The 57,109-nt window shown below is 72.3% G+C and carries 50 protein-coding genes (1 of these 50 cut by a window edge); 27 read left to right on the top strand and 23 right to left on the bottom strand.

Features of this window, described 5'->3' with window-relative positions; genetic code table 11:
- The 4 genes from AW274_RS37575 to AW274_RS37560 form a co-directional block, all read left to right on the top strand.
- Window positions 1–1,399 carry the 3' portion of a TRAFAC clade GTPase domain-containing protein gene (locus AW274_RS37575; protein ID WP_062443631.1) on the top strand. It extends 224 nt beyond the left edge of the window, so only the last 1,399 of its 1,623 coding nucleotides appear in the window; its start codon lies beyond the left edge, outside the window; its stop codon occupies window positions 1,397–1,399.
- A gap of 4 nt (window positions 1,400–1,403) precedes the next feature.
- The gene (locus AW274_RS37570) at window positions 1,404–2,288 is read left to right on the top strand and encodes an ADP-ribosylglycohydrolase family protein (RefSeq protein ID WP_062443628.1); all 885 of its coding nucleotides are present in this window, start codon (window positions 1,404–1,406) and stop codon (window positions 2,286–2,288) included.
- A gap of 62 nt (window positions 2,289–2,350) precedes the next feature.
- Window positions 2,351–3,451 (top strand): toll/interleukin-1 receptor domain-containing protein, encoded by a 1,101-nt coding sequence (locus tag AW274_RS37565; protein ID WP_062443624.1) that lies wholly within the window; start codon window positions 2,351–2,353, stop codon window positions 3,449–3,451.
- A gap of 37 nt (window positions 3,452–3,488) precedes the next feature.
- Complete coding sequence (locus AW274_RS37560) at window positions 3,489–4,601, top strand: tetratricopeptide repeat protein (RefSeq protein ID WP_062443621.1); 1,113 nt, start codon at window positions 3,489–3,491, stop codon at window positions 4,599–4,601.
- Here the strand turns inward: AW274_RS37560 and glnA2 are convergent.
- Window positions 4,583–5,944 (bottom strand): gamma-glutamylpolyamine synthetase GlnA2, encoded by a 1,362-nt coding sequence (glnA2, locus tag AW274_RS37555; protein ID WP_030450535.1) that lies wholly within the window; start codon window positions 5,942–5,944, stop codon window positions 4,583–4,585. The genes AW274_RS37560 and glnA2 overlap by 19 nt on opposite strands.
- A 142-nt stretch (window positions 5,945–6,086) precedes the next feature.
- Between glnA2 and AW274_RS37550 the strand changes: the two genes are divergently transcribed.
- From AW274_RS37550 to AW274_RS37540, 3 genes are read left to right on the top strand one after another with little or no spacing between them, the layout of a single operon-like run.
- On the top strand, window positions 6,087–6,992 hold the full coding sequence (locus tag AW274_RS37550) for a terpene synthase family protein (RefSeq protein WP_062443618.1): 906 nt from the start codon (window positions 6,087–6,089) through the stop codon (window positions 6,990–6,992).
- A 43-nt stretch (window positions 6,993–7,035) separates the two neighbouring features.
- Window positions 7,036–7,797 carry an expansin EXLX1 family cellulose-binding protein gene (locus AW274_RS37545; RefSeq protein ID WP_157520936.1) on the top strand — a complete coding sequence of 254 codons (762 nt, stop codon included), beginning with the start codon at window positions 7,036–7,038 and terminating at the stop codon, window positions 7,795–7,797.
- Window positions 7,798–7,829: 32 nt separating this feature from the next.
- Window positions 7,830–9,695, top strand: a complete 1,866-nt coding sequence (locus AW274_RS37540; protein ID WP_062443611.1) for a sensor histidine kinase — start codon at window positions 7,830–7,832, stop codon at window positions 9,693–9,695.
- Window positions 9,696–9,778: 83 nt separating this feature from the next.
- Here AW274_RS37540 and AW274_RS37535 read toward each other — a convergent pair whose 3' ends face one another.
- Window positions 9,779–10,744: a DUF5937 family protein gene (locus AW274_RS37535; RefSeq protein ID WP_062443608.1), complete on the bottom strand. Its 966-nt coding sequence runs from the start codon at window positions 10,742–10,744 to the stop codon at window positions 9,779–9,781.
- 96 nt (window positions 10,745–10,840) lie between these two features.
- Between AW274_RS37535 and AW274_RS37530 the strand changes: the two genes are divergently transcribed.
- Genes AW274_RS37530 through AW274_RS37515 form a run of 4 tightly spaced genes read left to right on the top strand, consistent with a single transcriptional unit; the run spans window position 10,841 to window position 17,354 of the window.
- Complete coding sequence (locus AW274_RS37530) at window positions 10,841–12,061, top strand: MDR family MFS transporter (RefSeq protein WP_062443605.1); 1,221 nt, start codon at window positions 10,841–10,843, stop codon at window positions 12,059–12,061.
- Window positions 12,062–12,083: 22 nt separating this feature from the next.
- On the top strand, window positions 12,084–14,081 hold the full coding sequence (locus tag AW274_RS37525; RefSeq protein ID WP_062443602.1) for a sensor histidine kinase: 1,998 nt from the start codon (window positions 12,084–12,086) through the stop codon (window positions 14,079–14,081).
- 24 nt (window positions 14,082–14,105) lie between these two features.
- Window positions 14,106–15,548, top strand: a complete 1,443-nt coding sequence (locus AW274_RS37520) for a BTAD domain-containing putative transcriptional regulator (RefSeq protein WP_062443599.1) — start codon at window positions 14,106–14,108, stop codon at window positions 15,546–15,548.
- A gap of 57 nt (window positions 15,549–15,605) precedes the next feature.
- The gene (locus tag AW274_RS37515; protein ID WP_062443596.1) at window positions 15,606–17,354 is read left to right on the top strand and encodes an NAD+ synthase; all 1,749 of its coding nucleotides are present in this window, start codon (window positions 15,606–15,608) and stop codon (window positions 17,352–17,354) included.
- On the opposite strand, the gene AW274_RS37510 is transcribed toward AW274_RS37515, so the two are convergent.
- Window positions 17,349–17,549 (bottom strand): 2TM domain-containing protein, encoded by a 201-nt coding sequence (locus AW274_RS37510; protein ID WP_198169591.1) that lies wholly within the window; start codon window positions 17,547–17,549, stop codon window positions 17,349–17,351. The two genes, AW274_RS37515 and AW274_RS37510, sit on opposite strands and share 6 nt — an antisense overlap.
- Before the next feature lie 127 nt (window positions 17,550–17,676).
- Between AW274_RS37510 and AW274_RS37505 the strand changes: the two genes are divergently transcribed.
- The gene (locus tag AW274_RS37505) at window positions 17,677–18,468 is read left to right on the top strand and encodes an alpha/beta fold hydrolase (RefSeq protein WP_062443590.1); all 792 of its coding nucleotides are present in this window, start codon (window positions 17,677–17,679) and stop codon (window positions 18,466–18,468) included.
- Window positions 18,469–19,411: 943 nt separating this feature from the next.
- On the top strand, window positions 19,412–20,788 hold the full coding sequence (locus tag AW274_RS37495) for a glycoside hydrolase family 43 protein (RefSeq protein WP_062443585.1): 1,377 nt from the start codon (window positions 19,412–19,414) through the stop codon (window positions 20,786–20,788).
- Here AW274_RS37495 and AW274_RS37490 read toward each other — a convergent pair.
- From AW274_RS37490 to AW274_RS37480, 3 genes are all read right to left on the bottom strand, one after another.
- On the bottom strand, window positions 20,758–21,381 hold the full coding sequence (locus AW274_RS37490) for a TetR/AcrR family transcriptional regulator (RefSeq protein ID WP_062443581.1): 624 nt from the start codon (window positions 21,379–21,381) through the stop codon (window positions 20,758–20,760). The two genes, AW274_RS37495 and AW274_RS37490, sit on opposite strands and share 31 nt — an antisense overlap.
- Before the next feature lie 8 nt (window positions 21,382–21,389).
- The gene (locus AW274_RS37485; protein WP_062443578.1) at window positions 21,390–22,946 is read right to left on the bottom strand and encodes a DHA2 family efflux MFS transporter permease subunit; all 1,557 of its coding nucleotides are present in this window, start codon (window positions 22,944–22,946) and stop codon (window positions 21,390–21,392) included.
- A gap of 90 nt (window positions 22,947–23,036) precedes the next feature.
- Window positions 23,037–24,173, bottom strand: a complete 1,137-nt coding sequence (locus tag AW274_RS37480) for an MFS transporter (protein ID WP_232320683.1) — start codon at window positions 24,171–24,173, stop codon at window positions 23,037–23,039.
- Between the two features lie 213 nt (window positions 24,174–24,386).
- On the opposite strand from AW274_RS37480, the gene panB reads away from it, so the two are divergent.
- Window positions 24,387–25,211: a 3-methyl-2-oxobutanoate hydroxymethyltransferase gene (gene panB, locus AW274_RS37475; protein WP_062443573.1), complete on the top strand. Its 825-nt coding sequence runs from the start codon at window positions 24,387–24,389 to the stop codon at window positions 25,209–25,211.
- A 57-nt stretch (window positions 25,212–25,268) separates the two neighbouring features.
- On the opposite strand, the gene AW274_RS37470 is transcribed toward panB, so the two are convergent.
- Both AW274_RS37470 and AW274_RS37465 read right to left on the bottom strand, forming a co-directional pair.
- Entirely contained in the window at window positions 25,269–26,168 is a 900-nt protein-coding gene (locus AW274_RS37470) for a threonine/serine dehydratase (protein WP_062443570.1), read from the bottom strand.
- Window positions 26,169–26,187: 19 nt separating this feature from the next.
- Window positions 26,188–27,363 carry a trans-sulfuration enzyme family protein gene (locus tag AW274_RS37465; RefSeq protein WP_062443567.1) on the bottom strand — a complete coding sequence of 392 codons (1,176 nt, stop codon included), beginning with the start codon at window positions 27,361–27,363 and terminating at the stop codon, window positions 26,188–26,190.
- A gap of 89 nt (window positions 27,364–27,452) precedes the next feature.
- Between AW274_RS37465 and AW274_RS37460 the strand changes: the two genes are divergently transcribed.
- Entirely contained in the window at window positions 27,453–28,898 is a 1,446-nt protein-coding gene (locus AW274_RS37460) for an aminotransferase-like domain-containing protein (RefSeq protein ID WP_062443563.1), read from the top strand.
- Window positions 28,899–28,962: 64 nt separating this feature from the next.
- Window positions 28,963–29,640: an alpha/beta fold hydrolase gene (locus tag AW274_RS37455; protein ID WP_062443763.1), complete on the top strand. Its 678-nt coding sequence runs from the start codon at window positions 28,963–28,965 to the stop codon at window positions 29,638–29,640.
- A gap of 12 nt (window positions 29,641–29,652) precedes the next feature.
- On the opposite strand, the gene npdG is transcribed toward AW274_RS37455, so the two are convergent.
- The gene (gene npdG, locus AW274_RS37450; protein WP_062443759.1) at window positions 29,653–30,315 is read right to left on the bottom strand and encodes an NADPH-dependent F420 reductase; all 663 of its coding nucleotides are present in this window, start codon (window positions 30,313–30,315) and stop codon (window positions 29,653–29,655) included.
- 36 nt (window positions 30,316–30,351) lie between these two features.
- Window positions 30,352–31,497, bottom strand: coding sequence for a lipase family protein (locus AW274_RS37445; RefSeq protein ID WP_062443550.1), 1,146 nt, complete (start codon window positions 31,495–31,497; stop codon window positions 30,352–30,354).
- A gap of 165 nt (window positions 31,498–31,662) precedes the next feature.
- Here AW274_RS37445 and AW274_RS37440 point away from each other — a divergent pair, with 165 nt between their 5' ends.
- Window positions 31,663–32,241 (top strand): hypothetical protein, encoded by a 579-nt coding sequence (locus tag AW274_RS37440; protein ID WP_198169590.1) that lies wholly within the window; start codon window positions 31,663–31,665, stop codon window positions 32,239–32,241.
- Between the two features lie 41 nt (window positions 32,242–32,282).
- Here AW274_RS37440 and AW274_RS37435 read toward each other — a convergent pair whose 3' ends face one another.
- Window positions 32,283–33,233, bottom strand: coding sequence for a LysR family transcriptional regulator (locus tag AW274_RS37435; RefSeq protein ID WP_062443544.1), 951 nt, complete (start codon window positions 33,231–33,233; stop codon window positions 32,283–32,285).
- Between the two features lie 75 nt (window positions 33,234–33,308).
- On the opposite strand from AW274_RS37435, the gene AW274_RS37430 reads away from it, so the two are divergent.
- On the top strand, window positions 33,309–33,566 hold the full coding sequence (locus AW274_RS37430; protein ID WP_062443541.1) for a CBU_0592 family membrane protein: 258 nt from the start codon (window positions 33,309–33,311) through the stop codon (window positions 33,564–33,566).
- Complete coding sequence (locus tag AW274_RS37425; RefSeq protein WP_062443537.1) at window positions 33,563–34,192, top strand: cyclase family protein; 630 nt, start codon at window positions 33,563–33,565, stop codon at window positions 34,190–34,192. Before AW274_RS37430 ends, AW274_RS37425 begins: the two co-directional genes overlap by 4 nt.
- Window positions 34,193–34,360: 168 nt before the next feature.
- On the opposite strand, the gene AW274_RS37420 is transcribed toward AW274_RS37425, so the two are convergent.
- The 3 genes from AW274_RS37420 to AW274_RS37410 all read right to left on the bottom strand — a co-directional run bounded on the left by AW274_RS37420 (window position 34,361) and on the right by AW274_RS37410 (window position 36,868).
- Window positions 34,361–35,035 carry a GntR family transcriptional regulator gene (locus AW274_RS37420; RefSeq protein WP_062443533.1) on the bottom strand — a complete coding sequence of 225 codons (675 nt, stop codon included), beginning with the start codon at window positions 35,033–35,035 and terminating at the stop codon, window positions 34,361–34,363.
- A 17-nt stretch (window positions 35,036–35,052) separates the two neighbouring features.
- On the bottom strand, window positions 35,053–36,024 hold the full coding sequence (locus tag AW274_RS37415) for an SPFH domain-containing protein (protein ID WP_063813889.1): 972 nt from the start codon (window positions 36,022–36,024) through the stop codon (window positions 35,053–35,055).
- Between the two features lie 646 nt (window positions 36,025–36,670).
- On the bottom strand, window positions 36,671–36,868 hold the full coding sequence (locus tag AW274_RS37410; RefSeq protein ID WP_062443529.1) for a hypothetical protein: 198 nt from the start codon (window positions 36,866–36,868) through the stop codon (window positions 36,671–36,673).
- 34 nt (window positions 36,869–36,902) lie between these two features.
- Here AW274_RS37410 and map point away from each other — a divergent pair, with 34 nt between their 5' ends.
- Window positions 36,903–37,751 carry a type I methionyl aminopeptidase gene (gene map, locus AW274_RS37405; RefSeq protein ID WP_062443526.1) on the top strand — a complete coding sequence of 283 codons (849 nt, stop codon included), beginning with the start codon at window positions 36,903–36,905 and terminating at the stop codon, window positions 37,749–37,751.
- Window positions 37,752–37,782: 31 nt separating this feature from the next.
- On the opposite strand, the gene AW274_RS37400 is transcribed toward map, so the two are convergent.
- The 5 genes from AW274_RS37400 to AW274_RS37380 form a co-directional block, all read right to left on the bottom strand.
- A complete protein-coding gene (locus AW274_RS37400) occupies window positions 37,783–38,202 on the bottom strand; it encodes a sensor histidine kinase (protein ID WP_062443522.1) in 420 nt (139 codons plus the stop codon).
- Window positions 38,203–38,305: 103 nt separating this feature from the next.
- Window positions 38,306–40,324 carry a bifunctional copper resistance protein CopD/cytochrome c oxidase assembly protein gene (locus AW274_RS37395; RefSeq protein WP_232320682.1) on the bottom strand — a complete coding sequence of 673 codons (2,019 nt, stop codon included), beginning with the start codon at window positions 40,322–40,324 and terminating at the stop codon, window positions 38,306–38,308.
- Window positions 40,325–40,332: 8 nt separating this feature from the next.
- Window positions 40,333–40,890, bottom strand: a complete 558-nt coding sequence (locus AW274_RS37390; protein WP_062443519.1) for a copper resistance CopC family protein — start codon at window positions 40,888–40,890, stop codon at window positions 40,333–40,335.
- 83 nt (window positions 40,891–40,973) lie between these two features.
- Window positions 40,974–42,245, bottom strand: a complete 1,272-nt coding sequence (locus tag AW274_RS37385; protein WP_232320689.1) for a helix-turn-helix domain-containing protein — start codon at window positions 42,243–42,245, stop codon at window positions 40,974–40,976.
- A gap of 866 nt (window positions 42,246–43,111) precedes the next feature.
- Window positions 43,112–44,581: a PucR family transcriptional regulator gene (locus tag AW274_RS37380; RefSeq protein WP_062443515.1), complete on the bottom strand. Its 1,470-nt coding sequence runs from the start codon at window positions 44,579–44,581 to the stop codon at window positions 43,112–43,114.
- 108 nt (window positions 44,582–44,689) lie between these two features.
- Between AW274_RS37380 and AW274_RS37375 the strand changes: the two genes are divergently transcribed.
- On the top strand, window positions 44,690–46,915 hold the full coding sequence (locus AW274_RS37375) for a molybdopterin cofactor-binding domain-containing protein (RefSeq protein ID WP_062443512.1): 2,226 nt from the start codon (window positions 44,690–44,692) through the stop codon (window positions 46,913–46,915).
- A gap of 87 nt (window positions 46,916–47,002) precedes the next feature.
- Here the strand turns inward: AW274_RS37375 and AW274_RS37370 are convergent, their stop codons facing one another.
- Together AW274_RS37370 and AW274_RS37365 are read right to left on the bottom strand one after the other, a co-directional pair.
- A complete protein-coding gene (locus AW274_RS37370; RefSeq protein WP_157520934.1) occupies window positions 47,003–47,935 on the bottom strand; it encodes an excalibur calcium-binding domain-containing protein in 933 nt (310 codons plus the stop codon).
- 136 nt (window positions 47,936–48,071) lie between these two features.
- Window positions 48,072–48,812: a thioredoxin-like domain-containing protein gene (locus tag AW274_RS37365; protein ID WP_062443506.1), complete on the bottom strand. Its 741-nt coding sequence runs from the start codon at window positions 48,810–48,812 to the stop codon at window positions 48,072–48,074.
- Window positions 48,813–48,909: 97 nt separating this feature from the next.
- On the opposite strand from AW274_RS37365, the gene AW274_RS37360 reads away from it, so the two are divergent.
- Together AW274_RS37360 and AW274_RS37355 are read left to right on the top strand one after the other, a co-directional pair.
- Window positions 48,910–49,545, top strand: coding sequence for a DUF305 domain-containing protein (locus AW274_RS37360; RefSeq protein ID WP_062443503.1), 636 nt, complete (start codon window positions 48,910–48,912; stop codon window positions 49,543–49,545).
- A gap of 67 nt (window positions 49,546–49,612) precedes the next feature.
- Window positions 49,613–49,906, top strand: a complete 294-nt coding sequence (locus AW274_RS37355; RefSeq protein WP_030450588.1) for a DUF3467 domain-containing protein — start codon at window positions 49,613–49,615, stop codon at window positions 49,904–49,906.
- Here AW274_RS37355 and AW274_RS37350 read toward each other — a convergent pair.
- Both AW274_RS37350 and AW274_RS37345 read right to left on the bottom strand, forming a co-directional pair.
- Window positions 49,903–50,676 carry an MBL fold metallo-hydrolase gene (locus tag AW274_RS37350; protein WP_062443501.1) on the bottom strand — a complete coding sequence of 258 codons (774 nt, stop codon included), beginning with the start codon at window positions 50,674–50,676 and terminating at the stop codon, window positions 49,903–49,905. The genes AW274_RS37355 and AW274_RS37350 overlap by 4 nt on opposite strands.
- Entirely contained in the window at window positions 50,673–51,653 is a 981-nt protein-coding gene (locus AW274_RS37345) for a cyclic nucleotide-binding domain-containing protein (RefSeq protein ID WP_062443498.1), read from the bottom strand. Before AW274_RS37345 ends, AW274_RS37350 begins: the two co-directional genes overlap by 4 nt.
- A gap of 125 nt (window positions 51,654–51,778) precedes the next feature.
- Between AW274_RS37345 and AW274_RS37340 the strand changes: the two genes are divergently transcribed.
- From AW274_RS37340 to AW274_RS37325, 4 genes are all read left to right on the top strand, one after another.
- Window positions 51,779–53,062, top strand: coding sequence for an adenylate/guanylate cyclase domain-containing protein (locus AW274_RS37340; RefSeq protein WP_062339970.1), 1,284 nt, complete (start codon window positions 51,779–51,781; stop codon window positions 53,060–53,062).
- Entirely contained in the window at window positions 53,062–53,736 is a 675-nt protein-coding gene (locus AW274_RS37335; RefSeq protein ID WP_062339971.1) for an ABC transporter ATP-binding protein, read from the top strand. The genes AW274_RS37340 and AW274_RS37335 overlap by 1 nt, the downstream gene beginning before the upstream one ends.
- Window positions 53,733–56,102 (top strand): ABC transporter permease, encoded by a 2,370-nt coding sequence (locus AW274_RS42855; RefSeq protein ID WP_062443496.1) that lies wholly within the window; start codon window positions 53,733–53,735, stop codon window positions 56,100–56,102. Before AW274_RS37335 ends, AW274_RS42855 begins: the two co-directional genes overlap by 4 nt.
- The coding region (locus AW274_RS37325) for a hypothetical protein (protein ID WP_198169589.1) at window positions 56,102–57,109 on the top strand (1,008 nt) is incomplete at its 3' end. The genes AW274_RS42855 and AW274_RS37325, both read left to right, overlap by 1 nt.

Raw genomic sequence — 57,109 nt, 5'->3', positions numbered from 1 at the left:
GCACGACTGGTGGTCGGTGCTGGCCGGCGCGGTCCCGGTCGTCGACGGGCGGGTCCGGCGGGTCGTGCGCGCCCTGACCAAGCTGCTGATGTCGGACGAGCGCCGCTACGTGCTCTTCCCGCTGTGGCTGGCCGTGGTGGCCGGCCTGCTGGCCGCGCTGCTCCCGCTGAGCGTGGTCGCGCTGCTGGTCACGGCCGCCTACCTGGTGACGGCGGTCACGGGCCTGCTGGCGTGGCTGGCGTTCGTCGGGGTGCTGCGCGGGGCCGAGCAGTCGGTCATGCTGCTGCGGCGCATCCTCCAGGCGTGCCCCTACCCGGGCTGTTACGCCCGCATCGCCCGGCCGATCTACGCCTGCCCGTCGTGCGGCGCCCAGCACCGGGCCCTGCGCCCCGACCGGAACGGCGCGTTCCGGCACGTGTGCCGGTGCGGAGCCCGGCTGCCCACGACGATCCTGCTCGGCCGCCACCGCCTGCGGGCGTTGTGCCCCCACTGCGGCCGGACGTTGCCGGGGAAGATCGGCAAGGTGCGGGTCGAACCGGTCCCCCTGGTGGGCGGCCCCGACGCCGGGAAGACGACCTTCCTCGCGGTGGCCGTCGACGCGCTGCGCGAGACGTCCGGGGCCCGGTTCGTCGACCAGGGGGACGAGCAGACGTTCCTCCGCCTGCGGAACCAGCTGGCGGCCGGGACCATGACCAAGACCGGCACCCAACCGCCGAAGGCCGTCATCCTCGACGTGTCCGCTCGCATCCTCTACCTGTTCGACCCCTCGGGAGAGCACTACACGGGGGCCAGCCGGGTGGAGGCGATGGGATACCTGGCGCACGGCGAGGCGATGGTGCTGCTCATCGACCCGTTCGCGCTGCCGGCCGTCCAGGACAGCCTGGTCCCGGCCGACCGCGAGCTGCTGGCGGCGGGCGGCGTGGTGCCGTCGCGGGAGGACCCGGCCGACACGGTGCACCGGGTCCGCAACGAGCTCTCCTCCCGGGCCGACGGAGGCCACCAGCGGCGGATCGCGGTCGTGGTGACCAAGGGCGACCTCCTCGACCGGACAACGACGGGCCAGGGGGCCGCCGCCGACCCCCGGGCGTGGCTGACGACGATGGGGATGGGGAACCTGGTCAGGGACCTGGCGAACCGGGGGTCGGAGGTGCGCTACACGACGTCGGGGCTGCCGCCGAAACCCGACGAGATCGCGGGGCTGGTGACGTGGCTGACCGGGCTGACCGGCGAGCGGAAGGCGGATGGTGCGGCGGGGGAACCGTGGCGGCCCGGGTCCCGCCCGGCGGGCCGCCCGCCGCTGAGCTACACGGTGGTGCGGCGGCTGCTGTTCGCGGCCAGCGCGCTGCTGAGCGCGGGCGCGGTGGCCGCCGCGATCCTCTGGTTCACCACCAGAACATGATCGAATGGCAGGGATGTCCCCCTCCCTCGCGCACGCCTCCCTGCTCGGCCTCGCCCTCGGCGACGCCTTCGGCTCCCAGTTCTTCGTCCCCGCCAACCGCCCCCACCTGTCGGCCCGTACACTCCCCCCGGCCCCCTGGCAGTGGACGGACGACACCGAGATGGCCTGCTCGGTCGTCGACGTCCTGACCAGAAGAGGCGCCGTCGACCAGGACGACCTCGCCGACGCCTTCGCCGCCCGCCACGACTTCGACCGGGGCTACGGCCCGGCCACCAACCGGCTGCTGCGCCTGGTGAGAGAGGGTGGCGACTGGCGCGAGCTCGCCACCGGCCTGTTCGACGGCACGGGCTCCTGGGGCAACGGCGCCGCGATGCGCGTCGCCCCGCTGGGCGCCTGGTTCGCCGGCGACCCGGCCAGAGCAGCCGCGGAGGCGGCCTTGTCCGCCGAGGTCACCCATGCCCACCCCGAAGCGGTCGCGGGGGCGGTCGCCGTGGCCGTCGCGGCGGCGCTCGACCCGTCGCTCCCGCCGGGACGTTTCCTCGACCAGGTCATGGCCCACGTCGCGCCGGGCCTGGTCCGCGACGGCCTCGCCGAGGCGCGGCAGCTGCTCACGATCGCCGACCCGGGCCTGGCCGCCCGGATGCTCGGCAACGGCCGCCGGGTGACCGCGCACGACACGGTCCCGTTCACGTTGTGGGTCGCGGCCCGGGAACGCGGCGACTTCGAACGGGCCATGTGGACGACGGCCTCGGCGGGCGGCGACGTCGACACGACGTGCGCGATCGTCGGCGGCATCGTCGCGGCCGCACCGCAGGTCACGCTGCCGCCCAAGTGGTTGAGCCGCCGCGAACCGCTGCCCGGCTGGTTGCGGCCGGCCCGCAAATCCTGAAAAGGCCGGAGTCGCACGACTTTCTTCACTTTAGTCACGTACACCCGAATAGGCTCCCCCGCATGAATGCGACCAACGCAGCCGGCTTCTGGAGCTACACACACCGCGACGACCAGGCCGAGGGCGGCCGCCTGCTCCGCCTCGCCGAGAGCGTCCGCGAGGAGTACGCCCTCCTCACCGGCGACGACCTGGAGATCTTCGTCGACCGCGAGGGCATCGAGTGGGGCGACGAATGGCGTCAGCGCATCGATCAGGCACTGCAGTCCACCACGTTCTTCATCCCGATCATCACCACCCGCTACCTGCGGAGCCACGAGTGCCGCCGGGAACTGCTCCGGTTCGCGGGGAAGGCCGAGAGCCTCGGCGTGAAGGAGCTCTTCCTGCCGATCGTGTACGCCCCCATCCGCCAGCTCGACACCGGGGAGGACGACGACGAGATCGTCGCGCTGGTCCGCCGCACCCACTTCCAGGACTGGCGCGAGCTCCGCCTCCTCGACGAGAACTCGGCCGCCTACCGCGCGGCCGTGCACGCCCTGGCGGGCCGGCTCGTCAGGATCGCGGAGAACCTGCAGGAGAACCCGCCGGCCCTGCCGACCCCTGAGGAACTGGCCGGCGACGCCTGGGCGGGCGAGGGCCCCGGCATCGTCGACGTCATGGCCGAGGCCGAGAAGGCCGTGCCGGCGTGGGCCTCGACCATCGACGAACTGCGCACGACCCTGACCGAGCTGGGGGTCGTGGTGACGCCGATGGCGGCCCGGATCCAGGAGAGCGACCAGGCCGGCCACGGCTTCGCCGGGCGGCTCGCCCTCCTGCGGGAGTTCGCCGACGAAATGGACCCGGTCGCCGATCGGCTGGTCGCCGTCTCGACCCGGTACGCCGACCAGGTCGTCACCATCAACCCGGCCATCCTGGCGGCCATCCGCGAGTACGAGCAGGACTCGGGCACCGCGACCCCGGAGGAACGGGCGTCGTTCGTCAAGGTCATGCGCGAACTGGCCGACACCATGCAACCGGCCGTCGCCGGCCTCGACGAACTGCTCCGCAACCTCGACGGCGCCAAGGGCATCAGCCGCGACCTGGCGAAACCGCTCGGAAAGATGAGCAAGGCGCTCAGCTCGCTGCAGGACTCCAACGGCCTGATCAGCCAGTGGGTCATCCGCTGAACGCCTATAACGGAAATCAGCTGATTAAGCTGGAGAAATGGAGGATGAGTACGACTCGATCAGCGAATTATGCGTCCTCGAAGACTACGGTCAGGCCCGCCTCAAAGTGGACGCCCTGATGGAGAAGTACCCCGACGACCCCAACCCCGTCCTCCTCTCGGCGCACGTTCACATCCTCCAGGGCGACCCCCGCGCCGCCCGCGCGGCGATCGACCGGGCGATGATCGTCTCCCCCGACCTCCGGGCCGACCACCTCGCCCTCGCCTCCTGGACGTTCCGCCTGCTGGGCGACGTCACCCAGGCCATCTCCTACGGCCGCCGCGCGGTCGAGCTCGATCCCGACGACCCGATGGCCAACCAGGCGCTGGCGAAGGCCTACGCCGCCGACCCCGCCCGCGACCTGCTGCTCGAAGCGGAGCACCACGCCGAGAAGGCGGACGAGCCGGTGCCCGACGAACCGGTGGAGAAGCCCCGCTCCTGGACGTGGGCCGCGGCCCTGACGGCCGTCGTCGTCACGTTGACCTGGATCCCCGTCACGAAGTGGCTGGGCGGCCTGATCGAGGACCTGCTGGGCGTCGACCGGCCCCCGGACCGGTCTCCCCTGGCAGGGGTCGTGATCATGGCGGCCCTGACGGCGGCCGGGTTCCTGGGCTTCCGGGCTTTCAGGATCCGGCGCGGCGGCGACAGAGTCGGCGCCGCCGTGCAGCGCTGGCGGGCCGTGTCCCGTGAGCTCCACCTCACGCTCCCGGGCCGGCTCGCCATCGCGGCGAACGTCCTGGCGGCCTGGCTGTGCTTCCTGCCCTTCGCCGCCACGATGTGGCTCGGCTTCCCCGTGCTGGACGAGGGGCGGCCGCCCTCCCCCGGGGCGGCGGCCGCCGCCGGGGGTGTCGTCGCCGCCCTGGGCCTGCTCGTCTGGCTGGTCGTGCGCTGGTGGCTCGGCCCCGGGCAGACCTGGCGGTTCCTCACGGCAGGCTGGGCGCTACGCGTCTACCTGCCGGTCACCGCCGGCCTGATGCTGACCGCCATCGTGATGGCGGCCGCACAGGTGACGAACGAACGCGCGTGGCTCGTCGTCACCCTGCTCCACGTCGCCTGGTTCGTGGCGGCGTTGGTGCCGATGCTCACCCGGCATCAGAGGACCGGCAGGTAGCGTCCCAGCTCGAACTCCGTCACCTGACGCCGGTACTCGCGCCACTCCGACCGCTTGTTGCGCAGGAAGTAGTCGAACACGTGCTCCCCGAGCGTCTCGGCCGCGAGCTCCGAGTGCTCCATCGCCGTGATCGCCTCGTCGAGCGACTGCGGCAGCGGGTGGATGCCCAGCGCCCGCCGCTCCCCCGAGGTCAGCGCCCACACGTCGTCTTCGGCCCCCGCGGGGATGTCGTAGCCCTCTTCGATGCCCTTCAGCCCGGCCGCCAGGATCATCGCGTACGCCAGGTAGGGGTTGCACGCCGAGTCGAGCGAGCGGAACTCGATGCGGGTCGAGCCGCCCTTGTGCGGCTTGTACATCGGCACCCGCACCAGGGCCGAGCGGTTGTTGTGGCCCCAGCAGATGTAGGAGGGGGCCTCGCCGCCCGCGCCCGCGATGGCCTCGGTGTCGCCCCACAGCCGCTTGTAGGAGTTGACCCACTGGTTGCACACGGCGGTGATCTCGGCGGCGTGCTTGAGCAGGCCGCCGATGAAGGAGCGGCCGACCTTGGAGAGCTGGTAGTCGGAGCCGGGCTCGTAGAAGGCGTTGCGGTCGCCCTCGAACAGCGACATGTGGGTGTGCATGCCGGAGCCGGGGTATTCGGTGAACGGCTTGGGCATGAACGAGGCCCAGACGCCCTGTTCGAGCGCGACCTCCTTCATGACCAGGCGGAACGTCATGATGTTGTCGGCGGTCGACAACGCGTCGGCGTAGCGGAGGTCGATCTCCTGCTGGCCGGGGGCGCCCTCGTGGTGGCTGAACTCCACGGAGATGCCCATGGCCTCCAGCATCATGATCGCGTTGCGGCGGAAGTCGTGGCCGGCGCTGTGGGGCGTGTGGTCGAAGTAGCCGCCGTCGTCGATCGGCTCGGGCCTGACGCCCTTCTCGGGGCGGTTCCTGAGCAGGAAGAACTCGACCTCGGGGTGGGTGTAGAAGGTGAAGCCCATGTCGGCGGCCCTGGCCAGGGTGCGCTTGAGCACCCAGCGGGGGTCGGCGTGCGACGGGGAGCCGTCGGGCATCAGGATGTCGCAGAACATCCGGGCCGCGCCCGGGGTCTCGCTGCGCCACGGGAGGATCTGGAAGGTCGACGGGTCGGGCTTGGCGAGCATGTCCGACTCGTAGACGCGGGAGAAGCCCTCGATGGCCGAGCCGTCGAAGCCGATGCCCTCGGCGAAGGCGCCTTCGAGCTCGGCCGGCGCGATGGCCACGGACTTCAGGAAACCGAGGACGTCGGTGAACCAGAGCCGGATGAACCGGATGTCGCGCTCTTCAAGCGTGCGGAGGACGAATTCCTGCTGGCGGTCCAAGGCGACTACCTCACGAAAGTTCCAGGTCTGGACACCTACCAGTGTGCCCCTTGTGTGTTTCACATACGTTACGCACCTGCCGTGAGGACACCCCGTCGCGCCTCAGGGACAACCGGCGAACGCTCACCTACCGTGTCATCTTATGACCCCTGAGCTGCGCATACCTTCGGTTGCGGCCGTTCTGGCCCCGCTCGCGTACGGCCTCCCGCCGGTCCTCGGAGAGCCCGTCGTCTGCGACACGCGGGCGCTGGGGGCCTGGGCGGGGCTGTACGGGTTGTCGATCTCCGCCCGGCCGCAGCGCCTGGCCGCGCGGGTGCTGCCGGGCAACGAGCTGCTGGCCCGCTGGATCACCTGGCAGCTGGCCTACGACGACTGGTGCGACGAGGGCACCGGCAGCCGCGACACGACCGTGCTCGACCAGATGCAGGGCCGGCTGCGCGACGCCGCCCGGACCGGCAGGGGGACCGACGAGCCGCTGGTGGCGGCGTTCGCCGACCTGTGGCGGGTAACCGCGCCCGACATGAGCCCGGCCTGGGAGCAGCGGTTCACGGCGCGGATGGAGGCGCAGGCGCAGGCGTGCCGGATGCAGGCGGTGAACCGGTCGATCGGGCGGGTGCCGTCGGCCGGGGAGTACCCGTCGCTGCGGCGGGACGTGTTCGCCGGCCCCGGCGCGGAGATCGTCGAGGGCTGCCTGCGGATCGAGGTGCCGGGCCGCCTGCACGCCACGCCGCCCTGGCGCACGCTCGTGGAGGCGATGGTCGACGTGGCGGCCTGGTGCAACGACGTGGCCTCGCTCGGCAAGGAGCGCGGCGACCCGCACAACTACCTGCGGGTGGCGGCCTCGCGGATCGGGGTGCCCGCCCCGGCCGAGTGGGTGGCCGACCGGATCGCCGAACGGGCCGAGGATCTGACCGACGCGGCCAAGGCGCTGCCCGAGGCGTACGCGGAGCTCGGGGTGCCCGACGAGGTCGAGAAGGTGGCCGCGGCGCTGTTCGGCGCACCCCGGGCCTATCTCGAATGGCTGCTGGAGTCCCCGCGCTACCAGTGAAGATCTACGTAACGTAATCACCGCGTGTCTCTATGTATCCGGCATGAGGCATGCGCGACGCCGTAAGAGGCGCGGGGTGGTGTTCGCCGTGGCGGCGCTGGTGGCGGCGGCGGTGTTCGTCCAGCTGACCGGGCCGGTCTGCGCCTCGCCCGACCGGCGGGGGCGGGCCTACTTCTACGAGACCCGAACGCCGGGGAACTGCTCACTGCCCGGCACGGCCATGCTGGTGGCCTCGGTGTCGACGGCCGAGTACGCCGGGTCGGCCGCCTGCGGCGGCTATCTCGACGTGACGGGGCCGACGGGCACGGTCAGGGTGCTGGTGGTCGACCGCTGCCCGGCCTGCGGCCCGGGTGATCTCGACCTGTCGGCGGAGGCGTTCATCAGCATCGCCGATCGCGACGACGGCAGCGCCGCCATCGCGTACCGCGAGGTCCGCGACCCCGACCCGGCCCGGCGGCTGGCGTTCCGGGTCAAGCCGGGCTCCACCGTCCACTGGGCGGCGCTCCAGGTGCTCGACCACGGCAACCGGCTGGCGCACGTGCGGGTGCGCAGCGGCCCCCACTGGCGTGACCTGCGCCGGGGAGCCGACAACTACTGGGTGTTCCCGGGCGAGCCGGGGCCGGGGCCCTTCACGCTGCGGGTCTCCGACGTGTACGGCGGCGAGGCCACGATCGCTGGGATTCTGCTGCGGCCGGGCACGACACAGCGCTTCTCCCAGCGCCTCTACGGCACGCCCCCGCCGAGGGTCCGGACCATCACCACCCCGTCTGACAAACAGTCACCCGATTCGCCGGAGATCTGCTGAACTTTCCCTCTCCAGGCCCCGTCTCAGAAGCCGTGGAAGAGACCCGGCCGCGCTGGATGCGGCTGCCCGACCGGGCGGCCCGGATCTGCGCGGCGGGCGCCGCGGGCGCCGCGATCCTCCTGGTGGTCGCCGACCTGGCGATCGGCGAGCGGCTGCCGGGGCCCGGCGGGCCGCTGCCGGTCAGCCCGCAGGACGTGATGGGGCTGGCCTTCCCGGTCTTCGGGGCGCTGCTGGTGCAGCGGCGGCCGAAGCTGGTGATCGGCTGGCTGCTGGCGCTGGGCGGGCTCGGCGCGGCGGCCAGCGCCGCCTCGGCCGACCTGGCCGCGCTGCTGGTCCAGAGCCACCCGCTGGCCGCGCCGCTCGGCGTGTTCTCCCACGGGGTCTGGAACCTGACCACCTACGCCCTCGGCGTGCTGCTGCCGATGCTCTACCCGACCGGGGCGCTGCTGTCGAAGGCGTGGTGCTGGCCGGGCGGCTTCGCGGCGGTCGTGCTGGCCGCCGAATGGGTCACGCCGGGGACCGGGGTGCTGCCGCCGCTCGTCACCGCGGCGCTGGTGCTGGCGTTCTCCTCGCTGGTGATCAGGTTCCGGCGGGCCGGAGACGACGAGCGGCGGCAGATCCTCTGGCCGCTGCTGGCCATCGCCTGCCTGAGCGTGCCGTGGATCATCGGCGGGTCGCTCTGGTGGATCACCGCGATCACGATCCCGCTGATCCCGGCCGCGATCACGCTGGCCGTGCTGCGCTACCGGCTGTTCGGCATCGACACCCTGATCACCCGCGCGCTGGTCGGCGCCGGGATGGTGACCGTGTTCGCCTCGGCCTACGTGCTGGCGGGCACCGCCTCCAGCCTGTTCGTGGCCGAGGTCGACCGCTACTTCGGCCTCGTCGTGGCGCTGGGGGCCGGGGTGTTCTTCCACCCGATGAAGCGGGTGCTGCACCGGCTGGCCGACCGGGCCCTCTACGGCACCCGCGGCGACCCGATCAGCCTGGCCGCCGACCTGCGCCGGCGGCTTCAGCAGAGCGATCCCGTCCACGGGCTGCTGGCCACCCTGGAGACGATCAGGGAGGGCCTGGCGGTGACCGGGGCGGCCCTCGACCTCGACGGCGCCCGCACCCAGTGGGGCGAGCTGCCCGTGGTGGCGCGCCGGGTCGACCTGGTGTGGCACGGCGAGCCCGTCGGCACGCTGCTCATCGGGCCGCCGGGCCGCCGCCGGTTCCCGGCCGCCCACGACGAGCGGGTGATCGCGGGGCTGACCCCGTACATCGCCGACGCCGCGCACACCATGCGGCTGACCACGGCCCTGCGCCGCTCCCGGGAGCGCATCCTGACCGCCCGCGAGGAGGAGCGCCGCCGCCTGCGCCGCGATCTGCACGACGGCCTCGGCCAGACCCTCAGCGCGATGGCGATGCGCATCACGATGGCCCGCATGAGCCTCAGCCGCAGCCCGGAGACCGCCGACACCCTGCTCGCCGACCTGCGCTGCGGCATGGACGCCGTCTCCGGCGACATCCGCGTGCTCGTCCACGGCCTGCGCCCGCCCGCCCTCGACGACCTCGGCCTGGCCGGCGCGATCAAGGAGCTGGGCCCCGGCGAGCTGGTCGTCGACGGCGACCTGACCGGCCTCCCGGCGGCGGTCGAGGTCGCCGCCTACCGCATCGCCCAGGAGGCGCTCACCAACATCCGCCGCCACGCCGCCGCGACCCGCTCCTCGATCAGTCTCAGCCGGGGCTGCGACCTGGTCGTGGAGGTCCGCGACGACGGCCGGGGCCTGCCCGCCGACGCGCGGCCGGGCGTGGGCCTCGCCTCGATGCGCGAACGCGCCGCCGAACTGGGCGGCACCTGCGAGGTGCGCGGCTCGGCCGAGGGCACCACGGTCACCGCCCGCCTCCCCCTCTGAAAACCCTTCTTCCGTTACGGCTCCGCCCGCCCCGGCACCGACCGCCGCCCCCGGCGGGCCGCCGCGTCCGGCGCCCCGCGCCGCTAGTCGCCGCCCACCAACGCGTCGCCGATGGCCGTGCGCTGATACAGCACCTCCCGGCCGAGCCGCTGCCGCGACACCAGTCCCCCGTCCGACAACACCGTCAGGTGCTGCGAGACCGCCCCCGGGGTCAGCTCCATCACGCGGGCCAGCCCCGACGTCGAGGCCGGCAGCTCCAGCGCCGTCAGGATGCGGGCCCGCGTCCGGCCGATCAGGGCCGACAACGCGCCGGGCGCCTCGTCGGGGCCGCGCCGCCACAGGTTGCCCATGCCCCGGGCCGGATAGACGAGCATCGGCCGGTAGGGGGCGTGCATGACCGACACCCGGTCGAGCGGCTGGAACACGCTGGGCAGCAGCACCAGCCCCGCGCCGCCCAGCTCGCCCCAGTGGATGCAGCCCTTGTCGGCGATCAGCCGGTCGCCGTGCCAGCTCACCGACGGGTGCAGGCCGGCGAACAGGTCGCGCACCCCGCCCTCGGCCAGCCGCCGCGACCGGAAGAGCACGTCGGCCTCCAGGATGCCGCGCACCTTCGGCCAGAACTCCTCGAACACCAGCGCCCAGTACGACTCCAGCGCGTCCCCCACCCACGCGAGCGTCCCGGCGGGGTCGCGGTCGAAGCGGGCGGCCATCCCGGCGCTGCGGGGCGCCGACCGGGCGACCTCGGCCCGCGCGACGGCGGGATCGGCGGCCCGCACCCGGGCGAGTTCGGCGGCGAAGTCGGGCTGGTGGGTGTCGGGCGTCGGGGTGAGGAAGTCGGGGACGTACCCGGCGGCGGGCACCAGGCCGGTCAGTTCGCCGAGCCCGAGCGCGCCGAGCCGGTCGCGGACCGCGCGGAGCCACGGCACCTGCGGGGTGTGCAGCGCGGCCCCCTGCACGGCGCGGAGGCTGGCGATCACCTCCCACATGGGCGAGAAGGCGAACCGCGACCGCGCCACGTCACCGGGCGTGAACAACCACTCCACGGCCATGCGCCACCAACCCCCATCGTTTACGCATTTCAGACCATGTTTTAGCAGAGCCTAAAACGTTCGCGTCCGCCCGCACCCGGTCACGACGCTTGTCCCATGGCCGCTCCCCCCGTCACCCGCACCCCGTTCCGCCGGTTCGTCCACTCCCGCGTCGGCGGGCTGCCCCGCGAGTTCTGGGTGCTGTTCTCCGGCACCGCCGTCAACAAGCTCGGCGCGATGGCGCAGCCGTTCATGGGCATCTACCTGACCCAGTCGCGCGGCGTCTCGATGGCCACGACCGGGTTCGTCCTCATGTTGTGGGGCTGCGGGTCGCTGCTGTCGCAGCCGGTGGCGGGCTTCCTGGCCGACCGGATCGGGCGGCGGGCCACGCTGACGGGCGGCATGACGGCCACCGCCGCGACCCTGATCTTCCTCGGCTACGCCCACGACCTGACCGCCATCGCGGTCGGCATGTTCGTGCTGGGGATGGTCGTGGACACGTACCGGCCGGCCTCGCAGGCGATGCTGGCCGACCTGGTGTCGCCGGAGGACCGGCCGCGCGCCTACGGGCTGCTGTTCTGGGCGATCAACCTGGGCTTCTCGGTCGCCATGGTGGCCGGGGGGCGGCTCGCGTCGGGCGGCTTCCTGCTGCTGTTCTGGATCGACGCGGCGGGCTGCCTGATCTTCGGCCTCCTGGTCTGGCGGCTGATCCCGGAGACCCGGCCGCCGGCGGCGCAGCGGCTGCCCGGCGGCTACCGCGACGTGCTGCGCGACCGGACCATGGTCGCGTTCGTGCTGATGAACCTGGCCTACACCTGCACCTATCTGCAGGCGTTCCAGACGCTGGCCATCGCGATGACCCAGCGGGGGCTGCCGCCGGAGGCGTTCGGCGCGGCCATCGCGGTCAACGGCGCGCTGATCATCGTGGTGCAGCCGATCACCACGTCGTGGCTGAGCCGGTTCTCGCCCAGCCTGGTGCTGGCCTCGGGGTTCGCCGTGGTGGGCCTCGGATTCGCGCTCCAGGCGTTCGCCACCACGACCCTGCAGTACGCCTTGGCCGTCGCCGTCTGGACGTGCGGCGAGATCCTCACCGCCGGCATGCCGCTGGCGATCACCTCGTCGCTGGCCCCGCCGCACCTGCGCGGCCGCTACAACGGCCTCTACGGCCTGTCGTGGTCGATCGGCGCGGCGGTCACCCCGGTGCTCGGCACCCGGCTGCTGGAGATCGGGCACGAGGCGCTCTGGCTGATCACGGGCGCGCTCGGCCTGGTGGCCGCCGCCGGGCAGGTGCTGCTCGCGCCCTCGATCCGTAATAGGACCAGGACACAACAGTCATAATTCGGCAATACTCTGGCCCGAAATGGGAGACAGAGGTTCGGGTCCGGCACTGGTGATCGCGGCCGTCGTCGGCGTGGTCTCCGCCGCCGCCGTGGGCGCCGCGCTGGCGATCCAGCTGGGGCTGCCCGCCCAGTTCCGGGTCGCCTTCGAGCCGACGCCCGACTACACGGCGGGGGTGATGTTCCCCGCCCTGGGGGCCTACATCGCGGCCCGGCGGCCCCGATTGCCGATCGGCTGGCTGATGATCGCCGGCGGCGTGTTCGAGGCGGTCAGCGTGCTGACCTCGGCGTTGATGGTGCAGGCCGAGAACGGCGGCGACCTCGGCACGGCGGCGCTGCACCGGATCGTCGGCGTCGCCGCCTGGTCGCTCGGCGGCGGGTTCCTCGCCATCCTGGTGCCGCTGTTCGCCATCAGCGGGCGGCGGCCGTCGCGAGGGTGGGGCGTGTTCGCCGTCGTCGCCGCGGTGGTCATCGCGGTCCAGACGGCGCTACGCGTCGGCCGCCCGGCCCCGCCCGCCCCGGTCCGGGGCATGTCGGCGGTCATCCCCAACCCGCTCGACTTCGGCATCCCGCGCGAGATCTGGTTGCCGGTCACCGACACGTTGTGGCTGGCCGAGCAGGGGTGCATCCTGCTCGCACTGGTCTCGATGGTGGTCCGGATGCGCGGCGCCGACGCCGAGACCCGCCGGGCCATCGCCTGGCCGGCCCTGACCTTCGCCGTCTACGCCGTGCTGGTGGTGACCGGCGACCCGGCCTTCCACACCTTCCTCGTCGGCTGGGTCGCGCTGATCCCCGTCTCGATCGCCTTCTCGGTGCTGCGGCACGGCCTGTTCGGCATCGACGACGTGCTCAGCCGCACCGTCGTCGTGGCCGGGACGGTGGCCGGGGTGAGCGCCGTCTACTTCGCCACCGGGGCCGTCTTCAGCCTGATGGCCGCCGAGTGGGACATCCTCGCGGGCCTGGCCGCCGCCCTCTTCGCGGGCGCCTTCTACCAGCCGCTGCGCCGCCTGATCCAGCGCGGCATGGACCGGCTCCTCTACGGCCCCGTCGGCGACCCCCGTTTACTGACCGCGCGGCTCGTCGACGAGGTGCGCAACGCCGACCCGTCGGAGGCGCTGGCCGCCGTGGTCGACGTGGTCCGCGACGGCCTGGCGGTCGGCGGGGCCGCCGTCGAGGTCGTCAACGGCCTCCACGTCGCCTCGGGCCAGGTCGGGGCCGCGCCCCGGGAGCTCGCGCTCGTCTGGCACGGCGAACCGGTCGGCCGCCTGCTCCTGGGCCCGCCCGAGGGCGGCCGGTTCGGCGCCGCCCACGACGAGCGGGTGGTCGCCACCCTGCTCCCCTACGTCGCCGACGTCGCCCACGCGGTCAGGATGGCCGGCGACCTGCAACGCTCCAGGGAGCGCATCCTGGCGGCCCGCGAGGAGGAGCGCCGCCGGCTGCGCCGCGACCTGCACGACGGGCTCGGCCAGACGCTCGGCGCGATGGCGATGACGCTCAACATGGCCCGCCTCAACATCAAGGGCTCCCCCGCCACCGCCGACCACCTGCTGCGCGACCTGCGCTCGGGCATGGACGCCGTCGCCGGCGACATCCGCGAGCTCGTCTACGGCCTGCGCCCGCCCGCCCTCGACGACCTCGGCCTGGTCGAGGCGATCCGCACCCTGGCCGCCGACACCCTCGGCGAGGGGACGGCCGCCCACGTGAGCGCCGGCGGTTCTCTCGACGACCTCCCGGCGGCGGTGGAGGTGGCGGCGTACCGGATCGCGCAGGAGGCGCTCACGAACGTGCGGCGGCACGCCCACGCCAAGCGGGTGACGATCACGCTGGCGCGGGAGGGCGACCTGCTGACGGTCCGGGTCGCCGACGACGGGATCGGGCTGCCCGAGGTGCGCCGGGCGGGGGTCGGCACCTCGTCGATGCGGGAGCGGGCGGCCGAGCTCGGCGGCTCGTGCGCGATCACCGCGCCCGACACCGGGGGCACGGTCGTGACCGCCCGGTTGCCGTTGACCGGCACCATGTGACGTTGCTCTACGCTTACTGCCACCATGGTGATTCTTCGGGCCCTGGGGCCGTTCCAGGCCGTTTCCGACGGGCGGCCGCTCGACCTCGGCGGTCAGCGGCAGCAGGCCGTATTGGCCCGCCTTCTGGTGGCGGGCGGGCGGGCGATCCCCGTCACCACCCTGATCGACGAGCTGTGGCCGGGGCGGCCGCCCGCGCAGGCGCTGTCGACGATCCAGGGCTACGTGTCCCGCCTGCGGCGGGCGCTGGAGCCCGGCCGCGCGCCCCGCGAGGAGGCTGGGGTGCTGGTGTCGGCCCCGCCCGGCTACGCGCTGCGGGCCGGCGTCGAGGACGTCGACGTCTGGCACTTCGAACACCTGGTGAAACGCGACGACGGCGGCGACCTGGCGGCCACGCTGACCCGGCTCGACACCGCGCTCGGCTTGTGGCGGGGCCCGGCGCTGGCCGAGTTCGGCGACCTGCCCTGGGCCCAGGCCGAGGCGCAGCGGCTCGACGACCTGCGGCTGATCGCGGTCGAGCGGCGCGCCGACGCGGCCGTCCGGCTGGGCCGCAGCGCCGCGCTCATCCCCGACCTGGAGGCGCACGCCTCGGCCCACCCGCTGCGTGAGGAGGCGTGGCGGCTGCTCGCGCTGGCCCTCTACCGGGCCGGCCGCCAGGCCGACGCGCTCGGCGCGCTGCGCCGGGCCCGCGACGTGCTGCGCGACGACCTCGGGCTCGACCTGGGCCCCGCGCTCCAGCGGCTGGAGCAGGACATCCTCGGGCAGGCCGCCCACCTCGACGGTCCGGCCGCCCCGCCCGCGACGGCCGTCGCGTCGCGCCCGGCCGAGGTGCTGCGGGTGGTCGTGGCCGACGACCAGGCCCTGGTGCGCACCGGGCTGAAGGTGGTGCTCGACAGCGAGCCGGGCCTCGAACTGGTGGCCGTGGCCGAGAACGGCGAGCAGGCGATCCAGCAGGTCCACCTGACCCGACCCGACGTCGTGCTGATGGACATCCAGATGCCGCGCCTCGACGGCCTGGCGGCGGCCCGGCGCATCCTGGCCGAGACCGACCCGCCGAAGGTGATCATGATGACCACCTTCGGCACCGACGACAACCTCTACTCGGCGCTGCGCGCCGGGGTCAGCGGCTTCGTGCTGAAGACCTCGGCCCCCGAGCAGCTCATCGCCGCGATCCGGGCGGCCGTGGCGGGCGACGCGCTGATCGACCCGGCCGTGACGACCCACCTGATCGCCGCCTTCGCGGGCCGCCACAACCCGGCCGCGCCCGGCGGGCTGAGCGACACCGAGGTCGACCTGGTCCGGCTGATCGCGCGCGGCTTCACCAACCGGCAGATCGCGGTCACCCTGGCCGTCGACGAGTCGGAGGTCGCCGCCGAGGTGACCGGCCTGCTGAAACGCCTCGACCTGATCGACCGCGCCCAGCTCGTCGTGCTCGCGTACGAGACGGGACTGGTCAGCCCGGGAACGTGACACGGGGTGCTTATCGTCACATTGATGAAAACGAAGCGCGCCCCGTAGGCTGGTGCCGTGGCCCAACTCCGCATCGCACTCGCCCAGACCAATCCCGTCGTCGGCGACCTCGCCGGGAACGCCGACCGGCTCGTCGAATGGACCGGCAAGGCCCACGCGGGCGGCGCCCATCTGGTGCTCTTCACCGAGATGTTCCTGACCGGCTATCCGGTCGAAGACCTGGTGCTGCGCGCCTCCTTCGTCGACGCGTCGATCGCGACCCTGGAGAGCTGCGCCCGCCGCCTGGCCGACGCCGGATACGGCGACCTGCCGGTCGTCGTCGGCTACGTCGACCGCGCCGACCGGGTGGCCCGGGTGGGCCAGCCCAAGGGCGCCCCCCTCGACGCCGCGGCGGTCCTCCACCAGGGCCGCGTGGTCGCCCGCACGGCCAAGCACCACCTGCCCAACTACGGCGTCTTCGACGAATACCGCTACTTCGTGCGCGGCGACCGGCTGCCCGTCGTCCGCCTCCACGGCGTCGACGTGGCCGTCGCGATCTGCGAGGACCTGTGGCAGGAGGGCGGCCCGGTGTCGGTGGCCGGGGCGGCCGGGGCGGGCCTGCTGGTGGTGCCGAACGCCTCGCCGTACGAGCGCGAGAAGGACGACGTGCGCCGCGACCTGTGCGCCCGCCGCGCCCGTGAGGCGGGCTGCGCCCTGGCCTACGCCAACCAGGTCGGCGGCCAGGACGAACTGGTCTTCGACGGCGACTCCCTGGTCGTCGGCGCCGACGGCGCGCTGATCGCCCGCGCGGCCCAGTTCACCGAGGAACTCCTGTTCGCCGACCTCGACCTGCCGCTCGGTTCGGGCGACCCCGGCGAGTCGGTGTACGACGCCGGCGACGGCACCACGATCACGGTCGAGCGGGTCGTGCTGTCGGAGGAGCCGGTGGCCTTCGAGGCCCAGGAGCCGGTCGTCGCCGAACGGCTCGACGACGCCGCCGAGGTCTACGGCGCGCTCGTGCTCGGCGTGCGCGACTACGTCGAGAAGAACGGCTTCCGCTCGGTCATCCTGGGCCTGTCGGGTGGCATCGACTCGGCCCTGACCGCCACCATCGCCGCCGACGCCATCGGCGCCGACCGGGTCCATGTGGTCCTGATGCCCTCGCGCTACAGCTCCGACCACTCGATCGCCGACGCCGAGGAGCTGGTGCGCCGCCAGGGCGTGCACTCCCGGGTGCTGCCGATCGCCGACACGGTCGCCGCCTTCGAGAAGGAGGTCGAGCTGACCGGCCTGGCGGCCGAGAACCTCCAGGCCCGCGTCCGCGGCATGTTCCTCATGTCGCTCTCGAACCAGCACGGCCACCTGGTGCTGACGACCGGCAACAAGAGCGAGCTGGCGGCCGGCTACTCGACCCTCTACGGCGACTCGGCGGGCGGCTTCGCGCCCATCAAGGACGTGCCGAAGACCCTGGTCTGGGAGTTGTCGCGGTGGCGCAACACCCAGTCCGACCCGCCGCCGATCCCGGAGAACTCGATCATCAAGGAGCCCAGCGCCGAGTTGCGGCCCGACCAGCGCGACACCGACTCCCTGCCGCCCTACGAGGTGCTCGACCGGCTGCTCGACGACTACGTCGAGAAGGACATGGGCCGCGACGCGCTCATCGCGGCCGGCCACGACCCCGAGCTGGTGCTGCGCGTCATCCGGATGGTCGACTTCGCCGAGTACAAGCGGCGGCAGTACCCGCCGGGCCCCAAGATCAGCCCGAAGAACTTCGGCCGCGACCGCCGCCTGCCCATCACCAGCAAGTGGCGCGAGATGCCGTCATGACGTCGTGGTCCTGGGCGGCGCCAGGACCGCCCAGTAGTGGAACGCGAGCCCGATCCCCCAGAACACGATCGACCACATCGGCCAGAAGAAGTGGTCGGAGTCGAACAGCCGCCACACGACGACCTGGGAGAGGTTCGACAGCACGTAGAACAGCAGGTGGAGCCGCAGGCCCCACTTCTTTCCGCTTTCGCTCATGGCGCTTCTCATATCCGGCACGGTAGGCCGGCGGAGTTGACGGCCAGTGAATCGCGCGTCCAGTGGTCGTCCAGTGCCTCCGCCGTTCAATGGGTGCCGAAATCCACCCCTTTGAAAGGCGCATTCGATGATGACTCGTCGAGCGATTCTGGCCGGCTCCGCCGTCGTGGCGGCCGGCGCGATGCTGGGCGCGGCCGAGGCGCAGGCCCGTCCCAAGAACAAGCCCAAACCCACCGTGGTGCTCGTGCACGGCGCGTTCGCCGACGCCTCCGGCTGGAACGACGTCGCGGCCCGGCTGATCCGCGACGGCTATCCGGTCATCGCGCCGGCGAACCCGCTGCGCTCGGTGTCGTCCGACTCGGCCTACCTGGCCAGCGTCCTGGCCACGATCGGCGGCCCGATCGTGGTGGCGGCCCACTCCTACGGCGGGATCGTCGCCACCAACGCCGCCGAGGGCAACCCGAACGTGAAGGCGCTCGTGTACGTCGCCGCGTTCGCCCCCGACAAGGACGAATCCCTGATCGACCTCCAGGGCAGGTTCCCCGGCACCCGGCTCGACGAGTCGGCGCTGGACATCCGCCCCTACGCCGAGGGCCTCCTGGACGCGTACATCAAGAAGGAGGTCTTCCACGACGTCTTCGCCGGCGACCTGCCCCGGGCGGCCACGAACCTGATGCAGGCCACCCAGCGCCCCGCCGACCTGCGCGCGCTCGGCGAGAAGTCGGGCGCGCCGGCCTGGCGGTCCATCCGGTCCTACTACCTGGTGGCCAAGAACGACCAGGTGCTGCCCGCCGCGACGCAGCGGTTCATGGCGCAGCGGGCGGGGTCGCAGATCCGCGAGGTCGCCTCCTCGCACGTCGCGATGGTGTCCCAGCCGGGCGTGACGGCCGAGGTCATCAGGCGCGCGGCCGAGAAGTGACGCCGAGACGGCCGGCGGCGGCGCGCCGGGGGGCGGCCGGCCCGCGCGGTTCGTAGCGGCGCAGCGGCTGGGTGGCCGCGACGAGGGAACGCAGCGCCGCCGGGCCGGAGACGAGGCACGCGCCTGCACGCCGACGTTCCCAAGCGCGGTCGCCTCGGCCGGCCCGGCCACCACGGGGAGGCCGGTCGCGTCGGCGGTGAGCCGGCAGAGCAGCTAGGCCCAAAGTCGGACCCCGCTTCCACGGCGGAAAGCCCAAGGGGAACAGATCCACTGGTCACGCCCACAGCGACGGCATGCGCTCACCCCTGTTACGCACGGCCGTCGTCGTCGCCCTCACGGCGGCTGTCTTCCCCACCGGCCCCGCCGCCGCGGGGGTCTGGCAGCTCACCGCGGGTCGTTCACCGAGGTGGGCGGCTGCGGCGGGCCCTCGTACACGAGCACGACGGTCACGCCGCGCACCGGGAGCGGGCCGGCCCGGATGGAGGCCTACACGGGCGGCGACTGGTGCTCGATCCAGCGCGCCCTCCGGCTCCCGCCGGTGATCATGCACCCGGGGGGGCGCTGCTCGGCCGCCGTCTGGACGGACCTGTGGGGCGAGCCCAGTTCAACCTGGAGGTGATCGAGCGCTGAAGTCGATCACGCAGGACTGGGAGCAGCAGGCGGTGGGCTGGACGGCCCGCCGCGTCGACGTCGTGCTGCGGCTGACCGTCGCGCAGCGGCAGGCGTACTGGGTCTCGGTGCTCGACGACGTCGTGGTGCAGTGCGCCTGCTGACATGTAAGTTTCACGGCCACGGGACGGGACGGGCTTCCCACCCGGCCACCCTCGCCACGGTCACGACGGCGCGTTGACGGCGGATCCGGCGGCCGGATACTCACCGCAGACACCCCCAGGGGACCCCGCTCACGAATGTTAGCGATAACATCCCCGGAAAGGACGCTCCCGTGTCCCTCAGCCGCAGGCAGTTCGGCAAGACCGCCCTCGCTTCGGCCGCCCTGGCCACGACCGGCGTGGCCGCCTTCCCCCGCGCCGCGTGGGCGGCCAACACCGCCTACGTCTTCGCCTACTTCACCGAGACCCCCAACCAGTCGGCCTCCAACTACGGCCTCCATCTGGCCGTCAGCCGCGACGGCCTCAACTGGTCGCCGCTCAACCAGAACAACCCCGTCGTCACCCCCACCGCCGGGGAGCAGGGGCTGCGCGACCCGCAGGTCTACCGCAAGCTCGACGGCACCTTCGTGGTGGTCGCCACCGACCTCAAGGGGACCAACTTCAGCTCGGTCAGCCAGTATCTGCACGCCTGGGACTCGGTCAACCTGACCAGCTTCACCAACTACCGCCGCCTGCGCATGCACACCACCGGCGGCCACACCTGGGCCCCGACCGTCTTCCGCGACAACTCGCGCGGCCAGTACGGCATCGTCTACTCGTTCAACACCGGCGGCCGGGACGTCTTCGCGGTCAACTACACCAGCGACTTCTATACGATCGGCGCGCAGCAGACCTTCTTCAGCCCGAGCTTCAACGTGCTCGACGGCGACATCGTCGTCGACGGCAACACCACGTACCTCTACTACAAGAACCTCAACGACGGGCTGCTCTACGGCGCGCGGTCCTCCACCGGCCAGCCGAACAGCTTCACGACGTACACGAGCGGCCTGCGGCAGGGCAACTCCATCGAGGCGCCGCTGCTGCTCAAGACCAACGAGGGCGGCTGGCGGCTCTGGGGCGACTCGTTCAGCCCGGTCAACAACGACTACTACCTGTGGACGTCGTCGAACATCGGCGGCAACTCCTGGGCGGTGGCCGGGCAGCGCGACTACACCCCGCCGCTGAACTCCAAGCACGGCTCGATCGCCGGCATCACCGACGCCGAGTACACCGCGCTGGTCTCCCGGTGGGGGCTGCCGAACTGGGTCAGGCTCAAGTCGTACAACTTCCCCGACCGCTTCGCCCGGCACGCCAACCTGGTCGGCCGCATCGACGCCTACCCGTTCGACCCGCACCAGGACCAGATGTGGCGGATGGTGGCCGGGCTGGCCGACTCGGCCGGGGTGTCGTTCGAGTCGGTCAACCGGCCGGGCAGCTACCTGCGGCACTGGGACTACGCGATGCGCCTGGACGTCAACGACGGCTCGGCGGTCTTCCGCGCCGACGCCACCTTCTACCGGGTGGCCGGGCTGGCCGACGGCAACTGGTCGTCGTTCCGGTCGTACAACTTCCCGACGCGGTACCTGCGGCACTACGACTACCTGTTGCGCATCGACCCGATCAGCACGGCGACCGAGCGTCAGGACGCGACGTTCCGGGTGACGTCGTAGCGGAAGCCGCGCAGCGCCTCGTCGACCAGCCGCTCGGGGAGGTCGTCGGGCACCGGGTAGCCGGGGCCCGACATCTTCGTGTGGAACAGCATCGCCCCGACCAGCATCGACATCGCCACTTCGACGTCGAGGTCGGGGCGCAGCTCGCCGGTGGCCACGCCGCGCCGCAGGACCTGCCTGAAGGCCTCGCGGCGCGGCTCGATGACGAGTTCGCGGAACCGGCGGTAGAGGTCGGGGAACCGGTCGGCCTCGTTGAGCGCGATGTTGGTGATGCACCGGTTGCGCAGCTCGCTCGATTCCGACCGCATGACCTCGAGGTATTCGACCAGGTCGGCCCGCACGTCGGCGCCGCCCGGCTCCGGCATGGGCAGCCGGAGCGTGGCCAGCGAGTCGACCACCAGGTCTTCCTTGTTCGCCCAGCGGCGGTAGATCGTCGTCTTGCCGACCCCGGCGCGGCTGGCCACCGCCTCGATCGACAACTCCGACACCGTGACGCCTTCGCCGATCATGTCGAGGGTGGCGTCGACGATCGCCTTCTCGGCGCGCTCGCTGCGGGGACGCCCCCGTCCCGCGGATTCCTGAATGGTCGTCATGGTTGTCGTTATCCTACGGCGCTTTCGGCTTTCACCAGGTCCGGGATGACCGTGGGGGCCGACTTCCCGGGCATCCAGCGGGCCACCACGAAGACGCCGATCAGGGTCATCAGCGCGGCCCCGCCCGACGCCCAGTGGACGCCCGTGACGAACGCCTCGTTGGCGGCGTGCAGCAGCGAGCTCCCCTGCGGGCCGAGGGCCGAGGCGACCCCGGCCGCGCCGGCGATCGACTCCTGGGCCACGTGGCCGACGTCGCCGGGCAGCGCGGCGGCCACGCCCTCCATGTCGTTGCGGTAGCTGGCCGACAGGATCGCGCCCAGCACCGCGATGCCCAGGCACGAGCCGACCTGGCGGAACACGTTGCTCATCGAGGAGCCGACGCCGGCCTTCTCGCGCGGCAGCGCGTTCATGATCGCCGTGGTGGCGGGCGGCAGGATGTTCGCCATCGCCCCGCCCTGGACGAAGCCCAGCACGAGCAGGATCCAGATGGGGGTGTCGACGCCGACGAAGACGTACGCGCCCAGCACCACCGTGATCACGCTCATCGCGACGGTGCCGACGAGCTTGGCGCCGTACCGCTCGACCATGGCCGAGCTGCGCGGGGAGAACAGCAGCTGCCCGGCCGCGAAGGGCAGCACGAGCGCGCCCGACTGGAGCGGGGAGTAGCCGCGCACGATCTGCCAGTAGAAGGCCATGAAGAACATCACGCCGATGGCCGAGAAGAAGGTCAGGCCGACCGTGGTGATGGCGGTGGAGAACGCCGGGTTGCGGAAGTGGCGGACGTCGAAGGCCGGGTGGTCGGTGCGGTACTCGTACCAGACGAACCCCGCGAGGATCGCCACGCCGACCGCGACCGGCACGATGACGGTCACGTCGGCGACGGTGCCGAGGTCGCTGATCCGGACGATGCCGTAGACGAGCGAGATCAGGCCGAGGATCGACAGGACCACGCCGATGGGGTCGAGCTTGGCCTTGTGCGGGTCCTTGGAGTCGGGCACCAGGATCGCGTTGAGGACCAGCCCGATCAGCACGATCGGCACGTTGACGAGGAAGACCGAACCCCACCAGAAGTGCTCGAGGAGGAGACCGCCGGTGATGGGGCCGATGGCGACGGCGATGCCGACCCCGGCCGCCCAGATGCCGATGGCCCGGCCGCGCTCGTGGAAGGGGAAGACGTTGGAGATGATCGCCAGCGTGGCCGGCATGATCGCGGCGCCCCCGATGCCCATCAGGGCCCTGGCCGCGATCAGCTGGTTGGGGTCCTGCGCGTACCCGCTGGCCACCGAGGCCAGCAGGAAGACGACCATGCCCGCCATCAGCATGCGCTTGCGGCCGAGGCGGTCGCCGAGCACGCCGAAGGTGAACAGCAGGCCGGCGAACGCCAGGGTGTAGGAGTTCATGGCCCATTCGAGTTCGCTCTGGGTGGCGCCCAGTCCGTGAACGGGATCGGCGATCGTCTTGATCGCCACGTTCAGGATCGTCTGGTCGAGCACCACCGCGAGCAGCGAGAACACCATCACGCCGAGGATCTGCCAGCGGCGCGGGTGTCCCGAGTGTGCATCCACGGATGCCCCCGTTAACTTTCGATACGATGTCGTTTCGTATCGAAAGGTACACCCGGCGAATAACGATACGCAACGGTCGCGTTTCGAAAACTAGGCGGGCACCTCAACAGCCTGTCGCGGCGCCAGCCGCCAGAAGGGCACCGCGACCAGCACCAGCACCAGCCCGATGGCCCCGGCCCCGACGAACGCCCAGCTCGGGCCCCACCCGTCGATGATCAGACCGGCCACCGGACCGGCGGAGGAGACGCCGATGGTGAGGAACGTCCCGTGCAGGCCCATCGATTCCCCGCGCGCGGCGGCCGGCACCGATTTGTTGACGTAGTCGACCGTCGTCGACAACGACGGCGCGCAGAGCAGCCCGCCGGGGATCAGCGCCGGGATCAGCCACCACCAGCCGCCCCCGACGAACCCGACGGGGATGGTCAGCGCGCACAGGCCGCCGATCATGACCAGCGGGGAGAACCCGCGCGGCAGCACGCCGTAGACGAACCCGCCGATGAGGGAGGCGAAGCACCACAGGCCGATGACCAGCCCGATCCACGCGGCGTCGCCGGCCTTCTCCAGCGTGGCCACGATCGCCAGGTCGGTCGCCGTCAGCACGAAGGTCAGCGCGGAGGTCACCCCGAAGATCGTCAGCACCCGCGTGTTCAGCCAGCGCCGCGTCGGCACCTTCTGGTGCGGCCCCTCGGCCAGTTCCTCGGCCGACCGGGTCGGCGGGTTCAGCAGGTAGAAGCCCACCCCCGCCAGCGCGAACCCGATGCCGACGGCCCGCATGGCCACCGTGCTCGACAACGCGCTCACCGCCGCCGCGCCGACCGCCGGTCCGATCATGTACGACAACTCGACCGCCATCGAGTCGAGCGCGAACCCGGTCCGGTGCTGCTCCTTGGGCACCATCGCGGCCACGCACTGCCGGATCAGCCCGAAGACCGGCAACATCAGCAGCCCGCCTGCGAACGCCGCCCCGACCAGCACCTCATAGGGCAGCGAGGGCGCCACCAGCCAGAACACCAGCTGGACCGCCGCCGTCACCGCCACCACCGACCGCGCCCCGCGCCGGTCGACCACCCGCCCGAGCAGCGGCGACCCCACCGCTATGCCGACGGTCGACGCCGTGCCCGCGATGCCCGCCTGGGCCCACGAGAGCCCCAGCGTCTGCACGACGTGCAGCGTGATCGTCAACCCGGTGGCCGTCGCCGGGATGCGTGTGAGCAGCCCCAGGGCCACCAGAGAGGGAATGCCCGGGAGCCTGAAGAGCCTCCGGTAAGGTTCAACCGCCGTTTTCATTACTTACAACCTCCGCACGGCATTGTGCCAAGCGGACGGCTTCTGACAGAACCGGATTACGGGTAGTGGGCGGGGTGTTCTATCCCGAAGTCGCATGCGATGATGCGACTGTCCGGGGACGCCACAGGGGCGCCACGAGACCAGGAGGTAGCCATGTCCTCTGCACTTTACGGCGGGGCCGCCGGCCGCCGGGTGACCGTACGCGACATCCAGGCAGCCAAGCCGGGCGGCGAGAAGTGGCCGATGGTGACCGCCTACGACGCCATGACCGCCCGCGTCTTCGACGACGCCGGCATCCCGGTCATGCTCGTCGGCGACTCGGCCGCGATGGTCGTCTACGGCTACGACTCGACCCTGCCGGTCACGGTCGACGACCTCATCCCGCTGACGGCGGCCGTGGTCCGCGGCTCGTCGCGCGCGCTCGTCGTCGCCGACCTGCCCTTCGGCTCCTACCAGGCCAGCCCCGCGCAGGCCCTGGAGACCGCCGCCCGCTTCATGAAGGAGGCCGGCGCCCACGCGGTCAAGCTCGAAGGCGGCCACCGCGTCCTCCCCCAGGTCGAGGCCCTCGTGTCGGCCGGCATCCCGGTCATGGGCCACCTCGGCCTGACCCCTCAGTCGGTCAACGCCTTCGGCGGCTACCGCGTGCAGGGCCGGGGCCAGTCGGGCGACGAGCTGATGGCCGACGCCAAGGCCCTCGAACACGCCGGAGCCTTCTCCCTCGTGCTCGAATGCGTGCCGACCGACCTGGCCGACCGCGTGACCGCCGCCCTGTCGATCCCGACGATCGGCATCGGCGCGGGCCCCGGCACCGACGCCCAGGTGCTCGTCTGGCAAGACCTGATGGGCCTGACCGAACGCCCGGCGAAGTTCGTGAAGAAGTACTTCGACCTCCACGGCGAGATGGACCGCGCGGTCCGCGCCTTCGCCGACGAGGTGAGCTCCGGCGCCTTCCCGGCCAAGGAGCACAGCTACAGCTAACCTCGCCGGTCACCCCCGTCGCGACAACGACTCCGCCGGGGGTGACCGGGAGGTCCCTCAGGCCAGCGTCGAGGGGTCGGTGTTCGAACCGCACACCACGATCGCCGTCGTGGCGCCCGCCCGGGGAACCCAGCGGCCCGACTGGAGGGCGGCGAAGGCGGCCGCGCCCGCGTGCTCGGCCACGACGCGGTGCTCGCTCCACAGGGTCCGGCGGGCCTCCGCGATCGCCTCGTCGGTCACCAGCACGCTCGTGACCCGGTCCTGGAGCACCTCCAGCCCGATCAGGCCCGCCCTGCTGGCGCCCAGCGCGTCGGCGCCCACGCCCGATACGTCCACGCCGACCGGCTCCCGCGCCGACAGGGCCGCGTGGACGGTCGGGATGAGCTCGGGTTCGACCACCACGACCTCTCCCCCGAACGCCGCCCGCACCCCGCCGGCCAGCCCGCCGCCGCCCGCCGCGACCACGATCGTGTCGAGGCCGGGGACCTGCTGCTCCAGTTCCAGGGCCAGGGTGCCCTGCCCCGCGACGACCTCGCGCTGGTCGTAGGCGTGCAGTTCCAGGGCGCCCGTCTCGGCGGCGCGTTTGCGGGAGGCGTCGAGGGCGTCGGCGTAGATCGCGCCGGTCACCACGACCTGCGCGCCCAGGGCCCGCAGACCGGCGATCTTGACCGGCGCGCAGACCTCCGGGACGAAGATCTCCGCCCTGATCCCCAGCGCCCGCGCCGCGTAGGCCACCGCCAGGCCGTGGTTGCCGCCGCTGGCGGCGATCACCCCGGCGGCCGGGAGGTCGGCGGCGAGCATGCGGTTGAAGGCGCCCCTGACCTTGAACGAACCCGAATGCTGCAGGCACTCCAGCTTGAGCCAGACCCCGGGGGCGGCCTCGACGACCGGCGTGCGCCTGACGCGCCCGCCGATCACCGAGGCGGCTTCGATCACTTCGTCACGCGTGAGCCTCATCGGCCCATCATCGTGCACGTCACGCTTCCAGCGCCTGGGCGAAGTCGGCCCACAGGTCCTCCGGGTGCTCGATGCCGACCGCGATCCGGACCGTCCCGGGGTTGATGCCGGCCGCCGCCAGGGCCGCGTCCGAGACCGAGCGGTGCGACGTCGACGCCGGGTGCAGCACCAGCGTCTCCACGCCGCCGAGCGACGGCGCGAGCAGCGCCACCTTCAGCGACTTCATGAACCGCACCCCGGCCTCGCGGCCGCCCGCCAGGTCGATCGAGAACACGCCGCCGAAGTCGGGCAGCAGCTTCGCGGCGAGGGCGTGGGACTTGTGGGTGGGCAGGCCCGGCCAGTGAACGGCTGCCACCGCCGGATGCTCGGCGAAGCGGGTGGCCAGGACGCGGGCGTTCTCCTGGTGGCGGGCCATCCGGAGCGGCAGGGTCTGGAGGCCGCGCAGCGACAACCACGACGCGAACGGGTCGGGGGCCGCGCCGAGGCCGCAGTGGAACTTCCAGACCTTGCGGTGCAGCTCGTGGTCGGCGAAGACCGAGATGCCGCCGACGATGTCGGCGTGGCCCGACAGGTACTTGGTCGAGGAGTGCACGACGATCGAGGCGCCGTGCTCGATGGGGCGGCACACGATCGGCGAGGCGAAGGTGTTGTCGACGATCACCGGTACGCCCGCCTCGCGGCCGACGGCGCACATGCCGGGCAGGTCGGCGACCTGGGTCATCGGGTTGGCGATGGTCTCCAGGTAGAGGAGCTTCGTCTCCGGGCGCAGGGCCGCGCGGGCGGCCTCGGGGTCGTCCTCGGGCACGTACGTGACCGAGATCCCGAACCTGGCCTCCAGTTCCTCCAGCATGTGGCCGGTGCCGCCGTACAGGGAGTGCTGGGCGACGACGTGGTCGCCGGGGCTGAGCAGGGCCAGGAAGACGGTGTTGATCGCGCCCATGCCCGTCGCGGCGGCGACGGCGGCGACGCCGCCTTCCAGGCCGGCGACGGCCTCCTCGAACACCCGGGTGGTGGGGTTGGAGTAGCGGCCGTAGACGAAGGCGCCGTCGGGGCGGTCCATGCCGTCGGCGAACACGGCCGGGTCGTCGAACAGGAACCCGGAGGTCTGGTAGATCGGCGTCGAGATCGGCGCGCTACCTTCTGGCTGAACCTTGGGAAGGTGGACAACTCGTGTATCCGGTCGCAAATCAGTCACACAGCTAAGGATGACGGGTCGGGCGGACTGGTTGGAGAGCCAATCACGGTGAATTGGCTCGCATCGCGATCCAATGTCACGATGGCGGGATGACGGAGGAGGATCGCCTCGTCGGCTGGCTCGGGCGCTGGGCGTCCGGGCGGGGGCCGCTCTATCTCCTGCTGGCGGCCCGGTTACGCGGCCTCATCGACGACGGGCTGCTGGCCCCCGGTTCCCCGCTGCCGCCCGATCGGGTGCTGGCCCGCCGGCTGGCGGTCGGGCGAGGCACGGTCGTCTCGGCGTACGAGCTGCTCCAGCAGGAGGGCCGCCTGGTGCGGCGGCAGGGCAGCGGCACACGCGTGGCCGAGGCGGAGCTGCCGATCAGCCGGTCGTCCGGGGCCGGGACCAACCCGCTGCTGCTGCACGTGCTCGACCCGCCCGACGGGGTGACGCTGCTGACCTGCGCGGCCCCGGTCGAGCCGCCGCCCGAGCTGGTCGAGGCCTACCGCGAGGCGGCCACGCGGCTGCCCCGCGACATCGGCTACCACCCGGCCGGGCTGCCGGAGTTCCGGCGCGCGGTGGCCCGCCACTTCACCCGGCTCGGGCTGCCGACCGAGCCCGGCGAGATCCTCGCCACCAACGGCGGCCAGCAGGCGATCTCCCTGCTGGCGAGCCAGTTCGTCAGCCCCGGCGACACGGTCAGGGTCGAGTCGCCGACCTACACCGGGGCCTCGGAGATCCTGCTCGACGCCGGGGCCAGGATCGACGCCTGCGACCTCGACGAGCTGCACGAACGGGGCGTCCTGTCGCCCCGGGGCCGGTCGGCGCCGGTGCGGCCCGCGCTGGCGTACACGATCCCGACCGCGCACAACCCCACGGGGAGGGTGATGCCGCCGCTGGCCCGGCGGCGGCTGGTGGCGTGGGCCGAGGAGGCCGACGTGCCGGTGATCGACGACGCGGTCCCGGCCGAGTTGTGCTTCGACGGCGAGCGGCCGCTCCCGCTGGCCGCCTACGCCCGGGGCGAGCAGGTCCTCACGGTGGGCTCGCTGAGCAAGCTGGTGTGGGGCGGCCTGCGGGTCGGCTGGATCAGGGCGGCGGCCCCGGTGATCTCGCGGCTGGCGCGGCGGCGGGCCATCCACGACCTGGGCGGCGACGCGATCGGGCAGCTCGCGGCGGCGATCCTGCTCGACCGGGCCGACGATGTGCGCCGGGCCAGGCTCACCGTGCTGAAGAGCCGCCACGACCACCTGGTGTCACTGCTGCGCGCGCACCTGCCCGAGTGGTCGGCCCAGCCGGTGGCGGGCGGGCAGACGTTGTGGGTGCGCCTGCCCCGGGGCGACGCGGGCGCGTTCGCGCAGCTCACCGCGCGCCACGGGGTCGCGGTGCCGCCGGGCACGGCCTTCGACCCGGCCGGGACCGGCTACGAGGTCATGCTGCGGTTGCCGTTCGTGCATCCCGAGGAGGAGCTGACCCGCTGCGTCGAGGGCCTGCGGTCGGCGTGGCACGACTACAACGGCAACCGCCGCCGGCCGGCGCTGCCCACGCTCGTCGTCTAGAAGATTGTTCACGGGCAGCGGACAAGCCACCCAAAACCGGTGCGGCGGGTGAATGCTGGTGCCCATGGACGCCACCTTCCTCCTCGTGCACAGCCCCGCGGTCGGACCGGCCACGTGGACCCCGGTGGCGGCCGAGCTCCGCGCCCGCGGCCGGCGCGCCGTGGTCCCGTCGCTGACCGAGGTGACGGCGGGCCCGCCGCCCTACTGGCCGCGCGTGGTCGACCAGGTGTCCGTGTCGGCCCCCGACGGCCCGGTGGTGGTCGTCGCCCACAGCAACGCGGGCCTGTACGTCCCCCTCGTCGCCGAGCGCCTGCGCGGCCAGGTGACGGCGGTGCTGTTCGTCGACGCCGCCCTCCCGCCCCGGCGCGGCTCGATCCCGGCGGCCGAGTCCGACCACCTGACGTTCCTGGGCGCGATGGCCGACGAGAACGGCCTGCTGCCGCGCTGGACCGACTGGTGGCCCGAGGAGATGGTGTCGGCGCTGGTGCCCGACCGCCGCACCCGCGACGAGATCGTGGCCGAGCAGCCGCGCCTGCCGCTGCTCTACTACAGCCAGCACATCCCGGTCCCGCACACGTGGGACCACGTGCGCGGGGCCTACCTGTGGTTCAGCGACCCCTACGAGCGCACGGCCAAGGAGGCCGACGAGCGGGGCTGGCCGGTGACCCGGATCCCGGGCGACCACCTGCACCAGGTGGTCGCGCCGGGCGCGGTGGCCGACTGGCTGGTCGCCAACGCCTGACGTCGATGAGGATCAGACGTCGGTCACCCGGATGCCCGCGTGGGCCTTGTAGCGCCGGTTGATCGACACCAGGTTGGCGGTGAACGCCTCGACCTGGTGGGCGTTGCGCAGCCGCCCGCCGTAGATCCCCCGCACGCCCGGGATGCGCTGCGCGAGCGCCTGCACCAGGTCGGTGGCCTCGCGGTCGTCGCCGAGCACCAGCACGTCGAGGTCGATCGCCTCGACCGCCGGGTCGAGCAGCAGCTTGGCCGAGACGTGGTGGAACGCCCCGACGACCCGGCTGCCGGGGAGCACCGCGGCGGCCTGCTGGACGGCGCTGCCCTCCTCGACGGGCAGCGCGTAGGCGCCCTGCTTGTCGAACCCGAGCGGGTTGACGCAGTCGACCACGATCTTGCCGGCCAGCACCTCGGCCAGGTCGGTGAGCAGCGCCTTGTGGCCGTCCCACGGGACCGCGACGATCACCAGGTCGGCCTCGGCGGCGACGTCGGCGTTGGCGCCGCCCTCGACGCGGCCCGCGCCGGCCAGCGCGTCGGCGGCGGCCTGGGCGCGCTCGGCGCTGCGGGAGCCGATGAGCACGCGGTGCCCGGCGAGGGCGAACCGGCGGGCCAGGCCGTTGCCCTGGTCGCCGGTTCCGCCGAGGATCGCGATCGTCACATTCTCAAATTGGTCGGACATGGCTTCGATCATGCCAGGGGCAACACCCGGCCGACCTCAGCAGTTCCCGAAGGCGGGCAGGCCCAGCACCCGCCCGGCCAGCCACGCGATGGCCAGCGGCCCTCCTTCGACCGCGCCGAGCACGTGATTGGGCGCCGGGACGCTCGTCCAGGTCACCGTGGCCCCCTTGGCGCACCACTCGGAGCGCAGCGTGCGGCTGACGCCGATCGGGATGATCTCGTCGCCGGCGCCGTGCCAGACGAACACCGGCACCGGGGGCCGGGTCGCGCCGAGGCGGTTCTCCTGGAGCCGGGCGGTCCAGTCGGGGCGGTTCATGACGTCCTGGGTGGTGAGCTCGGCGAGAGTGCGCCCGGCGAGCTTGTCGCGCAGCTCGTCGACGCAGTCGTCACGGGCGTCGGCGAACAGCGCGGCCCCTTCGGGGGTCAGGTAGTCGGCGAGCCGCAGTTCGGGGTAGGCCGCGTCGAACCCGAGCCCCGCCGCGGCGGCCAGCCCGAAGTCGCCGCCGCCGTCGACGTTCTCGGCGACCTTCTTCAGGTCGGCCGGCACACCGCCCGCCGCCACGCCCCGCAGCCGCAGCTCCGGCGCGTACGCCGGCTGGAGCTGGGCCGCCCAGCCCGCCGACGCGCCGCCCTGCGAGTAGCCCATGACCACCACGGGCCCGCCGGCCGCCAGCCCCGCGTCGGGCACCCGGGTGGCCGCCCTGATCGAGTCGAGCACGGCGTGCCCCTGGGACTTCCCGGCCATGTACGTGTGGTCTCCCGGCGTCCCGAGCCCCTCGTAGTCGGTGATCGCCACGGCCCAGCCCTTGAGCAGCATCAGGCTGACGAAGGCGAGTTCGAGCTCGGTGCCCCGCGCCATGGCGGCGCTGGGCGCGCACGGGTCGCCGAGGCCGTGGGTGCCGACGGCGTAGCCGACGATGGGCCGTTTACCCAGATATCCGGACTTGGGGACGAGCAACGTACCGGAGACGACGTTCGACCCCCCGACCGCCGAGGTCGACCGGTAGCGGAGGTGCCACGCCCGCGCCGGCACCTCCAGCAGCCGCCCGGGAGCGAGGTAGACGGTCGTGGGCGTGGCCTCGACGATGTCGCCCGGCGCGGCGGCCTGGGCGCTCGACGGCAGGAGGAGGGGGACCACGAGGGCCGCGATCGCGAGCACGGTCGCACGGACTCGAAGACGCATGGGGACATGCCGCCCTTCACGGGATCACTTCTCGGGGGACGGCGCCGTGAGCCGATGGTTACCCGCGAGTAGACGCGAGTCAAGTACCGAGTCAGGCGAATTGTCCGGGGCCGGAAAAACCGAAGCGCCCCGTGCGCTCCGAGCCCCTGAGGCACGATGGGCGCCATGGACGCCGAAGCGGTCAGCCTCCTCCGCGAGGCCCTCGACTCCACCGAATGGCCCGACCGGGCCCGTGCCCTCGGCCGGGCGATGCGCACCACCCGCTCCCCCGGCGGCCTGCTGATCGCCGGCACCCCCGACGACGAGCCCTGGCACCTGACCGCCCACCTGGCCGACGAGGCCCGCCTGTCGGGCCTGACCCAGCTGACCCCGACCCTGGTCCGCTGGTCCCCCGACCTGACGGCGCCCCCGCACCTGCGGGTGGGCGTCGACCGCCTGCTGGAGGCCCGGCGGGGCGAGACGCTGGTGGTGGTGTCGGAGTCGGAGGCCCCGGTGCCCCTGCTGGAGCGCGTCTCCGACGCCCGCAAGACCGGCGCGACCATCCTGGCCATCGACGGCGGCGACCCCGAACTGGAGGCGCTCGCCCACGACGCCTTCGCCGTCCCCCTGCTGACCGCCCCGCTGACCTTCGACGGAGCCCAGCACCTGGTGAGCATGGCCGCCGGCGAGGCCCCCCGGCTGGGCTTACGCGAACGCCTGGCCAGGCTGGCCGACAAGATCAGCGGCCCGCGCGTCCCCGACTGACATCAGAGCCGCCGCCCGGAATTTCGGCATATCGCCCCGCTTCAGTGGGCTTCGAGTGAAGCGCTCAGAGCCGCCACCCGCTCGGTCAGTTCCTCCGCCGCCTCGCGCAGCACCTCGATCACCACCGCCTGCACCGGGTCGGGCTCCCCCGACCGGGTCCGGCTCACCCGGGTCAGCGCCTCGATCCGGCGCGAGCCCACCTCGTGGATGCCGGTCACCACGACCTCGCCCCGGGGGAAGTCGAGCAGCGCCAGCGAGGGCACGATCGCCACCCCGTGCCCGGCCGCGACCAGGCTGAGGACGGGCGGGAACTCCGAGATGACGTGCGTGCGCCGGGGCTCGAAGCCGTGGAGCTGGCTGAGCCGTTCGAGCGCCGCGCCGCACGCCTGGAACGACACCCCGGCCACCCACGGCAGGTCGGCCAGTTCACTCACGTGGGCGGGGATGTGGTCGAGGGTCGGCGGGGCCACGATGCGGTATTCGTCGTCGTAGAGCCGGTGCCGCGTCATCGACGGGAGCGACGGCGCGGGGGTGCTCATGTCGCGTTCGGTCACCACGAGGTCGACCGAGCCCAGCCGGAGCTCCTGGAGGGCGTCGCTGCCGTAGACCTCGTTGATCACCGGCACGATCCGGGGATGCCGCTCGGCCAGCACCCGCAGCGCGGGCACCAGCAGGTGCCGGATCACCGTCGGGAAGGCCGCGATCGTCACCGGACCTGACAGGCGTTCGGTGAAGCGGTTGAGCTCGTTCCTGGCCTCGGAGAGCTGTTCCTCGATGCGCTCCCCGTAGGCCGACAGCACCCGCCCCGCGGGCGTCAGCGAGATGCGGCGCTGGGAGCGGTCGAGCAGGGCCAGGCCGACTTCGCGTTCGAGCTGGGCCAGTTGCTGCGAGACGGCCGACGGGGTCAGGTGGAGCGCTTCGGCGGCCTTCATCACGCCACCGCGGCGGGCGACCTCGTGGAGGATGCGCAGCCGTCGGGGGTCAATTTCCATGTAGAGCAGCTTATTGGCCGCTTAAGTTTTCTTCACTTGTCCTTCAAATGGACATACCGCGAACATGAGGGGCAAATGTCAACGTTCATCACCGCGATCGGCACACTCGGCGCGATCGCCCTCCTCATCGCCTACGGCCTCGTCTCCACGTCCAGGATGACCGGGGACAGCCTCGCCTACCAGGCCATCAACCTGGGGGGCGCGGCCGCCCTGGCGATCAACAGCGGGTACCACGGCGCCTGGCCGTCGGCGATCCTCAACATCGTGTGGAGCGCCATCGGCGTCCTCACCCTCAGCCGGTTCATCGCACGAAGGGCGGCACGGAACACATGAGCCTCATCGAACTGAGCCACCGCATCGTCGAAGGGATGATCACCTACCCGGGCATCCCCGCGCCCGTCATGGGCGTGCACCTGAGCCGGGAGGCCTCGCGCGACCTCTACGCCGAGGGCACCGAGTTCTTCATCGGCACGATCACGATGGCCGCCAACACCGGCACCTACCTCGACAGCCCCAACCACCGCTTCGCCGACGGCGCCGACCTGTCGGGGCTCCCGCTGGACAAGCTCGCCGACCTGGAGGGCGTGGTCGTGAAGGGCGTCGACCTGCCCGCCGACCTCGACGTCGCCGGCAAGGCCGTGCTCTTCCACACCGGCTGGGACACCAACTGGGGTACCGACGCCTACTTCACCGGCCACCCCCATCTCACCGCCGGGACCTCGGCGGCCCTGGTCGCGGGCGGCGCCGCCCTGGTCGGCATCGACTCGTTCAACATCGACGCCACACCCCCGAAGGGCGACCGCCCGGCCCACACGACCCTGCTGGCCGCGGGCATCCCGATCGTCGAGCACCTCACCAACCTGGGCGCGCTCCCGGCCTCGGGCTTCCGCTTCCACGCGGCCCCGCCCCTGGTCGCCGGCATGGGCACCTTCCCGGTGCGGGCCTACGCGGTGGTCTAGAAGCCTCCTTCCGTAGCCGAACCGACGGTCGCATGCTCAGCGGCGGGAACCGTTCGGCGGGCGATTTCCTGCTCCGTTACGGCTCCGCCTGCCCCGGCCCCGCCCGCCGTCTCCGGCGCCCCCCGGTTTCCGGCGCCGGCCCCGCGCTCCCGGTGCGCGCCGCCACGGTCAGCAGGTGGCCAGCAGCACCCGTTCGGCCTGGTCGAGACAGGCCGCGAGCAGGGCCTCGGCGTCGGGGCCGCGCCCCGCGGCGAGGAGCGTCAGCAGTTCGCGGTTGAGCGGCAGGAAGGGCGCGTGCAGGGCGCGGGGGTCCAGGGTGTGGAAGACCAGCCGGAGTTCGGCCAGGAGCTGGGCCATCATCGTGTTCACCCGCTCGCTGCCGTTGAGGGAGGCGATGACCAGGTGGAAGCGCAGGTCGGCGGCGCCGACGTCGGGCCACCGGCCCTCGGCGGCGGCCTTGTCGGCCTCGGCGACCACCTCGCGCAGGGCGGCCAGGCCCGCGGGATCCCGGTCCGCGCGGCGGACCCCCGCGCCTTCGATCATCCGCCTGACCTGGTAGATGTCGGCGACGTCGGCCGGTGACAGGACCCTCACGTAGACGCCCCGGTTGAGCCGGTGCTCCAGGAGCCGCTCGTAGCCGAGGAGGCTGAAGGCCTCCCGCAGGGTGTTGCGGGAGACCTCCAGCTCGGCGGTCAGTTCGTCTTCGGCCAGGCGGCGGCCGGGGGCCAGGCCGCCCTCGGTGATGCGCTGCCGCAGGATCGCCGCCGCCCATTCGGCCGTGCTGCTGCGGACCCGGAACGGGCGGGTCTCCCCGTAGGCGTCGGAGGGGCCTGGTTCACTCACGGTTGGCAGACAATCATCTACTCGCCGCCGGCGTCCACGCCCTGGGGATTGCCCGGGGCGTAGACGGTGATGCCGTCGGGCAGCGCCCCGATCTTGTCGATCTCCACGCAGGCCGGGCAGGCCTCGTAGCCCTTCTGGCGGGCGCGGTTGGCGTCGGCCTCGGCCTCGGCGCCGGTCACCAGGGCGCGGCCGTCGATCTTGGCCTGCTCGGCCCTGGCCTCGGCCTGGCGGATGTCGGCCTGGGCGCCCTGGGCGCTGGTGATGCTCTGCTGGACCTCGTCCGGCAGGGCGATCCGGACCAGGTTGAACCGGAACCCGGTCAGGTAGGGCCCGCCCAGCATGGCCTGTATCTCGCGCTCCAGGCTGGCGTTGACCCCCGACTGCACCTTGGCCAGGTTGGCCAGCCCGGCGCTCGGCTCGGGCAGGTCGGCGCCGTTGAGGAAGGCGCAGGTGGGCACCAGTTCCTCACAGCGCATGGCCCCGATCTGCACCCTCAGGGTGTTGTAGATGACCGGCCTGACCGCCTGGCTGAAGAAGGCGCTCCAGCCCTCGTCGCCGTCCCAGGCGTAGAGCATGTCGTCGCCGTCGCCGATGTAGGTGCGGGTTCCGTAGCGGTCGTCGAATGCCCTGAGGGTCTCGTGGTCGAGGTTGAGCGAGAAGTAGAACGTGCCCTCCACGCCCACGTTGACGCCGTCGCCGCTCGGCACCACCACCTCGTCGACGCCGAGCGTGGTGGCCCGTTTGGGGTCGGAGGTGATCGTGTAGATGCGCTGCTGCGCCGGATAGGGGTGGGCGGCGGACATGAACCCGGTCCAGGTGGGCCCGCTGGCCGGGTTGAGGATCTGACGAATGCCGCTCTCGTCGAATGGGCCACCGTCGCGGATGACGGTGACGACTCCCGCGTCCGTTTGGGTGAATCCGGTCGCGTACGTGATCAGCGTGAGCCCGGTCAGGGCGACGGCTAAGACACCGATCAAGGTCTTGGACATACGTTCAATCTAAGGATTGTTGAACAATTTGATAAGAGGATCCTTCAAAGATCCTTCCGTGCACGGCGAGGCGAGGCGCACACGTGCACCTCAGGGATGACCTTCCATGCCTGCGAGGAGCCCGGCCGGCGGGTCAGCGGCAGGACGGTGCGCCCGTTGACCGAGCGCGGCTTCAGGCGTACCCGGGGGTCTCCCGCCTGCGGAGCGCCGGCCAGTTCGTCGAAGGGGGATCCGATGAGCTTGGCGCGATGAGCAGCGGCTTGCGCTGACCGATCTCCACAGCGTGCTCTTGGCGTGCTCCCCGGCATGACTCGACGCGGGAGCCGGCAGCCGCGGGTCGCCCCGCCGATGCGGGAACCGATGGTGCCTGCCTGGCCGGGTCCGCCGGCGACCATCTCGCGTGCCGCTGACCGGGATCATCGCGAGGGAGACCCCAACGGGGAACGGCGTGGCTTCCGTTCCGCCCGCCTTGTCGCGTTAGGGCGTCGTCACCGAACCGTCCCGATGACGCGGACTCACAGCGGAGCGCCCGGCGAGGGCCTCAGTTCGCGATCAGGAAGCGGCTGCGGGCGCGGCCGGGGCCGATCGCATGCGGTGCGCGCCGGCCCTTGATGAACTCGCCGACCAGGGAGTGCCCGGCCGGCGGTCAGTCGTCGTCCCACTCCTTGTCCTGGTCCTTCCAGGCCTTGTTGCGGGCGGAGGCCGTCGTCAGGGCGTTGGCGGCCTCGGCTTCGGTGTCGTAGGGCCCCATGCGGTCTTTGTTGGGGCAGCCCTGGTCGCCCTCGACGCGCATGTGCTTGAGACAGAACCACCAGTGTCCATTTTGCTCGCTCACAACGGCCATCTTGCCCCTTCCGCGCGCACATAGACTTGCGCGCATGACGACACTGCTCCGGCCCGGGCGGATCTCGCCCACCCGCAAGGTTCCCGCGCACATCGAGCGTCCGGAATACGTGGGGAAGAAGGAGCCGAAACGCGGCGCGTCAGACGTGCAGACCCCCGAGACGATCGAGAAGATGCGGGTCGCCGGGCGCATCGCCGCCCAGGCGCTGGAAGAGGTCGGCAAGCACGTCGCGCCGGGCGTGACGACCGACGAGCTCGACCGGATCGGCCACGAGTTCCTGCTCGACCACGACGCCTACCCCTCGACCCTCGGCTACCGCGGCTACCCCAAGTCGCTCTGCACGTCGATCAACGAGGTCATCTGCCACGGCATCCCCGACGACACGGTCCTGAACGACGGCGACATCGTCAACGTCGACATCACCGCCTTCATCGGCGGCGTCCACGGCGACACCGACGCGACCTTCCTGTGCGGCGACGTCGACGAGGAGTCGCGCCTGCTCGTCGAGCGCACCCGCGAGGCCACCGCCCGCGCGATCAAGGCCGTCGCCCCGGGCCGCCAGCTCAACATCGTCGGCCGGGTGATCGAGGCCTACGCGAAGCGGTTCGGCTACGGCGTGGTGCGCGACTTCACCGGCCACGGCATCGCCCACTCGTTCCACAGCGGCCTGATCGTCCCCCACTACGACGACCCGTCGCTCGCGGTCACGCTGGTGCCGGGCATGACGTTCACGATCGAGCCGATGCTGACCCTCGGCACGATCGACTACGAGATCTGGTCAGACGGCTGGACGGCGGTGACCAAAGACCGCAAGCGCACCGCCCAGTTCGAGCACACGGTGCTGGTCACCGACTCGGGCGTGGAGATCCTCACCCTCCCCTGAACACGGCCCTCACGCCGCTCCCGGCGGGGTTTCACGCCCCTCTGAGGGCCCGCTTCGGCACGACCCCGCTGAGCGTCGTGCCGGAGCCCAGCACGCTGTTGATCGACAGGGTGCCGCCGATCTCGACGAAGTTGGCCCTCATCTCGGCCAGCCCCCGGCCGGTGGTGCCCTCGGAGAAGCCGACGCCCTCGTCACTGACGGTCATCCGCAGGCCGGTGTCGCCGACCGTGATGGCGACGGCGACGTGGCGGGCCCCGCTGTGGGCCTCGACGTTGGCGAGGGCCTCGGTCACCACGGCGTAGACCCCCCGTACGACGGCCGACGGCAGCGGCGCGTCGGGCAGCGCCCACGTCTCGACCGCGATGCCGGTTCTGACCGACCAGCCGCCCAGGTATTCCTCGAGGGCGGGCTTGAGCCCGGTGCCCTCACGCAGCCGCAGTTCCTCGGACAAAGCTCTCCAACTCCCCTGATCTTCACCGGCGACGCTAACGGGTGAGGCTCAAGGAACGGTTGCCGTTTGCTTAGGGTTTGCCGAACCCAGAAGATGATGCCCGTTACCGCTTTTGGTCACGCTTGTTGAGCTTTGCCAGATAGTCGTTGTAGGCGTCGAGTTCGGTGTCACCCGACCCGCCCGTGCGCGCCGCGACCAGGTCGGCCTTGCGGTCGTGCCGCCGGGCGACCCGCTCGTCGGCCCGCCACCACTGCACGGCCAGCGCGATGAGCACGATCAGCGTCGGGATCTCGCCGAAGCCCCAGGCGATGGCCCCGCCGGTGTTCTGGTCGGACAACGACGACGCCCCCCAGGTGCGGCCGAGCTGCTCGTACCAGTCGACGGCCAGCACGCCGCCCATGCTCATGATCGCCATCGCGAAGAACGCGTGGAAGGGCATCGTGACGAACAGCAGCAGCAGGCGGCCGATGTAGGGCAGCTTGTTCGGCGCGGGGTCGACCCCGACGATCACCCAGAAGAACAGGGTGCCGGTCAGCAGGAAGTGCAGCGACATGGCGATGTGCCCGAGGTGCTCCTCCATGGCCGACTCGAACAGCGGCGTGAAGTAGAGCGCGTACGTCGACACGACGAACAGGGCGGTCGCGATGGCCGGGTGGGCGACGAACTTGGCGACCCGGCTGTGCAGGATCACGGTGATCCACTCGCGCGGTCCCCGGTCGCCCCTGCGGGGGGCGGGCTTCAGCGCCCGCAGCGCCAGCGTGACCGGCGCGCCGAGCACCAGGAAGATCGGCACCAGCATCGACAGGATCATGTGCTCGGTCATGTGGACGCTGAACAGCACCGGCGCGTAGCGGGCCACGCCGCTCTGCGTGGTCAGCACGAGGATCAGGATGCCCAGTCCCCACGCGAGCGAGCGCCCGACGGGCCACTTGTCGCCGCGCCTGACGAGGCGGACGACCCCGGCGACGTACAGGCCCCCGAGGACCGCGGCGATCACGGCGAAGAAGAGATCGAACCACCAGAGCGTGAGCAGGTTCGTGAACGAGATCTCCGGCGGCATGACGTAGCCGAGCAGGTCGAATGCGCGGTCGGTGGGCAGCGTCTCGACGGGCGGCGGCGCGGTCTGCGCGAGCGCCACGGCGATGCCGACGGTGCCGGCCATCAGCATGATCTCGCCCAGCGCCAGCTTGACGAACGCCATCGGCCGCCCGGCGGCCAGGTCGGGCAGCGTGCGCTTACGGTGCCACCAGCCGACGCCGCCGAGCACGCCATAGGCGACGATCTTGAGGAGCAGGATCACCCCGTAGGCCGAGGTGAACAGGTCGGACACCGACGCGATGCGGGCCGCGACCGACGCCAGCCCCGACAGGCCGACCCCGACGAAGCACCAGAACGCCATGCGGGAGAACCGGTCGGCGGCCAGCGACAGCCGGTCGTGGCCGCGCAGGGCGTGGTAGCAGAGCAGCCCGAGCCCGCCGACCCACAGCGCCAGGAAGAGCAGGTGGAAGGCGACCGAGGTGGTCGCCAGCCCGTGGTTGGGCGCGCTGGAGGAGTGCCCGGTCAGCGCCGGCGGCAGCAGCGTGGCCAGCGAGAACACCAGCAGCCCGCCGGCCGCGCCGACGGTGATGGCCCCCCGCGCGAACAGCGCGATCGAGACCGAGAAGAGCACGACGAGCGTGAGTGCGATGCCCTGCGGGGTCTGCCCGGCGTAGCTGGTCAGCTGATTGCCGTCGAGCACGACCCCGATCGGCTGGCCGAGCGACTGCGACAACCCGAAGACGAGGTTGAGCGCCGCCGCCCCGCCCCACACCAGGGCGGACCAGCTGGCCGCCTTGGCGTAGCCGAGGGCGGTCTTCCCGAGCAGCCCCTTGTCGGAGGGCAGCAGCGCGGCGGCCATCAGCAGGAGCCCGACGGTGACCAGCCCCGCGACGTCCATGCCGAGCTTGGAGACCGGCACCATCCACCGGGTGAGCGTGCCCTCGTCGGGCAGCCCCGGGATGACCCGCGGCGTGGCCGCGCCCCCCGCCACCATGCCGACGACCAGCGCCCCGGCGGCGGCGCACCCGCCCGCGATCGCGAGCCGGACGGTACGGTTCATCCGGGCGGCCTTCCCATCGGACATTCCGGCCATTATGGCTTCTTGCGCATGCTGAAGGCCATGCCGATCCCGATGCCGGCGATGCCGAAGACCACGATCCAGACCCAGGCGGGAATCTGCCTGCTCTCCTCGGGCTCGGCGGGGTTCGCGGAGGCGCTCGGCGCAGGCGCGGCGGCGGCCGCCTGCACCGGCTGCGGCGAGGCCGCGACGGCCCCCCGCCCGGAGGACACCGGCACGTAGGTGAACGGGATCTCCCCCTCGACGGGGTGCCCGTCGCGCGAGACGACGCGGTAGGCGATCGTGTAGGCCCCGGAGGGCAGCGCGGAGGCGGGCCCGACGTCCTGGACGACCCTGCGCCCGTCGACCCGGGGCTTGCCGTTCTCGTAGCGCTGGCCGTCGGGCCCGGTCAGCACGACGGCGGGGAACCGCACCGACTCGCTGAACTCGAGTGTCACCTTGGGCAGCGCGGTGACCCGCGTGTTCTCGGCGGGATCACTGCCCCGCAGGGAGGTGTGCGCGGCGGCCGGCGCGGAGGGCAGCAGAAGGGCCGCGACGACGGCCAGAACGGCGACGATCGGTGAACTCTTCATGGCGTGCTAAGGCTACCGACGCATGCCGGTGGTCTCACCGTGAGCCCGTTCCCGGACCCGGGAGACCACCGGCCACGCCGTCGTCACAGGCCGACGCAGGCCAGCGCCTTCTGGGCGGCGATGATGCTCTGGTCGTGGTCGTGGAGGCGGTCGTAGGCCTCGGCCACGGTCATCCAGCTCTGCGCCCAGCGGCGCATGGGCGCCGGGTCGAAGGCCTCGGTCGCGTGGTTGAGGGCGACGGCCGCCTCTTCGTCCTCGTGGAGGATCAGCAGGGCCTGGCCCTGGACCAGGTTCGCGTCGGCCCAGTGTTCGCCACGGGAGTCGCGGAGCATCTCGTCGGCCGCGCGGGTGTTCTCGACCGCCTGGCGCGGGTTGCCGAGCGCCAGTTCGGTCCGGCCCAGCTCGATCTGGCAGCGGGCCTTGTCGAGCACCGAGGCCGACGACTCGCTCATCTCGCGCTGCGCCCGCAGCAGCAGGTCGCGGGCCGCCTCGACGTCGCTGGCGCGGGTGCGGACGATCATGGTCGCGTAGGCCACCCGGAGGCGGGCCAGGTTGCGGTGGTCGCCGTTCTCGGAGTGGATGGCCATGGCCCGCTCGAGCAGGCTCATGCCCTCTTCGCCCCGGCCGGTCTCCTGCGCGACGAAGGCCGCGTTCCACGAGGCCGCCACGATCGCGCGCGGCGTGCCGAGAAGCTCGGCGGCCGACAGCAGCTCGGAGGCGAAGTGGCGGGCCCGCAGCAGGTCGCCGCGGGTGCGGTAGACCGACAGCAGCGTCGAGCCGAGCTCGATCAGGGCGTCGGTCCAGGCCGGGCGGGTGGTGCCGCCGAGCAGCGCCTCGCCGACGCGCACGGCCTCGCCGAGCTCGCCCTCGTCGCGGTAGCAGCGGCAGAGCGCGACCGCGACGGCCACCTGCCACTCGACCGACATCGGCCGCTCGGTGTCGGCGCGCAGGCCCTTCAGAAGCCGGATCGCCTCGCCGCGGTCGCCGCAGGCCTCGGTCGCCAGGGCGCAGCCGTATTCGGCCTCCTGGCGGAGCTGGGCCAGACCCGTGAGGCTGGTGTCGGTGAGAAGCTCGGCGTAACGGCGGCGGGCCTCCTGGGCCTCGCCGTTCTCCAGCGCCAGCCGCGCGAATCGCAGGCCGACCTCGATCTCTTCCATCTGTTCGGCGGTGACGCCGTTGACGAGATAAGTGAGAGAACAGTCGAGTTTCTGGGCTAGGAGCTCCAGAACTGCCGGAGTAGGGGTACGCTTACCGCTCTCAATTAGGGAAACATAGCTGTCGGACAGCTCAGGATGTGCGAGTTGCGCTTGAGAGAGCCCCCGCTGTCGGCGGATGGTCTTGATGCGCTGACCCACTAGATCTTGACCGGTCACCAGCACCCCCTGGAAAAATGCAAGAACCTCTAGACCCGACGGGAGCCCCACCGTGCGACGCCGCCTGATCACGCTTGCTCTTACGACCTTGTTTGCGGTTACCACCGCCGCAGGGATCAATGCTACGGCCGCCAGCGCCACTTCGTCCCCCCTCAAGGTTTACAGCATCGAATGCTGCTGACTCGTTACGTGAGTCAGGAAAGTCAAGAGAAGTTTCCTAGCGTGAACCCCATGTGAGCCTCCCCCACCGACTCCCAGGCACCGGGACGGATCCCCTGGCCACAGCATGAAATCGGAATCGCGGCACTGGCCAGTGCCGCGATTCTTTTTATGTCTCACCTGCGCTTTTCACTTTCCGCCGTTGAATGGTCACGGTGAGCGACCACGGAAACCAGAGTCCGGCCAAGTCGGCGTCCCACCGGCCACTGAAGCCACCTCAATTACCCGCGTCGCAGGTCTGCCCCAAGCCGGACAGTCCTGACATCCTGTGTCGATCTGTGACTCAGGTGACGCCAGATGCACGTGCAGATGAAAGAGACCACGCTCGGTGCGTGGAACCTGCCCCGAAGACCGCTCTGTCTCGATCGCCGCGGCACCGCTCCCTCAGCCGCCGCGGCCCGCGCCTCCGGGGCACGTCGATCATCTTGGCGACCGGGATAATCGCTCCGCTTATTCGGCGAGCGACCGCCATTCTTTCGCGAGAACCGATATCACTGCGAATGCGACCATAAATCGTGATGCGCGAAGTCCGTGGATTTCGGCGCGCGCCCGGAACTCGTCGGCTTTTCACGTCATCCAGGCGGATTTCGCCCCGCCGCCATCGGCCATTCACGGCGCGATGTCCATGATCAAGAAGCGCGCAACGCCAAATACAAGTCGACGCGGTCGGCCATCGTCGTGAGATTCCGTCCGGTCAGTTCCTCGACGCGTTTGATGCGATACCGCACGGTGTTCACGTGCACGTGCAGCCGCTCCGCGCAGACGTTCCACGATCCTGCACAGTCGAGGAAAGTCGACAACGTCCGCACGAGGTCGGCCTGGTGTTTGCGGTCATATCCGAACAGCGGGTCGAGCAGCCGTGAAGCGAACCCCCGCCGGATGTCGTCGGGCACCGTAGCCAGCAACAATGCGTGGGTGTAGATTTCGTCGCTGGTCACCAGGCCGCCGTCGCGGGCCTCGGCCATACGCCGGGCGTATCCGGCCTCCTCGATGCCGCCCCTGATCGCGGCCGGGCCGGTCAGGGCGGCGCTGACGCCGAGCGAGAGGCGGATCCCGGGACCGGCCACGGCGGCGGCCCGCGCGGTCAACAGGGATGTCAGCTCCTCGACGGCGCCGGGCAGCGGCACGAGAGCCAGCCCGGCGTCGGCGGCGGCCACCGCGACCACCGACCGGTCGAGCATCTCCTCCAAAACGAGCCCGCCCAGGGTGGCGGCGTCGGGGCCGTCGGAGGCGCCGGAGCGGAGGGCCGTACAGGCGACGATCGTGTAGGGAGCGGCCACGTCGAGGCCGCAGGTGCGCATCCGGGCCGACAACTCGGGCAGGTCGGCGCTGCCTGCCAGGCCGATGAGCTGTTCGAGCAGCCGCCGTTCGACGCGGCGGCCCTCTTCCATGCGGGTGCGTTCGAGGGCGACGCACGCGGCCAGCTCGAAGCCGATCTCGGGGTTGACGTCGCCGTCGAGGACCAGCGCCCAGCCGGCCACGCGGGGGCTGCGGTCGACGGTGAAGATCGTGCGGGGGTCGGCAGTCACGTGCGGGACGCGGACCGCCCGCAGGAACTCCAGCGCCATGCGCGAGGCGTCGGGCACCTCCCCCGCGATCACGCGGCCGGTCGCGGAGATCACGCCGCCGGTGACGCCGAGCTCGTCGTGGGCCATCCGGAAGAGCTCCGGCAGCCCGGCGCCCTCGGCGACGGCGGCGAAGATGCGGCGGTGGCGGCCGAGGGCCAACCGTTGTTCCCCGGCCATGCGGCGGTCGACGACGTCGATGACCGCGCCGAACGACACCTCGATCGGGACCTCGATCAGGGCCAGGCCGCGGGAGCGGCAGGCGGCCACGAGGTCGTCGGGCACGTGGCCCAGGCGGGCGTCTCCGGCGGCGAGGGCGGTGACGCCGGCCCGTACCAGATGGTCGACGAAGACCTCGGAATCGGCGGGCCGGTGCCGCCACATCATGCCGGTGAGCACCAGTTCGCCGCCCGACAGGTAGCGGCCGGGCCGGGGCAGGTCGGTCACCACGACGCCGGTGATCTCGCCGACCGGCTCCCCGGTCAGCAGGATGAGCCGCAGCGTCTCATGGGCCAGCAGCTCACTTATCTGCACAAGACCCACCTTATTTGGATGAATCTACAAGCGCCGCCCCTTGCGGCCCCGGCGTTTCATCGGTCAGCCGATAGGTCCGGAAACAAAAGGTTGGTCTACTGGGCGTCTATGAGCATCGCCACCGGACGCACCCAGGGCATCGGACAGGGCATCGGGCAGAGCCTGCTCCGCCCCGACGGCACGCTGAAGGTCACCGGGGAGTTCGCCTACTCCTCCGACCTGTGGCTCGACGGCATGCTCTGGGGCGCGACCCTGCGCAGCCCCCACCCGTCGGCCTGGATCAGGTCGATCGACGTCGGCCCCGCGCTCAGGGTGCCGGGGGTGTTCGCGGTGCTCACCCACGAGGACGTGCCCGGCGAGAAGTTCTACGGCCTCGAACACAAGGACCAGCCCGTCCTCGCCGTCGACCAGGTCCGCTACCAAGGCGAACCGGTCGCGCTGGTGGCCGCCGACCACCCCGAGACGGCCCGCCGGGCCGCCGATCTCATCGAGGTCGTGTACGAACTCCGCGAGGCCGTCACCGACCCGCGCAAGGCGGCCTTCGACCCGGAGTGCCCGCAGGTCAGCGTCCACGGGAACCTGGTCAGGCACCAGCCCGTGCGCGTCGGCTCGACCTTCACCGCCGACGTGGTCGTCACCGGCGAGTACGAGGTCGGCATGCAGGACCAGGCGTTCCTCGGCCCCGAGTCGGGCCTCGCGGTCCCGGCCGAGGACGGCGGCGTCGACCTGTTCGTCGCCACCCAGTGGCTGCACGTCGACCAGGACCAGATCGCGCCCTGCCTGAACCTGCCGAAGGACAAGGTGCGGCTCACGCTGGCCGGCGTCGGCGGCGCGTTCGGGGCGCGCGAGGACCTGTCGATGCAGATCCACGCCTCGATGCTGGCCCTGCGCACGGGCAAGCCGGTCAAGTTCGTCTACGGCCGCGAGGAGTCCTTCTTCGGGCACGTCCACCGGCACCCGGCCTGGATGCGCTACGAGCACGGCGCGACCCGCGACGGGAAGATCGTCTACGTCAAGGCCGAGATCGTGCTCGACGGGGGCGCGTACACCTCCAGCTCGCCCGCCGTGGTCGGGAACGCGGCCTCGCTGGGGGTCGGGCCCTACGAGGTGCCGAACGTCTTCATCGACGCCTACGGGACCTACACCAACAATCCGCCCTGCGGGGCGATGCGGGGGTTCGGGGCGGTCCAGGCCTGTTACGCCTACGAGTCGCAGATGGACCGGCTCGCCGAGGCGTGCGGCCTGTCGCCGGTCGAGATCCGCGTCCGCAACGCCGTCTCGCAGGGGTCACTGCTGGCCACCGGCCAGGTGATCGACACCCCCGCGCCGCTCGCCGACATGCTGCGGGAGCTCGACGCGATGCCCATGCCGGGGCCCTCCTCGCGTGACCTGCGCGAGCTGCCGGGAGGCGTGGCCCAGACCACCCACGGCGAGGGGGTCAGGCGCGGTGTCGGCTACGGCGTCGGGATCAAGAACATCTGCTTCTCCGAGGGCTTCGACGACTACTCGACCGCCCGGGTGCGGGTCGAGCTGCTCGGCGGCGAGCCGCACGTGCTCGTGCACACGGCGGCGGCCGAGGTCGGGCAGGGCCTGGTCATGGTCAAGACCCAGATCGCGCAGACCGAGCTCGGCATCGACCGGGTCACCATCGTGCCCGCCGACACCACCGTCGGCTCGGCCGGGTCGTCGTCGGCCTCGCGGCAGTCGTACGTGACCGGCGGCGCGGTCAGGGCCGCCAGCCTCGCGGTCAAGGAGCGCCTCGACGCGCTGACCGCCAGCGGCCGCGGCCTCGCCGAGGCGCTGGCCGAGGAGGGCCCGGTCGAGGAGACCCGCGAATACCGCCACCGCCGCACCTTCCCGATGGACCCGGTGACCGGCCAGGGGAACTCCCACACCCAGCTGGCGTTGTGCGTGCACCGGGCGGTCGTGGACGTCGACGTGGAGCTCGGGCTGGTCAAGGTGGTCGAACTGGCCGCCGTCCAGGACGTCGGGAAGATCCTCAACCCGCTGGCCCTCGAAGGCCAGATCCACGGCGGCACCGCCCAGGGCCTGGGGCTGGCCCTGATGGAGGAGATCCAGGTGCGCGACGGCAAGGTGCTGAACCCGTCGTTCACCGACTACCTGATCCCGACCATCCTCGACATGCCGCCGATGAAGTTGTCGATCCTGGAGAACCCCGACCCGCACGCGCCCTACGGGCTGCGGGGAGCGGGCGAACCCCCGACCCTGTCGTCGACCCCGGCCATCGCGGCGGCGGTCCGCGCGGCGACGGGACTGCCGCTGTCGCGGGTGCCGATCAGGCCGGACGACATCGCCCTGAGCGTCCTGGCCTGACGCGGAAAAGCGGTTCCCCTGCCCGGAAGGGACGTCGGCGGCCGTTCGGATCCCGCGCTCAGGCGATTCGGCGGGTGGGGGTCATCATCAGAGGTCGTCGCGGTCGCACGCGATGCCGTCGTTGTCCTTGTCGACGTACCACTGGTATTCGGGGTGGACACCCTTGGTGTAAGGGCCCGCGTTCGCCGCGAAGGCCGCCGCGCAGGTCGGGTAGCGCTGGGAGTTCGCCGCCCCCTGGCTGTTCGCGGAAGGCTGCTGGTCGGTGCCGCCCGGCTGGTTCGGATCAGTGCCGCCGGGCTGGTTCGGGTCGGTGCCGCCCGGCTGCTGGTTGGGGTCGGTGACCCCGGGCTGGCTCGGGGCCGCCGGGTCGCCGGTGGGCTGGGTGGCGGGCGGCTGGGCGGGCGGCTGGGCGGGCGGGGCGCCGCCGGTGCCCTTCAGGCGGGCGAGGAAGGCGTCGGCCTCCGTCTTGGTGAAGCCGCCGACGATGCTCAGGCTGTCCTGGGTGATCTCCTGGGCCACGCGCGGGGTCGAGACGACCTTGTCGCCGACCACGATGGCCAGCAGGCGCTTGACGGTGTCGCGGGTCAGGTCTTCGATCTGGGCCCGGTTGCCGGGGGCCAGGACCACCCGGATCGAGTAGGTCCCGTCGGATTCGGTGAAGGTCTCGATCTTCTGCACCGTCGTCAGGGTCACGCCCGGTTCGAGCTGGTAGCAGGTGGTGCCCGCGTCGTCGAGCACCGACTCGGTCTCGGCCGGGCAGGGGGCGGCGCCCGACGCCTCGACGGGCGCGAAGTGGATGGGCACGGCGAGCTTGGTGACGACCGGCTGGGTCAGCGGCGGGGAGTCCTGGTTGTTGGTCATCAGCACCGCGACGGTGCCCAGCACGCCGGACATGATCACCACGAAGACCAGCGCGACGCTGAGGGCGATCGTGGCGCCCTTGGTCGCCTGCGGCGGCTGCGGCGGACCCGGCTCCTCCGCAACGGGGGTGTTCTGCATCCCGGCCTCAATCCCTGACATCGCCCGCAGAGCCTATCGACATGGGACGGCCCGTGCCCCAAGCGAGACGCGGTCGGCCGAAGGCCGACCGCGTCTCGCGCCCTGTATCTGCCTCAAGGACAGGGGCACGGGCCGCTCCCTGATCACAAATCGGTTGTCACTGCGCGGGCGCGTCCGTGGCGGGCGCGTCCGTGGCCGGGGCGTCCGTCGGCGCCGGGGCCGGCTGGGAACCGGCGGGCGGCAGCGGGGCGTCGGCGGCCGAGCGGGTCTCGCCGCCGTCGCAGCTGGCGCCGAGCTCGGGGGTGTCCTCACCCTGGCGGAACTTCAGGATGAAGGCGCTCAGGTCGGGGGACGAGGCGCTGTCGAGCTGGAGCTGGTGGTTCCACGACGTGGCGACGATCTTCGACGGGAGGCCGGGGAAGGGGCTGAGCAGCATGTAGGGCTCGCCCGCCATGGCCTTCAGCTTGTCGACCTCGGCGGCCGGCAGGTCGGGCTGGTAGGTGATCCAGACCGCGCCGTGCTCCATCGAGTGGACCGCGTTCTCGTTGTTGATCGGCTGGTCGTAGATGCCGCACGTCTGCCAGGCCGGGTTGTGCTCGCCGCCGGCCGGCGGGGTCTCCTTGTAGGCGACCTTCGTGTTGACGTGGCCCGCGCCCTTGTACTCGTAGTTCTTGACCTTCGGCAGCATCGCCTCTTGGGCGGCGGTCGCGGCCTTCTCGGCCTCCGACTTGTCCATCTCCTGACGGATGATGTAGAACGCGACGCTTCCCACGAGAAGCAGGATGACGAGGCCGCCGATTCCCCACATCAAGACAGCGGCCCGCCGTTCCTTGGCCCGCTGCTGCGCCCTCATCTGGGCGATGCGGTCACGCCGTGCCGCCGCTTTCTCCTTGGTCATCGACCCTCCATCACGCGGTCACATATGGACAAGGAGAATAGTGGGTATAGATAGCCGTTTGGCCCATCGCGTCCCGGCGGGAAGTAATCTGAGGGCGATGAAGAACCCCCGTTCGCTTCTGCTCCCCGTCGCCGCGGCCGTCGTCGTGGTCGTGGCGATCGTCCTGGTGCTGGTCAACCTGACCCGGCCGGGCACCCCCGGCGACCTCTCACCCGAGGCCGGTTTCGCCCGTGACATGGGGGTTCACCACGCGCAGGCGGTCGAGATGGCGTTCGCGGTGCGCGACGAGAGCAGCGACGACGCGGTGCGCACGCTGGCCTACGACATCATCACGACCCAGTCGGCGCAGCGTGGAATGTTCATCGGCTGGCTTCAGCAGTGGGACCTGTCGCAGGCGTCCAGCGTGAAGCCGATGACGTGGATGGCGGGCCACGGCCACGCGGCGGCGGCCGGCGTGACGCCGGGCGTGATGCCGGGCATGGCCACCGCCGACGAGATGAAGCGGCTGGCCGACGCGAAGGGGCAGGCGGCCGAGGTGCTGTTCCTGCAGCTGATGATCCGCCACCACGAGGGCGGCGTCGAGATGGCCAAGGGCGCGGTCGAGCTGGTCGACCGGCCCGAGGTGCGGAACCTGGCCCAGCACATCGTCGACGGCCAGACCGCCGAGATCGACCTGATGAAAGAGATGCTGACGACGCGCGGCGCGCAGCCGCTTCCGTCGATCCTCAAATGAACACGTGTCGGACGCGGGAACGCTCCCCCGACAGGGCACCATGGAGGCGACCCGGAGGGATGAGGATTTGACCAACGAGCCCGAGAGCCGCCTCGAAGTGAGCATCACCCCCGAAGTGGAGGCCGGCCAGTACGCCAACTTCGCCTCCGTCTGGCACACCCAAGACGGGTTCGTGCTCGACTTCGCGGTGATCACGCGCCCGCCCGGGCTGGCCGACAACGGCGACGGCCAGCAGTACATCAGCGTCCCCACGCGGATCGTGAGCCGGGTGCGCATTCCCCCGGCGCAGGTCTTCGAGCTGATGAAGGCGCTGGAGCAGCAGCTGACGGCCTACGAGAACGAGGTCGGCCACAAGATCTAGACCGTCACGACGTCGCCTTCGCGGGCGAACCGCACGTCGGGCCACTCCTTGGCGACCGCGTCGAGCTGGTCGTCGGTGCGGCCCGGCGCGTGGTGGGTGAGCAGCAGGCGGCCCGCGCCGCAGCGTTCGGCGAAGGCCAGCGCGTCGGTGACGGTGGCGTGCCCGTAGTCGTCGGCGAGCGCCTGCTCCTCGGGCCGGAACTGGCCGTCGTGCACGATCAGGTCGGCGCCCCGGCACAGTTCCTCGGCCGCTGAAGAGCCGAGCTGGGGTGCGTGGTCGGGCAGGTAGACGACGGCGACGCCGTCGCACTCGACCCGGGTGCCGACCGTGATCCCGCCCTTGTGGGTCACTTCGGCCTGTCTCAGTTCGAAAGCGGGGTGTTTACGGCTCCCGCCGGCAGAGGTCACCGACACGGCTCCCCGCAGCCCCGACGGCTCGATCGGGAAGTGCGGCGGCGAGAACGCCCGGGTGAGCAGCTCCAGCGGCGCCTCACCGGGCACGATCAGCTCGACCTCCGCGTCGGGGTGGTCGCACGCCCGGCTGAACGGCAGCCCCTGCACGTGGTCCCAGTGCAGGTGCGACAGCGCGATCACGCCCCGGAAGGGCGCCGGACCGAGGTTCCTGATCCCGGTCCCCGCGTCGAGGACCAGCGGCGGCGCGGCGCACCCGTCGGGCAGCACGGCCACACACGAGGTGTGGCCGCCCCACCGGGTGAACTCGGCGCCGGGCGCGGGCGTCGACCCGCGTACCCCCAGGAAGTGCAGTCTCACGCGAACTCCTCGCGGCGGTGGCCCTGGGCCAGGTGTTCCAGGGCGGCCCGGTCGATGGTGTCGGCGCCGGCCTCGGCCACCCTGATCGGGGTGAGCGCGGTCAGCGTGGCGGTGCGGCGGCCGTTCTCCAGCAGGGCCCGCTCCCCCAGCACCGCGCCCGGGCCGACCCGCCCGAGTTCGCGGCCGCCGACGTCGACGGTGACGACGCCGTCGAGGAGCAGGAACAACGATGCGCCGGGCTCGCCCTGGCGGACCAGGGCCGCGCCCTCTTTCAGTTCCCGGACGACCGGCTTGCGGGCGCCCCGCATGATCAGCCGGGACAGTTCGCGTTCGAGGGCGGTCTCGGCGGCCGTGACGACGACCGGGGAGTCCTCCGCGCCCCACGGGGTGGCCCGCTGGGCGGCCCACGACTTGAAGTCGGTGACGCCCGCCTTGAGGATCAGCGCGCCCTCGGCGTCGTAGACCCAGTGGCGCGGGAACGGGCTGGCGCCCGTCAGCGTGACCTCGGAGGTGCCGTCGGCGCGCACGGTGACCGAGAGCGTGGTCCACACGAGCGGGGAGCGCCAGCGCGGCACCCCGGCGGCGGCGCGCGGGAACGGCAACGAGGTGCGGCCGCCGGCCGACCGGGTGACGGTGACGAAGCCCTCGCCCACCGTCTCGGTCAGCAGGTCGGGCAGGCTGACGGCGGCGAAGGTGAGGCCGAGCGGGCCCAGCCGGACCGTGGTGGAGCCCATCACCCCGCCTCCTCCGGCGCCGTGGGCGAGCACCCGGCCATCGTCGCCGAAATCGGCCCAGACGTTAAGCACGTTGGCGAACCGGAACCGGTCGGCGCGGCGCAGCGCCTCCAGGTCGTCGACGCGCCCGGGGGGCGGCTCGTCGTAGTGGGAGATCCCGGCCTCGAACATCGGCCGGGTGTACCCCTTGACCGCCTCCGAGGGGATCCAGGAAAGGGACGTGGCCTGCGTCTCGACGCGCATGTCGGCCTCCTCTGGTCGTCTCCGACGCTAGGAACCGGGGGCCGGGAGACACAGGGGGATGTCCATCCGGGTGCAGGAGGGCTAACCCTCTGTTCCCGGCCCCGCGCGGGAGGGACATTTACCGCGTGGACCGCATCACCGTGCTGCTCGCCGACGACAACCTGATCGTCCGCGAGGGCGTGCGCGCCCTGCTGGCCAGGGATCAGGCACTCGACGTGGTCGGCGTGGCCGCCGACTACGACGAGCTGGTGGCGCGCGCCGAGGAGCTGCGGCCCCAGGTGCTCGTCACCGACATCCGCATGCCCCCGACCTTCCAGGACGAGGGCATCGATGCCGCCCGGGAGGTACGGGGGCGCCTCCCGGGCACCGGCGTCGTGGTGCTGAGCCAGTACGACGACCCCGACTACGCGGTGAAGCTGCTGTCGGAGGGCGCCGACGGGTACGCGTACCTGCTGAAGGACCGGATCGCGGACGCGCGGCTGCTGGGCCGGGCCATTCGTGAGGTGGCGGCGGGCGGGTCGATGGTCGACCCCCAGATCGTCCAGGACCTGCTCTCCCCGGCGCGGTCGCCGGAGCTGAGCGCGGCCGAGGAGGCGCTGCTGCGGCAGGTCGCCGAGGGACGGTCGGTGAAGGCCATCGCGGCGGCGGCCGGCGACAGCCCCGAGAAGGTGAACGCGCTGGTCGAGCAGCTGTTCCTGAAGCTGGCGCGGGGCGCGTCGGCGGGCCGGCAGGGCGCGCTGAAACGGCTGCGCATGCTGCACACCGCGATCCTGCGCCGCGACGAGCAGGGCGAGCGCCTCTCGCGCCTGTTACCCGGCGGCCTGGCCGACAAGCTGCTGGCCGACGGGCTCGACCGGACCGAACGGCTCACGGTGACGGTGCTGATGAGCGACGTGCGGGGCTACTCGGCCATCGCCGAGCACACCGACCCGGCGGTGCTCGCCGGGCGGCTCAACGCCCACCGCAAGGCCATGAACGCGGCCATCCTCCGCGAGGGCGGCACCGTCATGCAGTACGTCGGCGACGCCGTCATGGCCGTCTTCGGCGCCCCCGACCCGCGTCCCGGCCACGCCGCCTCGGCGGTCGCGGCGGCCCGGCAGATGCACGTGCGCCAGCGCCGCCTCAACGACGAGTGGGAGACCCCCTTCCGCCTCGGCATCGGCCTGTGCACGGGCGAGGTGGCCGCCGCGCTGCTCGGCAGCGAGGAACGCGTCGAGTACACGCTGGTCGGCGACACGGTCAACCTGGCGGCCCGGATGCAGGACCTGGCCCGCCCGGCCGGGACGGTCGCCGCCGCCAGCACCCTGGACGCGCTCCCCGGAGGGCTGCCCTGGATCCCCCTCGGACCCCGCGCCGTCAAGGGCCGGTCCACCCCCGTCACGGCCTTCCACCTCCCGGAGGAACACTGATGTCCGACACCGCCGTCCGGGTGCGCGGCGCCCGCCGCACCTTCGAGGCCGAGCTCGCCCCGGTCCGCGCCCTGCGGGGCGTCGACTTCGACGTCGCCGAGGGCGAGTTCGTCGCCGTCATGGGCCCCTCGGGGTGCGGCAAGTCGACCCTGCTGAACGTGATCGCCGGGCTCGACGGCGTCGACGACGGCACCATCGAGGTCGCCGGCGAACGCGTCGACGGCCGCGACGAAGACTGGCTGGCCCGGTTCCGCCGCCACCACATCGGGTTCGTGTTCCAGTTCTTCAACCTCCTCGACGGCGTCTCCGCGCTCGACAACCTCGTGCTGCCCGGCGTGCTGGGCGGCATGAAGCGGCGGGCCGCCGAGGCGCGCGCCCGGGACCTGCTCGACCTGCTGGGACTGGGTGACCGGCTGCAGCAGGTCCCGGCCGTGCTCTCCGGAGGCCAGCGGCAGCGGCTGGCCATCGCGCGGGCTCTGGTCAACCAGCCGAGCCTGCTGCTGGCCGACGAGCCGACCGGCGCGCTCGACAGCGAGGGCGGGCTGGAGGTGCTGGAACTGTTCCGGCGGCTGCACGAAGACGGCCAGACGATCGTCATGGTGACGCACGCCGCCGAGGTGGCGGCCGGGGCGTCGCGGTCGATCCGGATGCGCGACGGCCGGATCGAGTCATGACCCGGTTGTGGCTGCGCCTCGAATGGCGGCGCCGGGGGCGCTCGGCGGTGGTGCTGGCGCTGCTGATCGCGTTCGCGCTGGCGACGGTCCTGACGGCGGTCGCGGGGGCGCGCCGGGGCCTGTCGGCCTACGAACGGCTGTCGGCGGCGACCCGGCCGTCGACGATCACCGTGCTGCCCAACCAGCCGGGCTTCGACTGGGACCGGGTCAGGGCGCTGCCCATGGTGGAGGCGGTGACCACCTTCGCGGTGGCCGGGTTCTCCCTCGACGACCCCGCCGCGTCGGCCGACGTGTCGGCGTTCCCGCCCGGCGACGACCACATCTTCGAGGGCACCGAGGAGCCGGTCGTGCTGGCCGGCCGCCTCTACGACAAGACCCGGGTCGACGAGGTGCTGATCAGCCCCGCGTTCTCCCGCCACTTCGGCCGCGGCGTCGGCGACCAGGTCACCCTGCGGCTGCCGAGCCCCGAGGAGGCGCGGCCCGACTCGGCCCCCGTGCCGTTCACCGGCCCCCAGGTCAGGGCCACCGTGGTGGGGATCATCCGGTCGCCCTGGTACGTCGATCCGGCCGGCTCCAGCCGGGGCGGCCTGCTCGTCACCCCGGCCCTGTTCGCGGCGTACGAGAAGAACTTCGTCGGCCCGGACCGGGAGGGCTACGTCAACGCGCTGGTGCGGCTGCGCGGCGGCACCGGGCAGATCGAGCCGTTCAAGCGAGACCTGGCCGCGCTCACGGGCCGGCCGGACATCGACGTGTGGAACAACGTGGCCGAGGGCGACCGGCTGCGGCGGCTGATCGCCTTCGAGTCGGTCTGCCTGCTGCTGTTCGGGCTGGCCGCCTTCGTCGCGGCGGTGGTGCTGATCGGCCAGTCGGTGGCGCGCTACACGGCCGCCGCGGCGGGCTCGCTGAAGACCCTGCACGCGCTCGGCCTGACGCCGGGGCAGGCGGTGCGGCTGGTGCCGGGCCTGCCGGCGTCGTCGGCGGCGGCGGGGTCCCTGGTCGCCGTGGCGGTGGCGCTGGCGGCCTCGTGGTGGACGCCGGTCGGCACGGCCTCCCTGGTCGAGCCGGCCCCCGGGTTCGACGCCGACGTGCCGGTGCTCGGCGCGGGGGCCGCGCTGGCGGTGCTGCTGGTGGCGGCCGGGTCGGCGGCCTCGGGGTGGCTGGCGCTGCGCCCGACCCGGGGACCGGGGCCCCGGTCGTCGCTGGTCGCGGCGGCGGCCCGGCTCGGGCTGCCGGTACCGGTCGTGGTCGGCGCCCGGTTCGCCCTGGAGCGCGGCCGGGGTCCCGACGCGCTGCCGGTGCGGCCCGCGCTGGTCAGCGCGGTCGTCGGGGTGCTCGGCGTGGTCGCCGCGTTCACCTTCGCGAACGGCGTCCAGGACGCCGGTTCCCATCCCGAGCGGTACGGCCAGAACTACCAGCTGATCGGCTTTCTCGGCTTCGGCGGGCAGATGTTCGCCGACCCGGCGGCCACCCTCCGGGCGGTCGGCGCCGACCCCGGCGTGACGGCCGGCGCCACGGCGACCGTCGGCGTGGCCCAGGCGGGCGCCACCTCGATCACCCTGTTCGGCCTGCACGACGCCGCCCGGCCCTGGCGGCCGGTGGTGACCCAGGGCAGGGCGGCCGAGGGGCCCGGCGAGGTCATGCTGGCCGTCAGCAGCGCCCGCCGCGCCGGCGTGGGCGTCGGCGACGTCCTCACCCTGACCGGGCCGCGCGGCGGCCACGGGTTCCGGGTCGTCGGGGTGGGCTTCGTGCCGACCGGGCCGCACAACGACTACGACGAGGGCGGCGTCGTCACCGCCGCCGGATACGAGCGGCTGCTGCCGCCCGACGGGTTCAAGTTCCTGATGGCGTTCGCCGCCGTGTCCGGCGACCCGGGCGCCGTGATGGCCCGCGTCAACGCCGGCTTCTCCGACGGCATGGGCCTGTTCCCGCCCGAGCCGCCCGTCCAGCTCGCGCAGATGACCGGCGTCGAGCCGCTGCCGCTCGCGCTGGCCGTCTTCCTCGGCCTGCTCGCGCTCGGCGCGGTCGCGCACGCCCTGGTCACCGCCGTCCGGCGGCGGCGGCACGAGATGGCGGTGCTGCGCGCCTGCGGCATGACCCGCCGCCAGGCGCGGGTGGTGGTGCTCACCCAGGCGAGCATCCTGGCGCTGACCGGGATCGTGGCCGGGGTGCCGCTCGGCCTCCTCGTCGGCCGGGCCCTGTGGGGCGTGGTGGCCGACACGATGCCGTTCTTCTACCGTCCGCCGCTGGCCCTGGTCGCGCTGCTGCTGATCGGCCCGCTGACGCTGCTGGCCGCGAACCTGCTGGCCGTCTGGCCGGCCCGGCTCTCCACCCGGACGCGCGTGGGCCACGTCCTGCGGACCGAGTGATGACCCTCCACTGGCTCCGGCTGGAGACCCGGACGCGGTGGCGGGCGCTGACGGCGCTGGCCCTGCTCGTCGCGGTCGCGCTGGCCGCCACCCTGGCGGCGGTGGCGGGGGCGTGGCGCGGGGCCGGCGCGGTCGACCGGCTGGTCGAGGTCACCCTGCCGGCCGACGCCGTCGTGCTGCCCAACCAGCCGGGCTTCGACTGGGACACGATCAGGGCGCTGCCGTCGGTGGCGGCGCTGGCGGCCTTCCCGGCGACCGGCACCTGGTTCTTCGAGGACCCGCCCGGGATGCGGGCCAACCTGCCGCCGCCCACCGACGAGGCTATCTGGCGCACGATCGAGAAGCCGGTCGTGCTGGCGGGCCGGCTGCCGGTGGCCGCCGACGAGGCCGCCGTCACCGCCGCGTTCACCGAGACGTGGGGCCGGGGCGTCGGCGACACCGTCACCCTGCGGCTGTTCACGCCCGAGGAGGTCGACCGAGGGATCGGCGACCCGGCCCTGTGGGCGCGGCTGACCCCGACCGGCCCCCGGCTGGTGACCAGGATCACCGGGGTCATCCGGTCGGGCTGGTTCTCCGACTCGCTGGAGATGCCGACGGGCGACCTGATCCCGTCCCCGGCGCTGTTCCGGGCCTACGAGCACAACATCGCCGGCGGGCGCGACGTCGCCTTCTACAACGCGCTGGTCCGGCTCCGCGCGCCGCTGCCCGAGTTCACCCGCGAGCTGGCCGCCGCGACCGGGCGCACCAACATCGACGTCTGGGACATGCGGCAGTTCATCGACCACGAACGGGAGATCACCCGGTTCGAGGCGGCGTCGCTGCTGGCGTTCGGGGCCGCCGTGTTCGCCGCCTCGGTGGTGCTGCTCGGCCAGACGATCTCCCGGCACGCCGCCGCCTCGGCCGGCGCGCTGGCGGCGCTGCGCCCGCTCGGGCTGACCCGGCGTCAGGGCGTGGCGGCGGCCTCGGCCGGGCCGGTGCTCGCGGCGGCGGCCGGCGCGCTGCTCGGG

Source organism: Herbidospora daliensis (genome assembly GCF_001570585.1).
Classification (GTDB): Bacteria; Actinomycetota; Actinomycetes; order Streptosporangiales; family Streptosporangiaceae; genus Herbidospora; species Herbidospora daliensis.
Note: the sequence above shows the minus strand (reverse complement) of the source record. Positions and strands in the feature narration are given on the sequence as shown.

Bases quoted from the DNA above. Each gene is read 5' to 3' on its own strand.
- AW274_RS37390 (WP_062443519.1), bottom strand. From the start codon at position 40,890: ATGAAGAGTTCACCGATCGTCGCCGTTCTGGCCGTCGTCGCGGCCCTT.
- AW274_RS37455 (WP_062443763.1), top strand. From the start codon at position 28,963: ATGGACGCCACCTTCCTCCTCGTGCACAGCCCCGCGGTCGGACCGGCC.
- AW274_RS37510 (WP_198169591.1), bottom strand. From the start codon at position 17,549: ATGAGCGAAAGCGGAAAGAAGTGGGGCCTGCGGCTCCACCTGCTGTTC.
- AW274_RS42855 (WP_062443496.1), top strand. From the start codon at position 53,733: ATGACCCGGTTGTGGCTGCGCCTCGAATGGCGGCGCCGGGGGCGCTCG.
- AW274_RS37375 (WP_062443512.1), top strand. From the start codon at position 44,690: ATGAGCATCGCCACCGGACGCACCCAGGGCATCGGACAGGGCATCGGG.
- AW274_RS37360 (WP_062443503.1), top strand. From the start codon at position 48,910: ATGAAGAACCCCCGTTCGCTTCTGCTCCCCGTCGCCGCGGCCGTCGTC.
- AW274_RS37440 (WP_198169590.1), top strand. From the start codon at position 31,663: ATGGACGCCGAAGCGGTCAGCCTCCTCCGCGAGGCCCTCGACTCCACC.
- AW274_RS37535 (WP_062443608.1), bottom strand. From the start codon at position 10,744: ATGGCCGTGGAGTGGTTGTTCACGCCCGGTGACGTGGCGCGGTCGCGG.
- AW274_RS37560 (WP_062443621.1), top strand. From the start codon at position 3,489: ATGGAGGATGAGTACGACTCGATCAGCGAATTATGCGTCCTCGAAGAC.
- AW274_RS37505 (WP_062443590.1), top strand. From the start codon at position 17,677: ATGATGACTCGTCGAGCGATTCTGGCCGGCTCCGCCGTCGTGGCGGCC.
- AW274_RS37460 (WP_062443563.1), top strand. From the start codon at position 27,453: ATGACGGAGGAGGATCGCCTCGTCGGCTGGCTCGGGCGCTGGGCGTCC.
- AW274_RS37345 (WP_062443498.1), bottom strand. From the start codon at position 51,653: ATGCGCGTCGAGACGCAGGCCACGTCCCTTTCCTGGATCCCCTCGGAG.
- AW274_RS37365 (WP_062443506.1), bottom strand. From the start codon at position 48,812: ATGACCAAGGAGAAAGCGGCGGCACGGCGTGACCGCATCGCCCAGATG.
- AW274_RS37520 (WP_062443599.1), top strand. From the start codon at position 14,106: ATGGTGATTCTTCGGGCCCTGGGGCCGTTCCAGGCCGTTTCCGACGGG.
- AW274_RS37445 (WP_062443550.1), bottom strand. From the start codon at position 31,497: ATGCGTCTTCGAGTCCGTGCGACCGTGCTCGCGATCGCGGCCCTCGTG.
- AW274_RS37550 (WP_062443618.1), top strand. From the start codon at position 6,087: ATGACCCCTGAGCTGCGCATACCTTCGGTTGCGGCCGTTCTGGCCCCG.
- AW274_RS37425 (WP_062443537.1), top strand. From the start codon at position 33,563: ATGAGCCTCATCGAACTGAGCCACCGCATCGTCGAAGGGATGATCACC.
- panB (WP_062443573.1), top strand. From the start codon at position 24,387: ATGTCCTCTGCACTTTACGGCGGGGCCGCCGGCCGCCGGGTGACCGTA.
- AW274_RS37490 (WP_062443581.1), bottom strand. From the start codon at position 21,381: ATGACGACCATTCAGGAATCCGCGGGACGGGGGCGTCCCCGCAGCGAG.
- AW274_RS37395 (WP_232320682.1), bottom strand. From the start codon at position 40,324: ATGTCCGATGGGAAGGCCGCCCGGATGAACCGTACCGTCCGGCTCGCG.
- AW274_RS37525 (WP_062443602.1), top strand. From the start codon at position 12,084: ATGGGAGACAGAGGTTCGGGTCCGGCACTGGTGATCGCGGCCGTCGTC.
- AW274_RS37545 (WP_157520936.1), top strand. From the start codon at position 7,036: ATGAGGCATGCGCGACGCCGTAAGAGGCGCGGGGTGGTGTTCGCCGTG.
- AW274_RS37435 (WP_062443544.1), bottom strand. From the start codon at position 33,233: ATGGAAATTGACCCCCGACGGCTGCGCATCCTCCACGAGGTCGCCCGC.
- AW274_RS37565 (WP_062443624.1), top strand. From the start codon at position 2,351: ATGAATGCGACCAACGCAGCCGGCTTCTGGAGCTACACACACCGCGAC.
- AW274_RS37530 (WP_062443605.1), top strand. From the start codon at position 10,841: ATGGCCGCTCCCCCCGTCACCCGCACCCCGTTCCGCCGGTTCGTCCAC.
- npdG (WP_062443759.1), bottom strand. From the start codon at position 30,315: ATGTCCGACCAATTTGAGAATGTGACGATCGCGATCCTCGGCGGAACC.
- AW274_RS37410 (WP_062443529.1), bottom strand. From the start codon at position 36,868: ATGGCCGTTGTGAGCGAGCAAAATGGACACTGGTGGTTCTGTCTCAAG.
- AW274_RS37430 (WP_062443541.1), top strand. From the start codon at position 33,309: ATGTCAACGTTCATCACCGCGATCGGCACACTCGGCGCGATCGCCCTC.
- AW274_RS37335 (WP_062339971.1), top strand. From the start codon at position 53,062: ATGTCCGACACCGCCGTCCGGGTGCGCGGCGCCCGCCGCACCTTCGAG.
- AW274_RS37370 (WP_157520934.1), bottom strand. From the start codon at position 47,935: ATGTCAGGGATTGAGGCCGGGATGCAGAACACCCCCGTTGCGGAGGAG.
- map (WP_062443526.1), top strand. From the start codon at position 36,903: ATGACGACACTGCTCCGGCCCGGGCGGATCTCGCCCACCCGCAAGGTT.
- AW274_RS37570 (WP_062443628.1), top strand. From the start codon at position 1,404: ATGGCAGGGATGTCCCCCTCCCTCGCGCACGCCTCCCTGCTCGGCCTC.
- AW274_RS37415 (WP_063813889.1), bottom strand. From the start codon at position 36,024: ATGTCCAAGACCTTGATCGGTGTCTTAGCCGTCGCCCTGACCGGGCTC.
- AW274_RS37470 (WP_062443570.1), bottom strand. From the start codon at position 26,168: ATGAGGCTCACGCGTGACGAAGTGATCGAAGCCGCCTCGGTGATCGGC.